At 66.2% G+C, this 57,487-nt stretch carries 45 protein-coding genes, 1 tRNA gene and 1 pseudogene (2 of these 47 cut by a window edge); 26 read left to right on the top strand and 21 right to left on the bottom strand.

Translation table 11 applies throughout. The features are described 5' to 3' along the window. The 6 genes from ACAW63_RS09905 to ACAW63_RS09880 form a co-directional block, all read left to right on the top strand. Positions 1–1,137 carry the 3' portion of an ABC transporter substrate-binding protein gene (locus ACAW63_RS09905; protein ID WP_371233356.1) on the top strand. The gene continues 453 nt to the left of window position 1, outside the view, so the window shows 1,137 of its 1,590 coding nt (coding positions 454–1,590); its start codon lies off the left edge, out of view; the stop codon is at positions 1,135–1,137. A 59-nt stretch (positions 1,138–1,196) separates the two neighbouring features. After that, complete coding sequence (locus tag ACAW63_RS09900) at positions 1,197–2,207, top strand: ABC transporter permease subunit (RefSeq protein ID WP_275610316.1); 1,011 nt, start codon at positions 1,197–1,199, stop codon at positions 2,205–2,207. A gap of 12 nt (positions 2,208–2,219) precedes the next feature. Next, complete coding sequence (locus tag ACAW63_RS09895; protein ID WP_371233353.1) at positions 2,220–3,131, top strand: ABC transporter permease subunit; 912 nt, start codon at positions 2,220–2,222, stop codon at positions 3,129–3,131. 64 nt (positions 3,132–3,195) lie between these two features. Beyond that, positions 3,196–4,173: an ABC transporter ATP-binding protein gene (locus ACAW63_RS09890; RefSeq protein WP_371233351.1), complete on the top strand. Its 978-nt coding sequence runs from the start codon at positions 3,196–3,198 to the stop codon at positions 4,171–4,173. Beyond that, positions 4,170–5,141 (top strand): peptide ABC transporter ATP-binding protein, encoded by a 972-nt coding sequence (locus tag ACAW63_RS09885; RefSeq protein WP_371233350.1) that lies wholly within the window; start codon positions 4,170–4,172, stop codon positions 5,139–5,141. Before ACAW63_RS09890 ends, ACAW63_RS09885 begins: the two co-directional genes overlap by 4 nt. A gap of 163 nt (positions 5,142–5,304) precedes the next feature. Continuing rightward, entirely contained in the window at positions 5,305–5,949 is a 645-nt protein-coding gene (locus ACAW63_RS09880; protein WP_371233348.1) for a hypothetical protein, read from the top strand. Positions 5,950–6,089: 140 nt separating this feature from the next. On the opposite strand, the gene ACAW63_RS09875 is transcribed toward ACAW63_RS09880, so the two are convergent. Next, positions 6,090–6,716 (bottom strand): LysE family translocator, encoded by a 627-nt coding sequence (locus ACAW63_RS09875; protein WP_371233346.1) that lies wholly within the window; start codon positions 6,714–6,716, stop codon positions 6,090–6,092. A 144-nt stretch (positions 6,717–6,860) separates the two neighbouring features. Between ACAW63_RS09875 and ACAW63_RS09870 the strand changes: the two genes are divergently transcribed. Beyond that, on the top strand, positions 6,861–7,334 hold the full coding sequence (locus ACAW63_RS09870; protein ID WP_331318511.1) for an Lrp/AsnC family transcriptional regulator: 474 nt from the start codon (positions 6,861–6,863) through the stop codon (positions 7,332–7,334). Here the strand turns inward: ACAW63_RS09870 and ACAW63_RS09865 are convergent. The 3 genes from ACAW63_RS09865 to ACAW63_RS09855 are packed head-to-tail and all read right to left on the bottom strand — an operon-like array spanning position 7,327 to position 9,670. Continuing rightward, positions 7,327–8,244 carry a biotin-dependent carboxyltransferase family protein gene (locus ACAW63_RS09865; protein ID WP_371233345.1) on the bottom strand — a complete coding sequence of 306 codons (918 nt, stop codon included), beginning with the start codon at positions 8,242–8,244 and terminating at the stop codon, positions 7,327–7,329. The genes ACAW63_RS09870 and ACAW63_RS09865 overlap by 8 nt on opposite strands. Then, entirely contained in the window at positions 8,241–8,918 is a 678-nt protein-coding gene (gene pxpB, locus ACAW63_RS09860; protein WP_371233343.1) for a 5-oxoprolinase subunit PxpB, read from the bottom strand. Before pxpB ends, ACAW63_RS09865 begins: the two co-directional genes overlap by 4 nt. Then, positions 8,915–9,670: a 5-oxoprolinase subunit PxpA gene (locus ACAW63_RS09855; RefSeq protein WP_371233341.1), complete on the bottom strand. Its 756-nt coding sequence runs from the start codon at positions 9,668–9,670 to the stop codon at positions 8,915–8,917. Before ACAW63_RS09855 ends, pxpB begins: the two co-directional genes overlap by 4 nt. Positions 9,671–9,801: 131 nt before the next feature. Between ACAW63_RS09855 and lpxO the strand changes: the two genes are divergently transcribed. Beyond that, positions 9,802–10,701, top strand: coding sequence for a lipid A hydroxylase LpxO (lpxO, locus tag ACAW63_RS09850; RefSeq protein ID WP_371234635.1), 900 nt, complete (start codon positions 9,802–9,804; stop codon positions 10,699–10,701). Positions 10,702–10,938: 237 nt separating this feature from the next. Here lpxO and ACAW63_RS09845 read toward each other — a convergent pair whose 3' ends face one another. Both ACAW63_RS09845 and ACAW63_RS09840 read right to left on the bottom strand, forming a co-directional pair. After that, positions 10,939–13,485, bottom strand: a complete 2,547-nt coding sequence (locus ACAW63_RS09845) for a PepSY domain-containing protein (RefSeq protein WP_371234634.1) — start codon at positions 13,483–13,485, stop codon at positions 10,939–10,941. A 160-nt stretch (positions 13,486–13,645) separates the two neighbouring features. Beyond that, positions 13,646–15,943, bottom strand: coding sequence for a TonB-dependent receptor (locus ACAW63_RS09840; protein WP_371233339.1), 2,298 nt, complete (start codon positions 15,941–15,943; stop codon positions 13,646–13,648). 202 nt (positions 15,944–16,145) lie between these two features. On the opposite strand from ACAW63_RS09840, the gene ACAW63_RS09835 reads away from it, so the two are divergent. From ACAW63_RS09835 to ACAW63_RS09825, 3 genes are all read left to right on the top strand, one after another. Beyond that, a complete protein-coding gene (locus ACAW63_RS09835; protein ID WP_371233338.1) occupies positions 16,146–16,826 on the top strand; it encodes a Fe2+-dependent dioxygenase in 681 nt (226 codons plus the stop codon). Positions 16,827–16,832: 6 nt separating this feature from the next. Beyond that, positions 16,833–17,666, top strand: coding sequence for a tetratricopeptide repeat protein (locus tag ACAW63_RS09830; protein WP_371233336.1), 834 nt, complete (start codon positions 16,833–16,835; stop codon positions 17,664–17,666). Between the two features lie 62 nt (positions 17,667–17,728). Beyond that, positions 17,729–19,531, top strand: coding sequence for a phosphoethanolamine transferase CptA (locus ACAW63_RS09825; RefSeq protein ID WP_371233335.1), 1,803 nt, complete (start codon positions 17,729–17,731; stop codon positions 19,529–19,531). Positions 19,532–19,818: 287 nt separating this feature from the next. On the opposite strand, the gene ACAW63_RS09820 is transcribed toward ACAW63_RS09825, so the two are convergent. Beyond that, positions 19,819–20,982, bottom strand: a complete 1,164-nt coding sequence (locus ACAW63_RS09820; protein ID WP_371233333.1) for a type III PLP-dependent enzyme — start codon at positions 20,980–20,982, stop codon at positions 19,819–19,821. Positions 20,983–21,583: 601 nt separating this feature from the next. On the opposite strand from ACAW63_RS09820, the gene ACAW63_RS09815 reads away from it, so the two are divergent. Next, complete coding sequence (locus ACAW63_RS09815; RefSeq protein WP_371233332.1) at positions 21,584–23,167, top strand: peptide chain release factor 3; 1,584 nt, start codon at positions 21,584–21,586, stop codon at positions 23,165–23,167. A 177-nt stretch (positions 23,168–23,344) separates the two neighbouring features. Then, positions 23,345–23,788, top strand: a complete 444-nt coding sequence (locus tag ACAW63_RS09810) for a transposase (RefSeq protein WP_371233331.1) — start codon at positions 23,345–23,347, stop codon at positions 23,786–23,788. 96 nt (positions 23,789–23,884) lie between these two features. On the opposite strand, the gene ACAW63_RS09805 is transcribed toward ACAW63_RS09810, so the two are convergent. Continuing rightward, positions 23,885–24,898: a succinylglutamate desuccinylase/aspartoacylase family protein gene (locus ACAW63_RS09805; protein WP_371233329.1), complete on the bottom strand. Its 1,014-nt coding sequence runs from the start codon at positions 24,896–24,898 to the stop codon at positions 23,885–23,887. Positions 24,899–25,002: 104 nt separating this feature from the next. On the opposite strand from ACAW63_RS09805, the gene ACAW63_RS09800 reads away from it, so the two are divergent. Beyond that, positions 25,003–25,626, top strand: a complete 624-nt coding sequence (locus tag ACAW63_RS09800; protein ID WP_371233328.1) for a TetR/AcrR family transcriptional regulator — start codon at positions 25,003–25,005, stop codon at positions 25,624–25,626. A 136-nt stretch (positions 25,627–25,762) separates the two neighbouring features. Here the strand turns inward: ACAW63_RS09800 and ACAW63_RS09795 are convergent, their stop codons facing one another. From ACAW63_RS09795 to ACAW63_RS09780, 4 genes are all read right to left on the bottom strand, one after another. After that, positions 25,763–26,512: an ABC transporter permease gene (locus ACAW63_RS09795; protein ID WP_275610300.1), complete on the bottom strand. Its 750-nt coding sequence runs from the start codon at positions 26,510–26,512 to the stop codon at positions 25,763–25,765. A gap of 13 nt (positions 26,513–26,525) precedes the next feature. Next, positions 26,526–27,236: an ABC transporter permease gene (locus tag ACAW63_RS09790; protein WP_371233326.1), complete on the bottom strand. Its 711-nt coding sequence runs from the start codon at positions 27,234–27,236 to the stop codon at positions 26,526–26,528. Between the two features lie 77 nt (positions 27,237–27,313). Further along, positions 27,314–28,099 (bottom strand): transporter substrate-binding domain-containing protein, encoded by a 786-nt coding sequence (locus ACAW63_RS09785; RefSeq protein WP_371233325.1) that lies wholly within the window; start codon positions 28,097–28,099, stop codon positions 27,314–27,316. 69 nt (positions 28,100–28,168) lie between these two features. After that, the gene (locus ACAW63_RS09780) at positions 28,169–30,220 is read right to left on the bottom strand and encodes an aminotransferase class I/II-fold pyridoxal phosphate-dependent enzyme (RefSeq protein WP_371233324.1); all 2,052 of its coding nucleotides are present in this window, start codon (positions 30,218–30,220) and stop codon (positions 28,169–28,171) included. 295 nt (positions 30,221–30,515) lie between these two features. Here ACAW63_RS09780 and arnB point away from each other — a divergent pair, with 295 nt between their 5' ends. From arnB to ACAW63_RS09740, 8 genes are read left to right on the top strand one after another with little or no spacing between them, the layout of a single operon-like run. Then, entirely contained in the window at positions 30,516–31,655 is a 1,140-nt protein-coding gene (arnB, locus tag ACAW63_RS09775; RefSeq protein ID WP_371233323.1) for a UDP-4-amino-4-deoxy-L-arabinose aminotransferase, read from the top strand. A 7-nt stretch (positions 31,656–31,662) separates the two neighbouring features. Continuing rightward, the gene (arnC, locus tag ACAW63_RS09770) at positions 31,663–32,670 is read left to right on the top strand and encodes an undecaprenyl-phosphate 4-deoxy-4-formamido-L-arabinose transferase (protein WP_371233322.1); all 1,008 of its coding nucleotides are present in this window, start codon (positions 31,663–31,665) and stop codon (positions 32,668–32,670) included. Then, positions 32,667–34,691, top strand: a complete 2,025-nt coding sequence (arnA, locus tag ACAW63_RS09765; protein ID WP_371233321.1) for a bifunctional UDP-4-amino-4-deoxy-L-arabinose formyltransferase/UDP-glucuronic acid oxidase ArnA — start codon at positions 32,667–32,669, stop codon at positions 34,689–34,691. Before arnC ends, arnA begins: the two co-directional genes overlap by 4 nt. Further along, complete coding sequence (gene arnD / locus ACAW63_RS09760; RefSeq protein ID WP_371233320.1) at positions 34,691–35,575, top strand: 4-deoxy-4-formamido-L-arabinose-phosphoundecaprenol deformylase; 885 nt, start codon at positions 34,691–34,693, stop codon at positions 35,573–35,575. Before arnA ends, arnD begins: the two co-directional genes overlap by 1 nt. Then, positions 35,572–37,221 carry a lipid IV(A) 4-amino-4-deoxy-L-arabinosyltransferase gene (arnT, locus tag ACAW63_RS09755; protein ID WP_371233318.1) on the top strand — a complete coding sequence of 550 codons (1,650 nt, stop codon included), beginning with the start codon at positions 35,572–35,574 and terminating at the stop codon, positions 37,219–37,221. The genes arnD and arnT overlap by 4 nt, the downstream gene beginning before the upstream one ends. After that, on the top strand, positions 37,218–37,562 hold the full coding sequence (gene arnE / locus ACAW63_RS09750) for a 4-amino-4-deoxy-L-arabinose-phosphoundecaprenol flippase subunit ArnE (RefSeq protein ID WP_371233317.1): 345 nt from the start codon (positions 37,218–37,220) through the stop codon (positions 37,560–37,562). The genes arnT and arnE overlap by 4 nt, the downstream gene beginning before the upstream one ends. Next, positions 37,559–37,999, top strand: a complete 441-nt coding sequence (arnF, locus tag ACAW63_RS09745; RefSeq protein WP_371233316.1) for a 4-amino-4-deoxy-L-arabinose-phosphoundecaprenol flippase subunit ArnF — start codon at positions 37,559–37,561, stop codon at positions 37,997–37,999. The genes arnE and arnF overlap by 4 nt, the downstream gene beginning before the upstream one ends. 40 nt (positions 38,000–38,039) lie before the next feature. Further along, positions 38,040–39,428: a UDP-glucose/GDP-mannose dehydrogenase family protein gene (locus tag ACAW63_RS09740; protein WP_371233314.1), complete on the top strand. Its 1,389-nt coding sequence runs from the start codon at positions 38,040–38,042 to the stop codon at positions 39,426–39,428. A 236-nt stretch (positions 39,429–39,664) separates the two neighbouring features. On the opposite strand, the gene ACAW63_RS09735 is transcribed toward ACAW63_RS09740, so the two are convergent. From ACAW63_RS09735 to ptsP, 3 genes are read right to left on the bottom strand one after another with little or no spacing between them, the layout of a single operon-like run. Next, a complete protein-coding gene (locus tag ACAW63_RS09735; RefSeq protein WP_371233312.1) occupies positions 39,665–41,419 on the bottom strand; it encodes a PTS fructose-like transporter subunit IIB in 1,755 nt (584 codons plus the stop codon). A 36-nt stretch (positions 41,420–41,455) separates the two neighbouring features. Next, on the bottom strand, positions 41,456–42,391 hold the full coding sequence (pfkB, locus tag ACAW63_RS09730) for a 1-phosphofructokinase (protein ID WP_371233311.1): 936 nt from the start codon (positions 42,389–42,391) through the stop codon (positions 41,456–41,458). Next, positions 42,391–45,276, bottom strand: coding sequence for a phosphoenolpyruvate--protein phosphotransferase (gene ptsP / locus ACAW63_RS09725; protein ID WP_371233309.1), 2,886 nt, complete (start codon positions 45,274–45,276; stop codon positions 42,391–42,393). The genes pfkB and ptsP overlap by 1 nt, the downstream gene beginning before the upstream one ends. Before the next feature lie 213 nt (positions 45,277–45,489). Here ptsP and cra point away from each other — a divergent pair, with 213 nt between their 5' ends. Both cra and ACAW63_RS09715 read left to right on the top strand, forming a co-directional pair. Then, positions 45,490–46,482 carry a catabolite repressor/activator gene (gene cra, locus ACAW63_RS09720; RefSeq protein ID WP_371234632.1) on the top strand — a complete coding sequence of 331 codons (993 nt, stop codon included), beginning with the start codon at positions 45,490–45,492 and terminating at the stop codon, positions 46,480–46,482. Positions 46,483–46,486: 4 nt separating this feature from the next. Continuing rightward, on the top strand, positions 46,487–47,266 hold the full coding sequence (locus tag ACAW63_RS09715) for a TatD family hydrolase (RefSeq protein ID WP_371233308.1): 780 nt from the start codon (positions 46,487–46,489) through the stop codon (positions 47,264–47,266). A 341-nt stretch (positions 47,267–47,607) separates the two neighbouring features. Here ACAW63_RS09715 and ACAW63_RS09710 read toward each other — a convergent pair whose 3' ends face one another. The 4 genes from ACAW63_RS09710 to ACAW63_RS09695 form a co-directional block, all read right to left on the bottom strand. Then, a complete protein-coding gene (locus tag ACAW63_RS09710) occupies positions 47,608–48,312 on the bottom strand; it encodes a methyl-accepting chemotaxis protein (protein WP_371234630.1) in 705 nt (234 codons plus the stop codon). 1,554 nt (positions 48,313–49,866) lie between these two features. Further along, on the bottom strand, positions 49,867–50,703 hold the full coding sequence (gene ampE, locus ACAW63_RS09705; protein WP_275610283.1) for a regulatory signaling modulator protein AmpE: 837 nt from the start codon (positions 50,701–50,703) through the stop codon (positions 49,867–49,869). Next, positions 50,700–51,263, bottom strand: a complete 564-nt coding sequence (gene ampD, locus ACAW63_RS09700; protein ID WP_371233306.1) for a 1,6-anhydro-N-acetylmuramyl-L-alanine amidase AmpD — start codon at positions 51,261–51,263, stop codon at positions 50,700–50,702. The genes ampE and ampD overlap by 4 nt, the downstream gene beginning before the upstream one ends. Positions 51,264–51,513: 250 nt before the next feature. Then, positions 51,514–53,811: a DUF1631 domain-containing protein gene (locus tag ACAW63_RS09695; RefSeq protein ID WP_371233304.1), complete on the bottom strand. Its 2,298-nt coding sequence runs from the start codon at positions 53,809–53,811 to the stop codon at positions 51,514–51,516. A 285-nt stretch (positions 53,812–54,096) separates the two neighbouring features. Here ACAW63_RS09695 and nadC point away from each other — a divergent pair, with 285 nt between their 5' ends. Together nadC and galE are read left to right on the top strand one after the other, a co-directional pair. Further along, complete coding sequence (gene nadC / locus ACAW63_RS09690; protein ID WP_371233303.1) at positions 54,097–54,945, top strand: carboxylating nicotinate-nucleotide diphosphorylase; 849 nt, start codon at positions 54,097–54,099, stop codon at positions 54,943–54,945. Positions 54,946–55,059: 114 nt separating this feature from the next. Beyond that, positions 55,060–56,082 (top strand): annotated as a pseudogene (gene galE, locus ACAW63_RS09685) (UDP-glucose 4-epimerase GalE). Between the two features lie 51 nt (positions 56,083–56,133). On the opposite strand, the gene ACAW63_RS09680 reads toward galE, so the two are convergent. Together ACAW63_RS09680 and ACAW63_RS09675 are read right to left on the bottom strand one after the other, a co-directional pair. Further along, positions 56,134–56,209, bottom strand: a tRNA-Thr gene (locus ACAW63_RS09680). Positions 56,210–56,252: 43 nt separating this feature from the next. Then, positions 56,253–57,487 carry the 3' portion of a hypothetical protein gene (locus ACAW63_RS09675; protein WP_371233301.1) on the bottom strand. 502 nt of this gene lie beyond the right edge of the window, so 1,235 of the gene's 1,737 nt are visible here — the last part of the coding sequence; its start codon lies beyond the right edge, outside the window; its stop codon occupies positions 56,253–56,255.

The raw sequence follows: 57,487 nt of genomic DNA, 5'->3' as shown, positions 1-57,487 counted from the left end.
GAGCACACCGTGCGCTTCACCCTCAACCATCCCGAAGCCCCCTTCCTCGCCGACATGGCCATGGGTTTCGCCTCGATCTATTCCGCCGAATACGACGACCAGTTGCTCGCCGCCGGCAAGCAGGGCCAGATCAACAACCTGCCCATCGGCACCGGCCCGTTCGTCTTCAGCCGCTACGCCAAGGACGCCCAGGTGCGCTATCGCGCCAATCCGGACTACTTCCGCGGCAAGCCAGCCATCGACAACCTGGTGTTCGCCATCACCCCGGACTCCAACGTCCGCCTGCAGAAGATTCGCCGCGGCGAGTGCCAGATCGCGCTCTACCCCAAACCGGCCGACGTGCCGGCACTGCAACAGGACAAGAATCTCGCGGTGGACAGCATCGACGCCCTGCTGACCACCTACGTCGCCCTGAACACGAAACACAAGCCGCTGGACGACGTGCGCGTGCGCCAGGCGATCAACCTGGCCGTCGACAAGAAGGCCATGCTCGATGCGGTGTACGGCGCCGATGCGGTCACCCCCGCCATCAACCCCTACCCGTCCAGCATGCTGGGCTACAACAGCGACATCCAGGACTGGCCGCACGCCCCGGAGCGCGCCAGGGCGCTGCTCAAGGAGGCGGGCGTTGCGAACCTCAAGCTGACCCTGCTGACCCGCAACGGCAGCTCCTCGACCATCCCCAACGCCGCGCAGATGGCACAGATGCTGCAGTCCGATCTGGCCAAGGTTGGCATCGACCTGCAGATCCGCACCCTGGAGTTCGGCGAGCTGATCAAGCGCATCAAGGCCGGCGAGCACGACCTGTCGCTATATGGCGGCTGGGCCGGCGACAACGGCGACCCGGACAACTTCCTCTCGCCCAACCTTTCCTGTGCGGCGGCGAAATCCGGTGAAAACCACGCGTTCTGGTGCGATCAGGCCTTCGAAACGCTGATCCAGGAAGCTCGTCAGACGAATGACACGGCCAAACGGGCAGATCTTTACAGAAAGGCGACATCCGTCTTCCACGAACAATCCCCATGGATTCCCCTCGCGCATCCTAAGCTGTTCAATGTGCGACGCAGCAATATCGAGGGCTACACCATCAGCCCGCTGACCACCAACAACTTCGCCAATATCCAGGTGAAGCAATAAGAAACCGGCGCCATCAGCACCCCGATGAGTAGCCGCTCGATGAGGAGTCCTCAACCACCATGCTGAGTTTCATCGCACGCCGATTCGGTCTGCTGATCCCGACCTTCTTCGGCGTCACCCTCCTGACCTTCGCATTGATTCGCCTGATTCCGGGCGACCCGGTGGAAGTGATGATGGGTGAACGCCGCGTCGACCCGCAGATGCACGCCGAGGCCATGCACCGCCTGGGCCTCGACAAGCCTCTCTACCAGCAGTACCTCGACTACATCGGCAACCTCGCCCAGGGCAACCTGGGCGAATCGCTGACCACCCGCGACAGCGTGTGGAACGAATTCCTCACCCTCTTCCCCGCCACACTCGAGCTGTCGCTGGCCGCCCTCCTGTTCGCCGGCACCTTCGGCCTGCTGGCCGGGGTGATCGCAGCGCTGAAGCGAGGCTCACTGTTCGATCACGGGGTGATGACGATCTCCCTGGCCGGCTACTCGATGCCGATCTTCTGGTGGGGCCTGATCCTGATCATGCTGTTCTCCGTGAGCCTGGGCTGGACCCCGGTATCCGGGCGCCTGGACCTGCTCTACGACATCGAGCCGAAGACCGGCTTCATGCTCATCGACACCCTGCTCTCCGGCGAGGAAGGCGCGTTCGTGGACGCCGTGCGCCACCTGATCCTGCCGGCCATCGTGCTGGGCACCATCCCGCTGGCGGTGATCGCCCGCATGACCCGCTCGGCGATGCTCGAAGTGCTGCGCGAGGACTACGTGCGTACCGCCCGCGCCAAGGGCCTGTCGCCGGCCCGCGTGGTATTCATCCACGCCCTGCGCAACGCCATGATCCCGGTGCTCACCGTGTTCGGCCTGCAGGTCGGCACGCTGCTCGCCGGCGCCGTGCTCACCGAGACCATCTTCTCCTGGCCGGGCATCGGCAAATGGCTGATCGACGCAATCAGCCGCCGCGACTACCCGGTGGTGCAGAACGGCATCCTCCTGGTGGCGACCCTGGTGATCCTGGTCAACTTCACCGTGGACATCCTCTACGGTCTGGCCAACCCACGCATCCGCCACCAACGCTGAGGAGCCCACGCCATGAATGCCAACGCCAAAGCTCCCGCCAGCGACCCGAGCCTGGTCTACCCCTCCCCGCTGAAAGAATTCTGGCAAGCCTTCTCGCGCAACAAGGGCGCGGTCGGCGGCCTGCTGTTCATGCTGGTCATCGTGTTCTGCGCGCTGTTCGCCCCCTGGGTGGCGCCCCATGATCCGAGCTGGCAGTTCCGCGAATACCTGCTCACCCCGCCGGCCTGGCAGGAAGGCGGGCAGATGCGCTTCCTGCTGGGCACCGACGAACTGGGCCGCGACCTGCTTTCGCGCCTGATGCACGGCGCGCGGCTGTCGTTGAAGATCGGCCTGGCCTCGGTGGTGATCTCGATGATCCCCGGCATCATCCTCGGCCTGTTCGCCGGCTTCTCGCCCAACCGCCTGGGCCCGGTGATCATGCGCCTGATGGACATCATGCTGGCCCTGCCCTCGCTGCTGCTGGCGGTGGCCATCGTCGCCATCCTCGGCCCGGGCCTGATCAACACCGTGATCGCCATCGCCATCGTCTCGCTGCCGGCCTACGTGCGCCTGACCCGCGCCGCCGTGATGGGCGAGCTGAACCGCGACTACGTCACCGCCTCGCGCCTGGCCGGCGCCGGCACCCTGCGCCTGATGTTCGTCACCGTACTGCCCAACTGCATGGCGCCGCTGATCGTGCAGGCCACCCTGAGCTTCTCCTCGGCCATCCTCGACGCCGCCGCCCTGGGCTTCCTCGGCCTGGGCGTGCAGCCGCCAACCCCGGAGTGGGGCACCATGCTGGCCTCCGCGCGCGACTACATCGAGCGCGCCTGGTGGGTCGTCTCGCTACCCGGCCTGACCATCCTGCTCAGCGTGCTGGCGATCAACCTGATGGGCGACGGCCTGCGCGACGCGCTGGACCCGAAGCGGAAGAACGCGGCGTGAGGACATTGACCATGCACAGCCTCGACTCCGCCAATAACAAGAAGAGCCTGATGGAGACCGCCGTATGAGCCTCCTCGACCTGCGCAATCTCTCGGTCCGCTTCGGCGACCGCAACGCCGTCCCGGTGGTGGACGGCCTCGACCTCTCGGTGGACAAGGGCGAAGTCCTGGCCATCGTCGGCGAATCCGGTTCCGGCAAATCCGTGACCATGATGGCCCTGATGGGCCTGATCGACGCCCCCGGCATCATCACCGCCGACGCCATGCAGTTCGACGGCACCGACATGCTGCGCCTGAAGGGCCGCGAGCGTCGGCGCATCGTCGGCAAGGACATCGCCATGGTCTTCCAGGACCCGATGACCGCGCTCAACCCCAGCTTCACCGTCGGCTACCAGATCGAGGAAGTGCTCAGGCTGCACCTCGGCCTGCGCGGCAAGGCCCTGCGCCAGCGCGCCCTGGAACTGCTCGAACGGGTGGAAATTCCCGGCGCCGCCCAGCGCCTGGACGCCTACCCGCACCAGCTCTCCGGCGGCATGAGCCAGCGCGTGGCGATCGCCATGGCGATTGCCGGCGAGCCCAAGCTGCTGATCGCCGATGAACCCACCACCGCGCTGGACGTGACCATCCAGGCGCAGATCATGGAGCTGCTGCTCAACCTGCAGCGCGACCAGGGCATGGCACTGATCCTGATCACCCACGACCTCGCCGTGGTCGCCGAGACCGCCCAGCGCGTCTGCGTGATGTATGCGGGGCAAGCGGTGGAGATCGGCCAGGTGCCGGCGCTGTTCGACGCACCGACCCATCCCTATACCGAAGCGCTGCTCAAGGCCATTCCCGAGCACAGCGCCGGCGAGGAACGCCTGGCCACCCTGCCCGGCATCGTCCCCGGCAAGTACGACCGCCCGCAGGGCTGCCTGCTGTCGCCGCGCTGCCCCTACGCGCAGGACAACTGCCGCGCCGTGCGCCCGGCCCTGGAACCCCATGCGCGCGGCGCCGTGCGCTGCTTCTACCCGCTCAACCTGAACTCCGAGGTGGCCCGATGAACGCCGTCCTGACCGCCCGCGACCTCACCCGTCACTACGAAATATCCCAGGGCGTGTTCAAACCGCACGCCCTGGTCCGCGCCCTCAATGGCGTGTCCTTCGACCTGCAGGCCGGCAAGACCCTCGCCGTGGTCGGCGAATCCGGCTGCGGCAAGTCCACCCTGGCGCGCGCCCTGACCCTGATCGAAGAACCCACCTCCGGCTCCCTGCAGATCGCCGGCCATGAGGTGAAAGGCGCCAACCACGAGACGCGCAAGCAACTGCGCCGCGACGTGCAGATGGTGTTCCAGAACCCCTACGCCTCACTCAACCCACGGCAGAAGATCGGTGACCAACTGGCCGAGCCGCTGCTGATCAACACCAACCTGTCACGCACCGAACGCCGCGAGCGCGTGCAGGCGATGATGAAGCAGGTCGGCCTGCGCCCCGAGCACTACCAGCGCTACCCGCACATGTTCTCCGGCGGCCAGCGCCAGCGCATCGCCCTGGCCCGCGCCATGATGCTGCGGCCCAAGGTACTGGTGGCGGACGAGCCGACCTCGGCGCTGGACGTGTCGATCCAGGCCCAGGTGCTCAACCTGTTCATGGACCTGCAGCAGGAGTTCGGCACCGCCTACGTGTTCATCTCCCACAACCTCGCCGTGGTGCGCCACGTGGCCGACGACGTGCTGGTGATGTACCTCGGCCGCCCGGCGGAAATGGGCCCGGCGGACAAGCTCTACGAACGCCCGCTGCACCCCTACACCCAGGCCCTGCTGTCGGCGACCCCGGCCATCCACCCCGATCCGGACAAGCCGAAGATCAAGATCCAGGGCGAACTCCCCAACCCGATCAACCCGCCCAGCGGCTGCGCCTTCCACAAGCGCTGCCCGTATGCGACGGAGCGCTGCAAGAGCGAGGTGCCGGAGCTGCGGGTGCTGGATGAGCGCCAGGTCGCGTGCCACCACGCGGAGCAATTCCTGAACTGAAACGCGGTGGGCCGGTCTTAGGCCGGCCCACCCTTTTGGCTTCAGCTGCGTCCTACCACGCATCAGGAACAGGCCTACCGCCTGATCCGGCCTGTCCCGCTAGGGTGGCGTCCCGCCACTGTCCTGCACCGCAGTGGCCGTTATCCACAGGGCCACGCCAGTCATGCTGTTGTTCTTCCTCCTGCTCATCCTCGTTACCGCTGTCATCGCCAACGTCCAGATCCACCGGTGGAAACGCCAGCGGCGACTCGACGTTCGCGCAGCCGTGGGCTCGCGGAAGAAGGCGGCGCCGAAAAAGAAGATCAAGGAAGACGTCGACCTCGACCAGATCGACTGGGAGAATCTCGACCAGGAGGAGCTGGACTTCGCTGCGCCGGCGCCGCCACCACCGCCCAAACCCGCCCCCGCGAAGGCACCCGCGGAGCCTCCCGAGGCGAAACCGCCAGCGGCGCCAAAGGACGAGTTCTACCCGCTGGAGCGCGCCTTGCCGCCGGGGCAGCTCTCCGCCGCCCAGCGCGATGCGGCCATGGCCCAATTGCTCAAGACCAGCCTGTACATCCCCACCCCGGAGCCCGGCGAGAAGCACGTCGTGCTGGACATGGATGACGGCGGCTACGTGCCCGTCGCCACCCATCCGGCGGCGGCCGCCATTGCCCTGGGCCATCTGGCCGAAAGCATGAAACAACGCACGGGTGAGCAACTCCTGAAGGAACTGCGCGGCGGCGACCTCGGGTTGCTGGTCGTCGCGCGCAATCCGCAGAAGCCCTCGGTAGCGCGCCTGTGGAAAATCCAGCCGGAGGACCTGTAGGGCGTACAACCGTTCGCGGTTGTACGCCGATATGCCAATGCCATCGCCGATACGGTGGTCGAGCTTGGCCAACGCCCCGGCTGCCCCCGAGCGAAGCGCGACCAAGGCCAATCGGCGTATAACGCAGAGCGTTATACGCCCTACAGATCGCGGATCAGCGCCAGTCGCACGCCGAAGCCCAGCAGCACCCCGCCAAAGCCCCACTGCTGCACCCGCTGCATCAGCCGATGCCGCGCCAGCCAGCGCCCCATACGTTCGCCGCTGAGCGCATAGAAGCTGTCGAAACCCAACCCCACTACCACCAGCACGCTGCCCAACACAGCGAACTGCACGGCCAGCGGGCCGTTCTGCGGCTGGATGAACTGCGGCAGCAGCACGGAACAGAAGATCAGCGCCTTGGGATTCAGCAGATTGGTCAGCACCCCGCGACGGAAGGCCCGCCGATGGCTCGTCGAGGTCTTTGCGCATCCGGCGCTTTCCACAGCGAGGCCCAACGGCGCACGCAGCAACTGCAGGCCGATCCACGCCAGGTACACACCGCCAACGATACGCACCGCATCGAAGGTCCAGGGCGCCGTGCGGAACAGCAGCGCCAGGCCGGTCGCCGCCAGCGCCACATGGCAACCGCGTGCCAGCGCCAACCCGACGGCGGTCGCCAGCGCGGCCCGGCAACCTTCGCGGGCGCCGGTGTGCAACAGGAGAATCATGTCGGGCCCCGGCAGCAGGTAGACCATCGCCAGGGCCAGCAGGAACACACCGATATCCATAGAAGCAACTCCGCAAAAGTGATCGCGGATAAGGATTCTATGCCCGAAGGCCAAGGCAGGTGCTTGCGTATTCGACCATGATCGGCAGACTGATTGGCATACCCTGCCAAGCCATACCCACAAAACTCTTCACTTATGCCAAATATCAAGCTGGACGCCTACGACCACCGCATCCTCGCCGCCCTGCAGCGCGATGGCCGCCTGACCAATGTGCAGTTGGCCGAGGAAATCGGCCTCTCGCCCTCCCCCTGCCTGCGCCGGGTGCGCCTGCTGGAAGAGGCCGGGATGATCCGGGGCTACCACGCCGAACTGGGCCGCGACGAAGTCGGGCTGGGCCTGACGGTGTTCGTCGGGGTGAAGGTCGAACGCCACAGCGACACCAGCGCCGCCGCCTTCCGCCAGGCGGTGATCGACCTGCCGGAGGTGATTTCCGTGCACCTGGTCAGCGGCGAGTCGGACTTCCTCCTGCAAGTGGTGCTGCCGGACCTGCGCGCCTACGAGCAATTCCTCACCGGCACCCTGCTCAAGCTGCCGGGCGTCAGCGACATCCGCAGCAACTTCGCGATCCAGACCGTGAAGGAGTCCGCGCCGCTGCCGTTGCGGCACCTGCCTAAGTAGCGAAGAAGCGCAGGAACGCGCGCAGGTCCGCCTGCGCCTGCTCCACGCTCGCTTCGGTGAAGCGCACTCCACTGTGCGCCGGACATTGCGCCAGGCGGCCGATATCCAATGGGTGCAGCACGCCCAGCAGCGGGTAGCCGCCCATGCTCTGGCGGTCGGCCAGCAGGACAATGGGTTGGCCGTCCGGCGGCACCTGGATGGCTCCTTCCACCACCCCCAATGACCACTGCCGACGCGGCGCACTCAACGCCTCGCCGCGCAGTCGCACGCCCATCCGATCGGATTGCGGGCTGATCTGCCAGCGCTGTTCGAAGAAGGCCCGGCGTTGTTCGTCGCTGAAGGCGTCCGGGCCGGGTAGCACACGCAGTGTGGGCACTTCGCGGTAATCCGGCTGGTACGGCCAGGGCACGCTGGCGCCACGCGTGAAACACGCGCCATCGGCGACGCACGCCAGCACATCGCCCACCGCCAAGGGTTGGCCATCACCGGCAAGGCCGCCCAGCCGCTCGCGGGTCTGGGTCGAGACACTGCCCAGCACCGGCTCCGCGCGGAAGCCGCCCGCGGCGGCGAGATAGGCGCGCTGTCCGGCGCGGGCGAAGCCCAGCTTCAAGCGCTGCCCTACCCGCACGCGAAAGCGCGACCAGGCCGGCAGCGGTTCGCCATCGAGGCTCAGAGGCAGCTCGGCCCCCGTCAGCGCCAGCCAGGTGTCCAGCTGCGCTTCCAGCTCCACGCCGCCCAGGGCGATCTCCAGCAGTGCTGCGTCTGGGGCGTTACCCAGCAGGCGGTTGGCCCAGGCCGCCGCGTGTTTATCCACAGGGCCGCCGGGCGATACGCCCAATCCCTGCCAACCTTGGCGTCCGCCGTCCTGCAGCAGGCACAGCGGGCCGCAGGCGAGCACCTTCAGGCTCATGGTTCACCGCCGGCGGCGCGAAAGGCCGCTTCGTCGATGGGCACGAAACGCACGCGGTCGCCCACCACCAGTGGACAGGGTGGCTCCCGGCACGGATCGAACAGCCGCTGCGCGGTGCGCCCCAGCAGGTGCCAACCGCCAGGCGAGGCCTGGGGATAAACCGCCGTCTGCCGCTCGGCGATGGCCAGGCTGCCGGCCGGCACCCGGGTGCGCGGGGTGGCGCGGCGCGGCAGGGCGAGGCGTTCGTCCAGCTCGCCCAGGTAGGCGAAACCGGGCGCAAAACCGATAGCGCCAACATGGTAATCGCGGCCGGCGTGCAACTCGATCACCTGCGCGGGCTGGAGTCCGCACAGGCGCGCAACGTCGTCGAGGTCTTCGCCGGCGTACCACGCGGCGATCTCATGCAGGCGCCCCGTCGCCTCCACGGTGGCGTCACCCGGCCAGTCCGACAGCGCAGCCTGCACGCGGCGCTGTAGTTGCGGCAGGTCGATGCGCAGCAGGTCGTAGTGCAACAGGAGGGTGGTCCAGCCCGGCACGCAGTCGGTCAGCACCGGCCCGAGCTCGGAACGAAGACGTTCGGCAAGGCGCGCGATGCGCAGCGGCAAGGCGGCATCGGGCTGTTCGGCCAGGGTGATCAGCAGCGCCTGGGCGCCGAAAGCTTCGAGGCGGATCATGCCTGGTCCAGCAGGCCACGCAGGCGCCGCAGCACCGCCAGGGATTCGGGGTTGTCGCCATGCACGCAGAGGCTGTCGGCGCGCAGGCGCAGCGGGTTGCCATCGATGTCCGGGAAGGGCTCGCCACGGGCGATAGCCAGGGCCTGGTCGAGAATCCGCTGCGGTTCGTGGTGCACGGAATTGGGCAGGCGCCGCGGGGCAAGCTGGCCGTCGGGCAGGTAGGCGCGGTCGGCGAAGGCTTCGAACATCAGCGGCACGTCGGCGGCGTCGGCCAGTTGCAGCTCGCGGCTGTTGTCGGCCAGCGCCAGGACCATCAGCGGCAGGCTCTTGCGATAGGCGGCGCAGGCATCGAACACGGCCGAGAGCAGCGCGTCGTCACGCACCAGGTCGTTGTACAGCGCGCCGTGGGGCTTCACGTAGTCGACGCGGGTACCGGCGGCGCGGCAGAAGGCGTCCAGCGCGCCGAGCTGGTAGAGCACCAGCGCGTGCACTTCCTCGGGCGAGCAGCTCAGGTGGCGGCGGCCGAAACCGGCGAGGTCAGGGTAGGCGGGATGGGCGCCGATGCTCACGCCGTGCTCCACCGCCAGGCGCACGGTGCGCTGCATGGTCAGCGGATCGCCGGCGTGGTAGCCGCAGGCGAGGTTCGCCTGGTCGATCAGCGGCATGGCATGGGCATCGTCCCCCATGCGCCAGGCACCGAAGCTTTCGCCCATGTCGCAGTTGAGCAGAATCCGCGCGGTGCGTTCGGTCATCGGGGTCACCATCTTTCGAAAGTTCCTACAGGTTAAAGCAGACGCTGGCCTTTGGCCTTCGGAGAATACTCAGTCACGATTCGCAGGAGTACCATTCCCCGTCTAGACCAGTGGAAATCGTCTTTCGCATGATCAAAGCCGCCCTTCTGGCCACCTTCGGCCTGAGCATCCTTTATGTCCACCTGCGTGGGCGGGTGCGCCACAAATTCTCGCGCCAGTTGACCGACCACTCCAGCTTCCTCGCGCCGATCAACTGCATCATGTACCTGTTCTCCCGGGTGCCGAGCCGCCCGTACCTGGCGACCGACGAATTCCCCGAAATGCGCCTGCTGACGGAGAACTGGGAAACCATCCGCAGCGAAGCCCTGCACCTGCGCGACGCCGGCAGCATCAAGCGCTCCGAGCAGCTCAACGACGTGGGTTTCAATTCCTTCTTCAAGACCGGCTGGAAGCGCTTCTACCTGAAGTGGTACGACGACAGTCATCCCTCCGCCGACGCGCTGTGCCCGAAGACCACCGAGCTGCTGCGGCGGATTCCCTCGGTCAAGGCGGCGATGTTCGCCGAACTGCCGCCGGGCTCGCGCCTGGTACGCCACCGCGACCCCTATGCCGGCTCGCTGCGCTACCACCTGGGACTGATGACGCCGAACGATCCCGGCTGCTTCATCGAAGTGGACGGCGAACGCTACCACTGGCGCGACGGCGAAGCGGTGGTGTTCGACGAGACCTACATCCACTACGCCGAGAACACCACGGACCGTGACCGGGTGATCCTGTTCTGCGACATCGAGCGTCCGCTGAAGTACCGCTGGGCCACGGCGTTCAACCGCTGGTTCAGCCGCAATGTGATGGCCGCCGCCGCCTCGCCCAACGACGCGGGCGACAGGACCGGCGGCATCAACCGCGCCTTCGCCTCGCTGTACAGGATCCGCCTGCACGGCAAGGCGCTGAAGAAGCGCAACCGCAAGCTGTATTACCTGGAGAAGTGGGGATTCCTGGCGGCGCTGCTGGCGGTGGTTATCTGGATCTGAGCTGCGTTCGTGATATCAAGGCCTCCGCATTGGCGGGGGCCTTTTTGTTCATGCCGCTCGGAGAAGGATTGCCTGCGAAGTGCGGCACCGCCCTGTAGGAGTGAGCTTGCTCGCGAACGGATTTCCCGGCGGCTCCAGCGCTGGGCGGGTTCGCGAGCAAGCTCGCTCCTACACAAAGCCGGCCACGCTGAGCGTCGGAGCGGACTCCGTCCGCGATTGGCTACCCCAAACGCCGGATCAATAAACGTCGCGCCGATACCGCCCGTTCTCCAGCAGCGCCTCGACCCCGGCATCGCCGAGCATCTCGCGCAGCGCACGGTCGACGCCTTCGGCCATGCCCTGCAGGCTGCCGCAGACGTAGATCACCGCGCCCTCCTCCAGCCACTGGGCCAGCACGTCGCCGTTTGCGCGCAGACGATCCTGCACGTAGACCTTCTCGGCCTGGTCGCGGGAGAAGGCGACGTCCAGGCGTTGCAGCTCGCCCCGCGCCAATGCCCCTTCCAGCTCTTCGCGGCAGTAGAAGTCATGGGCAATATTGCGCTCGCCGAACAGCAGCCAGTTGCGCCGGCGGCCTTCGGCGATGCTGGCGCGCAGCAGGCTGCGCAGGCCGGCGAGACCGGTGCCGTTACCGATCAGGACCAGCGGACGGTCGTCTTCGCTGAGGTGGAAGCTGCGGTTGCGGCGCAGGCGCAGCAGCAGGCTGCCGCCCTCCGGCAGGTACTCGGTCAGCCAGCCGGAGCAGATGCCCAGCGAGCCGTCGGCGTGCTGCTCCTGGCGCACGATCAGCTCCAGCGCGCCGTCGCTGCGCAGCGAGGCAATGGAGTACTGGCGCACCGACAGCTTGATCAGTGCGTCGTACACCGCCTGAGCGTGCAGGCCGACCAGGTGTTCGAGATTGCCCGGCAGCAGGCACCCGGCCAGGGCATCCTTCAGGGGTGTGGCCAGACCATCGGCCTGGATGCGGGACTCGCCGTCCAGCCCCAGGCGGCCCAGCCAGGCGTTGACCAGGAACTGTGGCTGGCGCGGCACGACTTCCACCAGGTCGCCGGCATTCCAGTCGATCTGCGAATCGCTCGGCGCGGCCAGGCGCAGCAACCAGGTGGACTCGCCCTGGCTACCCGGGTTCAGGTGCTCACGTCCGGCCAGCGTCCAGACCTCGAAGGCCGGCGCACTGAACGCCGCCTGCGGCGCGGCGCCGGAGAGTTCGGCCAGGCGCTGCTGCCAGTCGTGCAGCGCGGCAGCGTCGCCGTTGTCCACCTCGACGCCGTCGAACAGCGTGTGCGCGCCCTGCCCTTGCAGCCAGCCCTGCAGGCGGCGGGCGAAGCCGCAGAAGTGGTCGTACTGGCGATCGCCCAGGGCGAGCACGGCGAAGCGCAGGTCGGCCAGGCCGAGGCGCTGGCCCAACAGTTGGCGCTCGAAGCCGCGGGCGCTGTCCGGGGCCTCGCCGTCGCCGAAGGTACTGACCACGAACAGGGCGTTGCGAGTCTGCTCCAGCTGCGCACGGTCCAGCTTCGCCAGGGGTTCGACCCGCACCGGCAGGCCGGCCGCTTGCAGTTGCCCGGCGCTCTGCCAGGCCAGTTGCTCGGCGAAGCCGCTCTGGCTGGCATAGCCCACCAGCCAGGCGTCGGCGCAGGTGTCATGGTTCAGTTCCCCACGCGCCGCCTGGGCCGCGCGCTTCTTGCGGCGACGATCGAGGTAGAGCAGCCAGCCGGTGATGAAGAACAGCGGCATCGACAGGCTCGCCAGCATCATCAGAATGCGCCCCGGCAGGCCGAAGTAGCTGCCCACGTGGAGGGCATAGACGCTGGTCAGCAGTTGCTTGCCAAAGGAACTGTCGTTGTAGCGCTTGTGGGCCAGCAGCTTGCCGCTGGCCGGGTCGATGCTCATCTCGTTGAAGGCACGCTCGTGGGCGGCGTCATCGAGGAGGTAGAAGACAGTGGCGGGCCGGCCCTGCACCGGCGGCAGGCGCAGGTTGTAGGTAACCATCGCGGGACCGCCGGTCTGCCGGATGGTGGCCCAGACGGCGCTGGCATCGACCACCGGCGGCGGCCCTTCCGGCGCCGGTCCGCGCTTGCTGCCGCCGCGCTGGCCACCCTTGGCCTGGCCGGCGGGCGCGTCGTCGAGCAGCTTGAACAGGCCGTCGCGGTACCAGTCGTAGGACCAGTACAGGCCAGTCAGCGTCGCCAGGAGATAGAACGCCAGGCACCAGGTACCGGCCACGGCGTGCAGGTCCCAGTTGAACGCCCGGCCCTTCTTGGCCCTGTCCAGGGTCAGCCAGACGCGCCAGTTCAGGGCCTTGCGCGGCCAGCGCAGGTACAGGCCGGACAGGCACAGGAAGAGCAGGATCAGGGTACAGGCGGCGGTGACCTGCTTGCCTGCCTCGCCCGCGGCGAGGAAGCGGTGTAGCTGCATGACGAAGTTGAAGAAGCCCTCGCCCCTGGGCGCCGGTAGGAAGTCCGCAGTGTAGGGGTCGACGTAGCGCGACTCGCCCCGGCGCTGGCCCGGCTTGGGCGTGTAGAAGAGACGGCCGGCCTGGTCGCCGTCGATCTTCACCCAGACGAAGGCGACCTTCTTGCCCGGCTCGGCGCTTTCCACCCGGCGGATCAGTTCGTCCATCGGCAGCGTGCCCTCGGCGCGCTTTTCCACGGTGAGACTGGCGGGATTCACGGCGCGCAGGATTTCATCCTGGAACGACAGCATCGCCCCGGTCAGGCCCATCAGCGCCAGCACCAGACCGGCGCTGATACCGAACAGCCAATGCAACTGGAACCAGACTTTCTTCAACACCGTGGCCTCACGTCGTGCCGCACGTTTTACATGGAGCGGAATTTTATTGAGAACGGCTCGCAAATACAGCCGTCTTTTTCAACCTTTACCCTGGGCTTACACACAAAAACCCCCGGCCGAGGAGCGTCGGCCGGGGTGGCTCGCCCGCAGGCGGACCCTAGAAGTGGAAGTTGGTGGAAAGGAGCACGGTGCGGCCGGCCGCCTGGGTCGCGTAGTGCGAGGCGTAGGCCTTGTCGAAGTACTTCTTGTCGAAGACGTTCTGCACGTTGAGCTGGAAGTCGACGTTCTTGCTCAGCTTGTAGGCGGCCATCGCGTCGTAGCGCCAGTAGTCCGGGACGTACATGGTGTTGGCCACGTCGCCATACACCTTGTCGACGTAGAAGGTGCCGCCGCCGATAGTGGCGTTGGGCAGGACGTCGTAGGTGGTCCACAGGCTGAAGCTGTTCTTCGGCGTGTTGGGCATTTCGTTGCCATCGTTGGACGGCACGTTGGCGGTGATGTTGCCGTTGCGGCCGGTCTTGCCGGCTTTCACCAGTTCGCTGTCGAGGTAGCTGTAGCCGGCGAAGACCTTCCACTTGTCGGTCAGCTTGCCGCTGGCGGTCAGCTCCAGGCCATCGACGCGGGACTGGCCGGCGTTGTCGTAGGTCTGCGGCGCCACCAGGATGCGCGCATTGTCCTTGTCGGTGCGGAAGATCGCGCCGGTCAGCTCCAGGCGCTCATCCAGGAAGCTCCACTTGGTACCGATCTCGTAGTTGGTGGTTTCTTCCGGTTCCAGGTTGTTCTTCACCGAGAAGGCGTCCACCGCGTTGGAGGTGTTGCCGTTGTCCAGCATGCTGCCCGGCGGCGTCGCCGAGGTGGCGTAGGACGCGTAGATGCTGCCGTTGGGCGCCGGCTTGTAGACCACGCCGGCCTGCCAGTTCCAGAAGCTGGAGCTGTCTTCGAACTTGGTGGCGGGTGAAGCGCTGTGGTTCTTCGCGGTGGTTTCGAAGCTGTCGAAGCGCACGCCGGCGTTGATCTGCCACTGCTCGTTCAGGTCGATGGTGTCGAAGCCGTAGATCGCCTTGGTGGTGCCGACGGTGTTCAGCGGCTTGTAGTTGCGGGTGATGCTGCCGTTCCACGGATCGTGCGGGTTGGGGTTTTCCAGGCTGGTGCAGTTGTACCCGCTGGGCGCACCGACGATTCCCGGACGGCACTTGTTGCTGTTCAGGCCGGTGTTGGTGTCGACCGTGTAGCCATCGCGCTTGCTGTCTTCGCGGCTGAACTCAAGACCGGTGGTGAAGCTGTTCTTGAACCCGGCCAGGTAGAACTCGCCGAACAGGTCGGTCTGGTTGGTCGCCGTGGTGGTGGTGCTGATGCGGTTGTTGTTGCGCCGCCACACGGTGCCATTATTGACGTTGCCCTGGCTGTCGTCGGGCTGCGTCATGATGTAGTCCTGGTGGCTGGTGCCGTACCGGGTGGTATTGCGCAGGCTCAGGTTGTCGTTGAAGTCGTGCTCGAAGGTGATGGTGCTGGTGTCCACCCGGCTCTTGGAGAAGTCGCGATCCTCCAGGCCATAGAAATTGTCGCGGTCGACGTTCACCGGCTTGTCGGGGTTGTGCTTGCTGCGGTCGGCGCTCTTGGCGTACGGGATGCCCGAGTCGGGTGTGTCGTCGCTTTCCAGGTGGTAGTGGCTGACGGTGACGCGGGTCGGGCCATTGAGGCCGAAGGTCAGCGACGGCGCGATACCCCAGCGGCTGGCGTCCACCGCCTGGCGACCGGCGACGTTCTGGTCGTGGGTCATCAGGTTCAGGCGGAAGGCGGCGTTGCCGTCGAGAAACTCCTGGTTGGTGTCCAGGGTGTAGCGACGGGTCTGGTCGGAGCCGTAGGTGAAGCTGCCGTCGGTGAAGTTGCCGGCCTTGGCCTGCTTGCTGATCAGGTTCAGGCTGCCACCGGCCGAGCCACGGCCGCCGAAGGCCGAGTTCGGGCCCTTGCTGACTTCGATCTGTTCCAGGTTGAACACTTCACGGGATTGCGCGCCGGTGTCGCGTACGCCGTCGACATAGGTGTCGCTCTGCGCGTCGAAGCCACGGATGAAGGGACGGTCGCCGGTCGGGTTGCCGCCCTCGCCGGCGCCGAAGGTGATGCCCGGCACGGTGCGCAGGGCGTCCTGCAGGGTCAGCGCGCCGGTGTCCTTGATAACCTGCTGCGGCACCACGGTCACCGAGCGCGGTGTATCCAGCAGCGGGGCGGTGTATTTCTTCGACGCGGACTTCTCGACGTTGTAGGTGGTCGGGTCCTGCTGGGTACCGACGACGGTATCGGCGTCCAGGGACAATACGTCCTGGCTCGGCTTCTTCTCCGAGGATTCGGCGGCATGGGCCAGGTGGCTGCCGGACATGGCGGTGATGGCGACACCGACGGCGGATGCCAAGAGGCGCGGCGTGTTGCCGGCGAGATCGGACGATTGGCGCGACATTGCAAATCCCTCCCCAGGGGCTCATGAAGGCCGCGCAATCTAGTGCAATTAAGAATTCATATCAATTACCACTTATTCTCATACGCGTATGATTTACAAGATTTACATTTCATGACTGACCAATGACAGGGCATGGCGGTTGTAGTCGGCTGTTGCAAATCATTATCATTGACAACTTCTCAGGCACCGACGGAACCGCCCCATGCTGTTGCACATTCCCGGCATCTTCACCCGCGAGGAAGTGGTGCGTATCCGCGCCGCCCTGGAACAGGCCGAATGGGGCGACGGCAAGGCCACCGCCGGGTACCAGTCGGCCCGTGCCAAGCACAACCTGCAGCTGCCCCAGGACCACCCGCTGGCCCGCGAGATAGGCGAAGCCATGCTGCAGCGCCTGTGGAGCAACCCGCTGTTCCAGTCCGCCGCGCTGCCGCACAAGGTCTTTCCGCCACTGTTCAATTGCTATACCGGCGGCGGCTCCTTCGACTTCCACATCGACAACGCCGTGCGCGACGTCCAGGGTGGCCGCGAGCGCGTGCGCACCGACGTCTCCTCGACCCTGTTCTTCAGCGACCCGGAGGATTACGACGGCGGCGAACTGGTGATCCAGGACACTTACGGCACCCAGCAGGTCAAGCTGCCGGCCGGCGACCTGGTGCTCTACCCCGCCACCAGCCTGCACAAGGTCAACCCGGTGACCCGTGGCGCGCGAATCGCCTCCTTCTTCTGGACCCAGAGCCTGGTGCGCGAGGACAGCCAGCGCGCCCTGCTGTACCAGATGGACCAGTCGATCCAGGCACTGACCCGCGACGTGCCCGAGCACCCGGCGCTGGTCGAGCTGACCGGCACCTACCACAACCTGCTGCGCCGCTGGGTGGATGTCTGACCGCCCATGAGCTTCGTCCTGCGCCGCACCGAAGAAGTCGCCGTTGAAGACCTCAATGGCCAGCTCGCCGACAACCCACGCCAGGCCGCCCGGCTGATCCTCGCCGCCGCCCGCGACGGCGAGCTGGAAGCCCAGGCGCTGCTCGGCCAGGTCCTTCTCGACGGCCATGGCATCGAGCGCGACCCGACGCTGGCCATGACCTGGTTCGGCATCGCCGCCGAGCGCGGCCACGCCATGGCGCGCAACATGCTCGGCCGCTGCCTGGAACACGGCTGGGGCTGCCGCGCCGATCCCGCCTCAGCCGCCGGCCACTACGCGCTCGCCGCCGAAGCCGGCCTGGACTGGGCGATGTACAACCTGGCCAACCTGCTGGCCACCGGACGCGGCGTGGCACGCGACGAGGTGCACGCCCTGGCGCTGTACCGCCGGGCGGCGGAACTGGGGCACGCCAAGTCGATGAATCTGGTCGGCCGCTTCTACGAGGAGGGCCTGGTGGTCCCCCGCGATGCCGAGGCCGCCCATCGCTGGTACCGGCGCTCCGCCGAGGCCGGTGACTTCCGTGGCCAGTTCAGCCACGCCACGGTGCTGGCCGAGGCCGGCGACCTGGAAGGCGCCCTGCCCTGGCTGCAGCGCGCGCTGCAGGGCGGCAACCTGAACTTCCTGCGGGTCGCCCGCGAGCAACTGGCCAAGTCCCCGCAGCAAGCCTTGCGTCAGCTGGCTTACGCCTATGGCCAGCGGGCCGCCGAACTGGGCGATGAATCCGACGAAATGCGTCTGGAGTCGCTGCGTCACGCCCAGGATCGCTGCAACTTGACGCATTTTTCACCTCATTCCTGTTAACCTCCACGGCCTTTTTTCGGCTGCGGGATTGCAGCCTTCTGTCCCGAATCGACGAGGCGTGTGTGTCTACCACTAATTCCCCTTCTGCCCGCAAAGGCGTCGACTGGGCCGGCCTGGGCTGGCTGCTCCTGTTCTTCTGGTACTTCTCCGGCGTAACCCAACTGCTGATCCTGCTCAGCGGCACCACCGGCTTCGCCGGCTTCCGTGACGCCTTCTTCCTCAGCAGCCTGTGGCTCGCCCCCGTGCTGCTGCTGCCGCGCTTCACCCGCGGGATTTCGGCGATCATCGGCCTGGTGCTGTGGGGCGCGTCGCTGGTGGGCCTGAGCTACTTCGGCATCTACCGCCAGGAGTTCTCGCAGAGCGTCATCTTCGTCATGTTCGAATCGAACACCGCCGAAGCCGGCGAGTATTTCAGCCAGTACTTCAGCCTCTGGCTGTGCCTCGCGCTGCTGGTCTACAGCGTGGTCGCGGTGCTGCTGTGGCGGCGCATCCGCCCGGTCACCCTGCCGCTCTACACCCGCGTACCGGTGGCCGTGCTGCTGGTGGCGATGAACCTGGTCTACCCCTTCTACAAGCAGATGGTCACCCAGGAGCGCAGTTTCGCCGAGGCGCTGGAGAAGGTGCAGCAGCGCATGGAGCCGGCCGTGCCCTGGCAACTGGTCGTGGGCTACGCGCAGTACCGCCAGCAGCTGGACAACATGCAGAAGCTGCTGGAGCAGAACGCCTCCCTGCCGCCGCTGCAGAACCTCAAGGACAGCAGCGGCGAGGCGCCGCGCACCCTGGTGCTGGTGCTGGGCGAATCCACCACCCGCGAGCACATGCACCTGTACGGCTACCCGCGCGAAACCACCCCGAACCTCGACGCCCTGGCGGCGGCCGAGGGCCACAACCTGACGGTGTTCCAGAACGTGGTCTCGCCGCGTCCCTACACCATCGAGGTGATGCAGCAGATCCTCACCTTCGGTGACGAGCAGAACCCCGACAAGTTCCTCACCGATCCGTCGCTGATCAACCTGATGAAACAGGCAGGCTACAAGACCTTCTGGATCACCAACCAGCAGACGATGACCAAGCGCAACACCATGCTCACCACCTTCTCGCAGCAGACGGATGCGCAGTTCTACCTGAACAACCAGCGCAACCAGAACGCCAGCCAGTACGACGGCGTGGTGCTTGAACCCTTCGAGAAGGCCCTGCAGGACCCGGCACAGAAGAAGTTCATCGTCATCCACCTGCTCGGCACGCACATGGACTACCGCTACCGCTATCCGGAGCAGTACGCCCAGTTCAAGGACCGCCAGGGCGTGCCCTCGGCGCTGTCGGATGACCAGGTGGAAACCTACAACTTCTACGACAACGCCGTGCTGTACAACGACTTCGTGGTCTCCAGCCTGATCAAGCGCTACGCCGCGACCGACCCGAACGGCTTCCTGCTGTACCTCTCCGACCACGGCGAGGATGTCTACAGCTCGGGCAACCACGACCGCCTGGGCCGCAACGAAGGCGCCCCGACCCGGCCGATGTACACCATCCCGTTCATGCTCTGGACCTCGCCCAGTTGGCAGGCCGCGCACCCGCGCGACCTGCAGGCGGCCGCCAACCGTCCGTACAGCAGCTCGCACCTGATCCACACCCTGTCGGATCTGGCGGGCCTGAGCTACGACCGCTTCGAGCCGGTCAAGAGCCTGGTCAGCGACCAGTTCGCCGTGGCCCCGCGCTGGATCGGCGACCCGTACAAGAAGGATGGCCTGCGCGAGTTCGACAAGCTGCCGCCGACCCAGGCCGCGCCGCAGCAGGAGATCGCCAAGGAATCCCAGTCGCCGGATACCGCCCAGACTCCGCTGGCGCAGCCCAACAAGGGCTGAGTCGGTCCAGATCGTGAAAACGCCCCGCTCTGCGGGGCGTTTTCATTTCGCGATGCGATGGCTTTTCGCAGGAGCGGACTCCGTCCGCGATCGACCCTCGCGCGTGACACATCGCGGACCAAGTCCGCTGATGCATCCGTTATCTACAGGAGCGAGCTTGCTCGCGAACAGATTCAGCCGGCAGCATCGCTGTTGGGCGGTTCGCGAGCAAGCTCGCTCCTACGAAAAGCAAACGCCAGAAACGAAAAGGCCCCGCATCGCGGGGCCGTTTCATTCGAGCCTGAAGCTTACAGGTAGAATGCCTTCAGCGGCGGGAAGCCGTTGAACTCCACCGCGCTGTAGCTGGTGGTGTAGGCGCCGGTGGACAGCCAGTACAGGCGGTCGCCGGCAGCCAGGTTCAGCGGCAGGCCGTACTTGTAGTGCTCGTACATGATGTCGGCGCTGTCGCAGGTCGGGCCGGCGATGACCACTTCTTCCAGCTCGCCCTTCTTCTCCACGTGGATCGGGAACTTGATGGACTCGTCCATGGTTTCGATCAGGCCGGAGAACTTGCCTACGTCGGTGAACACCCAGCGCTCCACGGCGGTGCGCGACTTGCGCGCCACCAGCACGACTTCGCTCACCAGGATACCGGCGTTGGCGATCAGCGAGCGGCCCGGCTCGAGGATGATTTCCGGCAGGTCGTCGCCGAAGTCTTCCTTGAGGAAGCGGATGATTTCCTCGGCGTAGGTTTCCAGGCTATTGGTCTTGGCAATGTAGTTGGCCGGGAAGCCGCCGCCCATGTTGATCATCTTCAGTTCGATGCCGTCTTCTTCCTTCAGGCGCTCGAAGATGACCTTCACCTTGGCGATGGCCGCGTCCCATACGCCGATGTCGCGCTGCTGCGAACCCACGTGGAAGGACACTCCGTAGGGCACCAGGCCCAGGTCACGGGCCAGCACCAGCAGGTCCATGGCCATGTCGGTCTGGCAGCCGAACTTGCGCGACAGCGGCCAGTCGGCGGAGGTGGAACCCTCGGTGAGGATGCGCACGTAGACCTTGGAGCCCGGCGCGGCCTTGGCGATGTTGCGCAGGTCGGCCTCGGAGTCGGTGGCGAACAGGCGCACGCCCTTCTCGTAGAAGTAGCGAATGTCGCGGGCTTTCTTGATGGTGTTGCCGTAGCTGATGCGCTCCGGGCCCACACCGGTCTTCATCACCTTGTCCAGTTCGTAGATCGAGGCGATGTCGAAGTTCGAACCCTTGTCGCGCAGCAGCTCGGTGATCTCGGTGGCCGGGTTGGCCTTCACCGCGTAGTAGATCTTGGCGAAGGGGAAGCAGTCGGTCAGCTGATCGTACGCGTTGGCGATGGTCTGCTTGTCGATGACGACGAAGGGGGTTTCCTGCTTGTCGGCAAACGCCTTCATGCGCTGGAAGGTTTCCGGGGCGAAGTAATCCTCGACCTTGATGGACATGGTTGGGACTCCAAATGGCAAAACACGCAATTGAAAAGAGGGACGGCTCTTTTACTTTCGAGCCACGAACGCCTGATCAGTTTCCCCACTTTGGTTCGCCTACTTCCCAAGGCATGTCGCCGAGCATTACCGGTTCCGACTTCTCCTGGGCTCCCTGCCCCTGTCGGGGCGCGGAGTCGCCGGGTCGGCAACCTCTCGTCGTCAGTACTTGAGCCGGATGGATCGTTTCCAGCATGAGCGTTCGGGCGCGAACTTTAGGACCACAGGCACCACAGATCAATCAAAAATTGCCGCTTTTTCATAACCCTTTGTCGCGATCCGGCGTTTCGTTTCAAATCCTTAACAAAACGTCATGAAATGCTGCACAGACGCGGGTTTCAAGGGCATGACAGGGACCGCTCGACGAACCTTTTTCCCCCCGGATAAGGGGAGACACTGGCGCGTCCGGGATCGATGGCCGACGCCCCTTCCGGAGGGACCGCCGGCGTGCGTGTCGGCCGCCGGGTGCCCGGTGGCGCTGATCGACCGGTCATTTCCCGTTATAATCCCGCGCTTTTGGGCCGATCCGGGCCCATCATCGATTCCAGCCAGGCACGCATCCATGACCATCCAGGCCGCCGAAGTCGCCAAACGCCGCACGTTCGCGATCATTTCCCACCCCGACGCCGGTAAGACCACCATTACCGAAAAGCTCCTGCTGATGGGCAAGGCGATCGCCGTCGCCGGTACCGTGAAGTCGCGCAAGTCCGACCGCCACGCCACCTCCGACTGGATGGAGATGGAAAAGCAGCGCGGCATCTCCATCACCACCTCGGTGATGCAGTTCCCCTACCGCGAGCACATGATCAACCTGCTCGACACCCCCGGCCACGAAGACTTCTCCGAAGACACCTACCGCACCCTGACCGCGGTGGACTCGGCGCTGATGGTCCTCGACGGCGGCAAGGGTGTAGAACCGCGCACCATCGCCCTGATGGAAGTCTGCCGCCTGCGCGACACGCCCATCGTCAGCTTCATCAACAAGCTCGACCGCGACATCCGCGACCCCATCGAGCTGCTCGACGAGATCGAGGCCGTCCTGAAGATCAAGGCCGCGCCCATCACCTGGCCGATCGGTTGCTACAAGGACTTCAAGGGGGTGTACCACCTCGCCCAGGACAAGATCATCGTCTACGTGCCCGGCCACGGCCACGAGCGCATCGAGACGAAGATCATCGACAAGCTCGACTCCGACGAAGCCCGTGCGCACCTGGGCGATCTCTACGAGAACTTCCTCGAAGAGCTGGAACTGGTGCAGGGCGCCTGCCACGAGTTCGACAAGCAGGCCTTCCTCGACGGCGAGATGACCCCGGTGTTCTTCGGTACCGCACTGGGCAACTTCGGTGTCGACCAGGTGCTCGACTGCATCGTCGACTGGGCCCCGCAACCGCTGGAGCGCGGCACCCACGAGCGCACCGTGGCGCCGACCGAGGAGAAGTTCTCCGGCTTCGTGTTCAAGATCCAGGCGAACATGGACCCCAAGCACCGCGACCGCATCGCCTTCATGCGCATCTGCTCGGGCAAGTACGAGAAGGGCATGAAGATGCGCCATGTGCGCCTGGGCAAGGACGTGAAGATCGCCGACGCCCTGACCTTCTTCTCCAGCGAGCGTGAGCAGCTGGAAGAGGCCTACGCCGGCGACATCATCGGCCTGCACAACCACGGCACCATCCAGATCGGCGACACTTTCACCGAAGGCGAGGCGCTGGGCTTCACCGGCATCCCGCACTTCGCCCCGGAACTGTTCCGCCGCGTGCGCCTGAAGGACCCGCTGAAATCCAAGCAGCTGCGCCAGGGCCTGCAGGAACTGGCCGAGGAAGGTGCGACGCAAGTCTTCTTCCCCGAGCGCAACAACGACATCATCCTCGGCGCCGTCGGTGTGCTGCAGTTCGACGTGGTCGCCAGCCGCCTGAAGGAGGAATACAAGGTCGAGTGCGCCTACGAGGCGATCAACGTCTGGTCGGCGCGCTGGATCGAGTGCAAGGACGAGAAGAAGCTCAAGGAGTTCAAGGACAAGGCCATGGAGAACCTCTCCGTGGACGGCGGCGGCCACCTCACCTACCTGGCCCCGACCCGCGTCAACCTGAGCCTGATGGAAGAGCGCTGGCCGGACATCACCTTCCGCGCCACCCGCGAACACCACTGAGTTCGCCGCTCTCGAAACGCCCGCCTTGTGCGGGCGTTTTTGTTGGCACCGAACGTCTTTTGTAGGAGCGAGCTTGCTCGCGAACCGGACCCCGCAGGTTCGCGAGCAAGCTCGCTCCTACAGTCAGGCCTCCACTCTTCTGCAAGCGTATCCATCAGTACGCAGAGGGGATCTGAGATGGGGTTTCATGGCAAGGATTTGCGCAACGGACGTCATTCGCTCGAAGGGCAGAGATATTTGGTGACAACCGTCACCTATCAACGTGAACCGCTATTCACGCAATGGAACGCATCCTGTTCGGTCGCTCGCGAGCTTCACCAATTGGCACAGGCCAGTCTCCTCGCCTGGGTATTGATGCCGGACCATTTGCATTGCCTGGTCCAACTCGAGAGCGGTTCATTGAGTGACTTTATGCAACAGCTGAAATCCCTCACAGCAATCTCACTGAACAGAGCGCTGAAACGCACAGGTAAAGTCTGGCAATCAGGCTTCCACGATCACGCCCTGCGCCGCGACGAAGACCTGCAAGCAACCGCTCGATATCTGGTCGCCAATCCCTTGCGTGCAGGGCTGGTCAAATCGCTTCGAGACTATCCCTTCTGGAACGCAGTCTGGCTTTGACGTATAGCCCTGTAGGAGCGAGCTTGCTCGCGAACAAACCCCGCTGCAGGGCCAGGGTTCGCGAGCAAGCTCGCTCCTACGAAGAGCAATTCGGCGTTATGGATCGAGTGCCCCAGCGCTCCAAGTGCTGGACGTCGCGCTGCCAGTCAGCTTGGCCGCAATCGCCCCCTGGGGAATCAATCGATCGCGGTAGCGGGTGGCGAGGATGCCACCCTGCGGCGCGCGCAGGATGTGCTCGCTGCTCGCGTCACCGGGACGGGCGATGATGCGGGCGAAGCGTTCGCCGGACTCGATGCGTTCGCCCAGTTCGCGCTCGAACACCAGCACGCCGGCGGCCGGGGCGAACACGGTTTCCATGAAGCCGATGGGCGTGGCGACACCTTTCCACTCCGGCAATGGCCCGGCGTCCGTTACCACGCCGCGCGCCCCGAGGAAGCGGTAGATACCGTCCGCATCCTGGCGCGCCAGCGCGTCGCTGACATCGCCCTGCCCACGCAGCTCGACCGTGGCCACCAGGCGCCCGGTCAAGCGCTGCGCGGCCAGCCAGGGCGCGATCACCACCTCCTCGAAGGCCCCGTCGCTGTCGCCCTCCCAGATGATCGCCAGTTCCGCGCGCAGCGCCGCGGCGAGGTCCTGGCCGGCCGGCCAGAAGCACTCGTGCAGATAGACATACGGCAGCGCCTCGTCGTCGGTATGCAGGTCGAGCACGATGTCCGCCGGAGCGGCCAGTTCGACCAGGCGTTTCTGCCACAGCGAGAGGTTGTCCAAGGTGCCGCGAGCCGACGCCGACGCGGGGAAGCCACGATTGAAATTGCGCGCGCTCGCATCGTGATGACGGCCGAGGATGCGCCCCTGGCGAAACTGCCCGATGCCGATCGGATTGGCCTGCGGCACCACTGTCACGCAGCCGTTCAACGCGCCATGTTGCGCCGCCTCGTGCAGGCGCGGCAGCAGTTCGTGGAGCACCAGCATCCCGGCGATTTCATCGGCATGCACCCCTGCCTGCAGGTGCACCTTCGGCCCCGGTCTGCCGCCATCGACACGCCAGGCGCGCACGCGCAGCTCGGCCCCGGAATCTCCGGGTACGCTGAAGGAAACGTCCTCGATCATATGCACTCTCCTTTTGTCGGGCCTCTGTCCGAATCGCCCATGGAAATCTTCTTCGGCGCCTCCTAGTATCGGAGCCAGTGATTACCAGCCCGCAAGGACACCCCTTGGACATGCCTCGCCAGAAAACCCAGCGCGCCACCTCCGAGGAACGCCGCGACCATCTGGTGCGAGCCTGCCTCAAGTGCCTGGTCGCCGATGGCCACGCGGGCATCTCGGTGCGTCGCATCGCCAAGGAAGCCGGCGTCGCCGTCGGCCTGGTGAACCACCACTTCGGCAGCATCGACGCGCTGGTCGCCCAGGCCTACGAGACCCTCGCCAGCGAAGTCACCCAGGCGCTCTACGAGCAGGTCGACGCCGCCGGCAACGACCCCGCTGCGCGCATGGAAGCCTTCCTCACCGGCTCCTTCTCGCCGCAGGTCCTGGACCCCGACCTGCTCAGCCCCTGGGTGGTGTTCTGGAGCCTGATCCGTCACTCGCCGCCGGTGAACGACGCCCACGAACGCGGTTACCAGAGCTACCTCGCCATCCTGGAAAAACTCATCAGCGACCTCGCCGCCGCCGAGGGCTTCCCTGTTGCACGGCCGCGCCTGGCCGCCATCGGCCTCTCTGCCATGCTCGACGGGCTGTGGCTGGAGTGGTGCCTGAACCCCGCCACCTTCAGCGCCGCCGACGGTCTGGAGCTCAGCCGTTGCTGGGTTGAAGGGCTACGTCGCGGCGCCTATGCCTGACGATCTGCTGCGCGTCGGCTGGAGGGCGTTGGAGGGTGTACTCAGATGCTCATTTACATACGTAAACTCCGCTCTTCGTAAACCCTCCGCCTACTCCAGCTCTAGCTCGCGAGATCGTAATTCAAGTTCTGAAATCTCAGACCGCCGTACGCGGTCGACGCTTGCCCAGCCAGGACCGCGACGTCGTGCTCTGCGCCTCGCGGCGAATCGGCGTGGTGCGCTCCAGCACGCTGAAGCCGGCTTCGATGATGAAGGTCAGGCAGATATAGATCGCCGCCACCAGCAGCAACGGTTCGTAGACATGGAAGGTCTGCGCGCGCACCACGTTGGCCGCGCCGAGCAGGTCGACCACGGCGATGGTGGACGCCAGCGCGGTGGACTTGAGCAGCATCACGCTCTCCCCCGCCAGGGTCGGCAGCAGCAGGCGGATCGCCCGGGGCAGCCAGACACGGTAGAGCACCAGGGTGCGGTTCATGCCGAACGCCGAGGCGGCCTCCAGCTCGCCGCGCGGCACCGCCCTCAACCCGCCGCGCACCACCTCGCCGACATAGGCGCCGACCGAGAGGATCAGCGCGATGACGATGTACCAGAAACCATCGCGCAGGTAGGGCCAGAGGAAGCTGCCGCGGATCAGCGGGAACTGCGCGAACAGGCTGCCCAGGCCGTAGTAGAAGATGTAGATCTGCACCAGCAGCGGCGTGCCGCGGATCACGCTGGTGTACGCCAGCGCCAGGCGCGAGACCAGGAAGTTGCGCGACATCCGCGCCAGCGCCACGCCCAGGGCCAGCGCGAAGCCCAGGATGGCGGAGATCAGCAGGATGACCAGGGTGGTGCCCAGCCCCTTGAGCAGCAGGGTGCCGTAGACGAATAGCCAGTGTTCGTTCATTGCCGCGCCTCGCTCAGACCGCCGGAATCCAGCGGCGGAAGCGCCGCTCCAGGTAGCCTGCGAACAGGTTGGAAAGCACGGTGAGCACGTAGTACAGCGCCGCCGCGGTGAGGTAGAAGGTCAGGTAGTGCCGGGTGGAACCGGCAGCCTGCTTGGCGGTGTAGAGCAACTCGTTGGTGCCCACTACGCTGATCAGCGCGCTGTCCTTGATCAGGTTGACCCAGAGGTTGGCCATGCCGGCCAGCGCGTTGGGCGCCATGATCGGCAGGGTCACCCGGCGGAACAGGCCGAAGCCATGCATGCCGTAGGCCCGCGCGGCCTCGATCTGTCCGTAGGGGATCGCCTGGATCGCGCCACGGAAGATTTCCGAGGCATAGGCGCCCTGCACCAGGCCGAGCACGACGATGGCCACCATCATGCCATTGAGCTTCACCTCGCCGAAGCCGAGCCAGGCGAAGAACTGGTTCAGGCCCATGGAGCCGACATAGAACAGCAGCAGGATCAGCAGCAGTTCCGGCACCGCCCGGCACAGCGTGGTGTAGCCGCGCGCCAGCATCGCCAGCGGCCGGGGTCCGCCGATCTTGGCGCTGGCCGCGCCGAGACCGATCAGCAGACCGACCAGAAAGGCGCCGACGGAAATCTGCAGGGTGACCAGCAGCCCCTTGAACAGCGCCGGGCCCCAGCCCGTGGCGCCGAAGCCGATCAGGTCGAAGATGCTTTGCATGGCATTCACCGTAATTGGAGGCTCAGTGCCGTACCCGCGCCCGTAGCGGACGCGGGTCCATCAGCCCATCCCCGGGGTTATTGCTTGGGTGCGACGCTCATGCCGAAGTACTTGTCCGACAGCGCCTTGTAGTCATCGCTGGCCAGCAGCTTGCCGATGGCTTCGTCGACCCGGGCCTTGAGCGCGGTATCCTCCTTGCGCAGGCCGGCGCCGACGCCACGGCCGAAGAGCGGATCGTGCTTCACCTCGCCCTTGCTGACGATGCCGGCCGCCTGGGCGTCCGGCGACTTGAGGAAGGTCGCCACGGCGATGGCGTCGGCCATCATCAGGTCGATGCGCCCGGCCACCAGGTCGGCGTTCACCGAGTCCTGGGTATCGTAGTAGCGCACGTCGGCGATCTTCTCGTAGTACTTCTTCAGGTAGTTGGAACTGACGGTGGAAATCTGCACGCCGATGGTCTTGCCCTTCAGGCCCTCGGGGCTGATCTGCAGGTCCATGGCCTGAGGCGCGGCTACGCCCACCGGAGTGTCGTAGTAGGGGCGACTGAAAGCGATCTGCTTCTCGCGCTCCTCGGTAATGGACAGGGAGTTGAAGATCACGTCGATCTTCTTCGCCAGCAGGGCCGGGATGATGCCGTCCCAGGCCACTTCATCGATCTCGCACTGCGCCTTCATCTCGGCGCAGACCTTGCGGATCAGGTCCGGCTCGAAGCCGGCCCAGCTGCCGTCGGGCTGCTTCTGCGAGAACGGCGGATAGGGTTCGGCGGCCAGGGCGAAACGAATCGTCTCGGCCTGCGCGCTTACCGCGCCGGCCATGAGCATCGTTGCACCCACCACCCAGTTGCACAGACCTTTCTTGTTCATCGTGATCCCCTGCCTTGTTTTCGATTGTTATGGGTCACGCTCATCGATGCGCCGACTGCGCGGCATCGGTCAGCGATTCTGGTGCGCGTTGACGAACTGCCGGCAGCGTTCGCTGCGCGGCCGCGAGAAGACTTCCTCGGGCGTGCCTTCCTCTTCGATCAGGCCCTTGTGGAGGAACGCCACGTGGCTGGAAACGTCGCGAGCGAAGGCCATCTCGTGGGTGACCAGAATCATGGTCCGCCCCTCCTCGGCCAGCGACCGGATCACCCGCAACACTTCGCCCACCAGTTCCGGGTCCAGCGCCGAAGTCGGTTCGTCGAACAGCATGACCTTCGGCCGTACCGCCAGCGCACGGGCGATGGCCACGCGCTGCTGCTGGCCGCCGGAGAGGAAGGCCGGGTAGACGTGGCGCTTCTCCGCCAGGCCGACACGCTCCAGCAGCGCCTCGGCGCGCTCGCGGGCCTCGGCCTTGCTCTCGTGAAGGACGAAGGTCGGCGCCTCGATCAGGTTCTCCAGCACCGTGCGGTGCGGCCACAGGTTGAAGTTCTGGAACACCATGCCCAGCTGCGAGCGGATGCGCGTCAACTGCTTCTGATCGGCCACCATCGGCTCGCCGTGACGGTTCTGGGTCAGGCCGATGGTCTCGCCGTTGACGGTGACCGTGCCCTGGTTGGGAATCTCCAGCATGTTGATGCAGCGCAGCAGGGTGCTCTTGCCCGAGCCACTGGCACCGATCAGCGAGATCACCCCGCCCTCGCGGGCCGACAGCGACACGCCCTTGAGCACCTCGAAGTCGCCGAAGCGCTTGTGCAGATCGCGGACCTCGATGACCGGTTTTGTGGCGGGCTGCTGCGGCTCTTGTAGGAGCGAGCTTGCTCGCGAACCTGCCTCTGCACCGGAAACATCAAGAGCGTTCGCGAGCAAGCTCGCTCCTACAGGTCGGGCACTTGCGGTAAGCGTTTCGACGAAGCGAATGATCCGCGCACAAGCCTCGGCCATGCTTTCGTCGCTCAAGCCAAAGGACAGCCGCACGAAACCTTCCGCCTGCGGGCCGAAGGCCGCCGCATCCAGTACCGAGACGCCGGTGGCATGGAACAGCTGCCAGGAGAAGTCCAGCGAACTCAGCCCCGTGTCGCGCACGTCCACCATGACGAACATGCCGGCTTCGGGCTTCAGAACTTTCACACGCGGGCAGTCGCTCAACGCGGCGACCACCAGATCGCGACGCCGGCGATAGATCTCGCGCATCGACGACACCACCTCCTCGTGCCGCTCGACGGCCACCCGCGCGGCTTCCTGAACGAAGCCCGGCAGGCCATAGAACATGTTCAGCGCAAGGTTTTCCAGGTGCCCGACCAGGGTCGGGTTGGCGATGATCCAGCCGGCGCGCCAGCCGGTCATGGCGTGGGATTTCGACAGGCTGCCGATGCTCAGAGTGCGCTCGGCCATACCCGGCAGGGCGGCGAAACTCTGGTGCTCGCGCTCGAAGGTCAGGCCTTCGTAGACCTCGTCGACCACCACCCAGAGATCGTGGGCGCGGGCCAGGTCGGCGATGGCCAGCAGCTCCTCGCGGTTGAGCACGACGCCGGTGGGGTTGTTCGGGTTGGCGAAGAAGATCGCCTTGGTGCGCGGGGTAATCGCGGCGGCCAGGTCGGCGGCTTCGGGGCGGAAGCCGTTGCCGGCGCGGGTCGGTACCGGTACCAGCACGGCGCCGGTGGACTTCAGGGTGGCTTCGTAGGTGACGTAGACCGGGTCGAAGACGATGACCTCATCACCCGGTTCCAGCAGGCACATGGCGGCGGCGAACAGGCCGTTCTGCGCGCCGGCGACGACGATGACGTTCTCGGCCGCCGTCGCCTGTCCGCATCGTCGTTCATGCAGCGCAGCGATGGCCTGGCGCAGCTCCGGGCGCCCGGCCACGTCGCTGTAGTGGGTATCGCCGGCACGCAGCGAGGTGACGGCGGCTTCGGTGATGAAGTCCGGCGTGGCGAAGTCAGGATCACCGACGCTCAGGACGATCACATCCCGGCCTTCGCGCTGGGCGGCGATGGCCGCGTAGTGAATGTCCCAGGCGGCGACGCCGGGTCCGACCATCCTGTCCACAAGCGACGAATAACGCATGCGAGAACCTCATCCGAATGACGGAATGTCCGACGGGTATTGGAATTTTTGTCCGTCAGAGCGTGGGGCCAACATACGCCAGGAATGAACGAGTGTTCAACAGAGATTACCGACACTCCCATGTCGTTTTCAGAATGCCGCCCGCATTCCCTCACCCGGGTCCGGAATCGCGATGCGGCCCTTTCCATGGGCAGGATTACAGTTTCACCACAAGCACTTAACGGGTTCTTAACGTATGCCTCGATAACTTTCCTACACTCAAATAGCGCGGCTCCGGCCCATCAGGACCCCCAACATGGACATGAACTTCCTCCCTTTCTCCCGCCCCAGCATCGGTGACGAGGAGATCCGGGCGGTCAACCGGGTGCTGCGCTCGGGCTGGATCACCACCGGCCCGCAGAACCAGGAGCTGGAACAGCGCTTCGCCCAATCCATCGGCTGCAAGCACGCCGTGGCCATCGCCTCGGCCACCGGCGGCATGCACCTGGCCCTGCTGGCGCTGGGCATCGGCCCGGGCGACGAGGTGATTACCCCCTCGCAGACCTGGGTCTCCACCGCCAACATGATCTGCCTGCTGGGCGCGACCCCGGTGTTCGTCGACGTCGACCGCGACACCCTGATGACCGACGCCGCCCGCATAGAAGCGGCGATCACCCCGCGCACCCGCGCCATCATCCCGGTGCACTACGCCGGCGCGCCCGCCGACATGGAGCCGATCAACGCGCTGGCGCAGCGTCACGGCATCGCCGTGATCGAGGACGCCGCCCACGCCGCCGGCACCCGCTATCGCGGCCGCCCCGTTGGCCAGACCGGCACCGCGATCTTCTCCTTCCATGCGATCAAGAACATGACCTGCGCCGAGGGCGGCATGTTCGTCACCGACGACGATGCCCTGGCCGATCGCGTGCGCATGCTCAAGTTCCACGGCCTGGGCGTGGACGCCTACGACCGCCTGACCCATGGCCGCAAGCCTCAGGCCCAAGTGATCGAGCCCGGCTTCAAGTACAACCTCACCGACATCAACGCGGCCATCGCCGTGGTCCAGCTCGACCGTCTGGAGGCGATCAACGCACGCCGCGCCGAACTGGCGGCGGCCTACCGGGAGCGCCTGGCCGGCCTGCCGGTCGAGCCGCTGAGCGTGCCCGACTACCCGCACCAGCACGCCTGGCACCTGTACATCCTGCGCATCGACGCCGAGCGCTGCGGCGTCGACCGCAACGGTTTCATGCAGGCCCTGCAACAGCGCGGCATCGGCAGCGGCATCCACTTCATCGGCAGCCACCTGCACAGCTACTACCGCCAGCGCTTCCCCGGGGTCAGCCTGCCCAACACCGAATGGAACTCGGCGCGCCTTTGCTCCATTCCGCTGTTCCCCGACATGACCACCGGCGACCTCGACCGCGTGGTGGAAGCCATCGAAACCATCACCCGGTAACGCCATCGTGAAAGCCTATCCGATCAACCTCGTGTCCATCGTCATCCCGGTGTACAACGAGGAAGCCAGCCTGCCCGAACTGCTGCGCCGCACCAGCGCCGCCTGCGAGAAGCTGGGCCGCGACTACGAGATCATCCTGATCGACGACGGCAGCCGCGACGGCTCCGCCGACCTGCTCCTGGAGGCCGCCGAGGCACCCGGCAGCCACGTCGTCGCGGTAATCCTCAACCGCAACTACGGGCAGCACGCGGCGATCATGGCCGGCTTCGAAGAATGCCGGGGCGACGTGATCATCACCCTCGACGCCGACCTGCAGAACCCGCCGGAAGAAATCCCGCGCCTGGTGGAAGAAGCCGCCAAGGGCTACGACGTGGTCGGTAGCGTGCGCCAGAAGCGCCAGGACTCGGCCCTGCGCCGCTGGCCATCGAAGCTGATCAACCTCGCCGTGCAACGCTCCACGGGCGTAGCCATGAGCGACTACGGCTGCATGCTGCGCGCCTACCGCGCGAGCATCGTCAAGGCGATGCTGGCCTGCCGCGAGCGCAGCACCTTCATCCCGATCCTGGCCAACAGCTTCGCCCGTCACACCACCGAGATCATGGTCGCCCACGCCGAGCGTGAGCACGGCGAGTCGAAGTACGACTTCATGCGCCTGATCAACCTGATGTTCGACCTGGTCACCTGCATGACCACCACCCCGTTGCGCCTGCTGTCGCTGGTGGGCGGCACCATGGCGGCGGCGGGCTTCGGCTTCGCCCTGCTGCTGGTCGTGCTGCGCGTGATCTTCGGCGCCGCCTGGGCCGGTCACGGGGTCTTCGTCCTGTTCGCAGTGCTGTTCACCTTCACCGGCGTGCAACTGGTCGGCATGGGCCTGCTCGGCGAGTACCTGGGCCGCATGTACAACGACGTGCGCGCCCGCCCGCGCTTCTTCATCGAGCGCGTCGTCCGCCAGCGGACCACGCTCGAAACCCGTTCGACCACCCCCTCTTCTTCTCTCGAGTCCCTCCAGCCATGACCCAGCAGACCATCGTCTTCGCCTATCACGACATCGGCTGCACCGGCATCGAAGCGCTGCTCGCCGCCGGCTACCAGATCGACGCTGTCTTCACCCATGCCGACGACCCGCAGGAAAACCGCTTCTACGGCTCCGTCGCGCAGCTCTGCGCGCGCCATGGCATCCCCGTGCACGCTCCGGAAGACGTCAATCACCCGCTGTGGATCTCGCGCATCCGCGAACTGCAGCCGCGCTACATCTTCTCCTTCTATTACCGCAACCTGCTCGGTGAAGAGCTGTTGGCCTGCGCCTCCGAAGGCGCCTTCAACCTGCACGGCTCGCTGCTGCCGCGCTACCGTGGCCGCGCCCCGGCCAACTGGGTGCTGGTCAATGGCGAAACCGAGACCGGTGTCACCCTGCACCGCATGGTCAAGCGCGCCGACGCCGGCGCCATTCTCGCCCAGCAGCGCGTGGCGATCGGCGCGGACGACACCGCACTGATCCTCCACGGCAAGCTGCGCCAGGCCTCCCGCGAACTGCTGGAAGACGCGCTGCCGAAACTGGTCAAGGGCGAGCTGAGCGAAGTCGCGCAGGATGAGTCCCGCGCCAGCTACTTCGGCCGCCGCACCCCGGCCGACGGCGCCCTCGACTGGCAGCGTCCGGCCCGCGAGCTGCACAACCTGGTCCGCGCGGTCACCCAGCCCTACCCCGGCGCCTTCGCGCCCGTGGGCGATCGCAAGCTGATCGTCTGGAGCTCCCGCGTCGCCAGCGGCAACGGCGGCCAGGCGCCGGGCTCGGTGCTCAGTGTAGATCCGCTGCGCATCGCCTGTGGCGAAGACTCGCTGGAAATCCTCTCCGGCCAGCAGGGCGACGCCGGCCTGTTCCTCGCCGGCCCGCAACTGGCCCGCGAGATGGGCCTGGTGGAAGGCTCGCGCCTGCACGGCGCGGCGCGCAAGGCCAAGCGCAAGACCCGCGTACTGATCCTCGGGGTCAACGGTTTCATCGGCAACCACCTGTCCGAGCGCCTGCTGCGCGACGGCAACTACGAAGTCTACGGCCTGGACATCGGCTCCGACGCCATCGAGCGCCTGCGCAGCAACCCCGACTTCCACTTCGTCGAAGGCGACATCAGCATCCACACCGAGTGGATCGAGTACCACATCAAGAAATGCGACGTGGTCCTGCCGCTGGTGGCCATCGCCACGCCCATCGAGTACACCCGCAACCCGCTGCGCGTATTCGAGCTGGACTTCGAGGAAAACCTCAAGCTGGTCCGCTACTGCGTGAAGTACAACAAGCGCGTGATTTTCCCCTCCACCTCCGAGGTGTACGGCATGTGCACCGACGCCAACTTCGACGAAGACAAGTCGAACCTGGTGGTCGGCCCGATCAACAAGCAGCGCTGGATCTACTCGGTCTCCAAGCAGTTGCTCGACCGGGTCATCTGGGCCTACGGTCAGAAGGGCCTGAAGTTCACCCTGTTCCGTCCGTTCAACTGGATGGGCCCACGCCTGGACCGCCTGGACTCGGCACGCATCGGCAGCTCCCGCGCCATCACCCAGCTGATCCTGCACCTCGTTGAAGGCACCCCGATCCGCCTGGTGGACGGCGGCGCGCAGAAGCGCTGCTTCACCGACGTCGAAGACGGCATCGAAGCCCTGGCGCGGATCATCGACAACGAAGGCGGCCGCTGCGACGGGCAGATCGTCAACATCGGCAACCCGGACAACGAAGCCAGCATCCGCCAGCTGGGCGAGGAGCTGCTGCGCCAGTTCGAAGCCCACCCGCTGCGCGACCAGTTCCCGCCGTTTGCCGGCTTCCGCGAAGTGGAAAGCCGCAGCTTCTATGGCGACGGCTACCAGGACGTGTCGCACCGCAAGCCGAGCATCAAGAACGCCCGCCGCCTGCTGGACTGGGAGCCCACCGTCGAACTGACCGAAACCATCGGCAAGACGCTGGACTTCTTCCTGCGCGAAGCCCTCGCCGAGCGCGAAGGCGGCGCCGCGCACGCCGTGCCGCTGAAAAGCAAAAGCATCGCGTAATGCAGGCCGGACTGCGTATCGACGTGGATACCTACCGGGGCACCCGTGAAGGAGTGCCCCGGCTTCTGGATATCCTCGACGAAGCCGGCATCAAGGCGACCTTCTTCTTCAGCGTCGGCCCGGACAACATGGGCCGCCACCTGTGGCGCCTGATCCGGCCGCAGTTCCTGTGGAAGATGCTGCGCTCCAACGCCGCCGGGCTGTACGGCTGGGACATCCTCCTGGCCGGCACCGCCTGGCCGGGCAAGCCCATCGGCCGCGACCTCGGCCACCTGATGCGCCGCGCCAGCGAAGCCGGCCATGAGATCGGCCTGCATGCCTGGGACCATCACGGCTGGCAGGCCAACGCCGGGCGCTGGAGTTCCGAGCAACTGGTGCAGCAGATTCGCCAGGGCGTCGACACCCTGGCCGACATCATCGGCAAACCCGTGGACTGTTCCGCCGCCGCCGGCTGGCGCGCCGATGAACGCGTAGTGGAGGCCAAGGAGCACTTCGGCTTTCGCTACAACAGCGATTGCCGCGGCACCGCGCTGTTCCGCCCCCGGCTCGACGATGGCCGCATCGGTGCGCCGCAGGTTCCGGTGGACCTGCCGACCTTCGATGAAGTGGTGGGGCCGCAGGTGTCCGCAGCCGACTTCAACGACTTCATCCTCCGCCGCTTCCGCAAGGGCGCGCTCAACGTCTACACCATCCATGCCGAGGTAGAAGGGATTCTCATGGCAGACATGTTCAGTCAGTTGCTCGGGCGCGCCCGACAGGACGACATCCAGTTCCAGCCCCTGGGCCGGCTGCTGCCCGACACCCCCGACAGCCTTCCCGTCGCCCGTCTGGTGCGTGGCGAGCTGGCCGGCCGTGAAGGCTGGCTGGGGGTACAACAGGCATGAAGCGCCTCGCCTATCCGACGCTGCTGGCGGCATTCGTGCTGTGCATCCTGCTGCCGCTGGGCTTCCACGGTCTGTGGATTCCCGACGAGACCCGCAATGCGCAAATCGCCCAGGCCATGCTGCAGAGCGGCGACTGGGTGTCGCCGCACCTGCTGGGCCTGCGCTACTTCGAGAAGCCCACCGGCGGCTACTGGCTGATCGCCGCGAGCCAGGCGGTGTTCGGCGAGAACCTGTTCGGCGTGCGCTTCGCCTCGGCCCTGGTCACCGCCCTCAGCACCCTGCTGGTGCTGCTGGTGGCCCGACGCCTGTGGAATGACCCGCGCCGTACCTGGGCCGCCGGGCTGCTGTACGCCAGCTTCGGCTTGATCGCCGGGCAGGCCGGCTACGCCAACCTCGACCCGCAGTTCACCCTCTGGGTGAACCTCAGCCTCGTCGCCCTCTGGTTCGCCTTCGACGCCACCACGGCACGGGCACGCATGGCCGCCTGGAGCCTGCTCGGCGCGGCCTGCGCCATGGGTCTGATGACCAAGGGGTTCCTCGCCCTCCTGCTGCCGGTGATCATCGGCGTGCCCTATGCGCTGCTCAATCGGCGCTTCCTGGACCTGCTGTGCTACGGCCCGCTGGCCGTGCTGGTGGCCATCCTGGTGAGCCTGCCCTGGGCACTGTTGATCCACACCCGCGAGCCGGACTTCTGGAACTTCTTCTTCTGGCACGAGCATATCCGTCGCTTCGCCGGCGAGGACGCGCAACATGGCCGCCCCATCTGGTTCTTCGTACCGCTGCTGTTCGCCAGCGCCCTGCCCTGGGCGGTACTGATCATTCCCGCATTGTGCAAGGGCGCCACCCGCCTGCGCGATCCGCGGCTGGGCTTCCTGCTGCTGTGGTTCGCCATGCCGTTCCTGTTCTTCAGCCTGGCCAAGGGCAAGCTGCCGACCTACATCATGCCGTGCTTCGCTCCGCTGGCCCTGTTGATGGCCGACAGCCTGGCGGATGCGCTGCAACAGGGGCGCCAGCGGATGTTGCGCCTCAACGGCGCACTCAACCTGCTGATCGGCCTGGCGGCCCTGATCGCACTGGTGGTCCTGCAACTGCGCCATCCGCTGTACAAGGACGAAACGCCCAGCGTGCTGATGGTCGCCATCGCCTGCATCGCCTGGCTGGTCTGCGGCACGCTGCAACTGCTGCGCCCGACCCGGCTGTGGGCCGCCCCGGCGTTCGCCCTGTGGATACTGGTGGCGCTGCTGCCGGCGGCCATGCCCAATACCATGGTCAACAGCAAGATGCCCGACCAGTTCGTCCGCGAACACCTGGATGAGCTGCGCGGCGCCGACAGCCTGCTGAGCAACGACCTAGGCGCCGCCACCGCACTGGCCTGGCGCACCGGGCGCAGCGACGTGAACCTGCTCAATACCGTGGGCGAGATGAAGTACGGCCTCGGCTATCCCGAGGGCGCCGGCCGCAGCATCACCCTGGACGATGCCCAGGCCTGGATCGCCCAGGCCCGCGCCAAGGGCTCCGTCGGCGTGCTGCTGCGGGTCAACGGCGCCAGCGACGAGGAAGACCTGAAGCAGATGCCGAAGGACGCCATCAGCTTCCGGCAGAACCACCTCGTCGTCCTGCTGATCCCGAAGGCGGTGGCGCAATGATCGCCCTGCTGCTGGCCAGTGTGTGCCTGCTGACCTGCATGGGGCAGATCGCGCAGAAGCTCGCGGTCGAAAGCTGGCGGGGCCGCGAGCTCGGCTGGCTGACGCAGTTGCTCAGCCCCTGGCTGCTGCTGGCCGTCGCCTGTCTGGGCGTCGGCCTGCTGCTCTGGCTGCTGCTGCTGCAACGCCTGGACGTGGGGCTGGCCTACCCGATGCTGAGCCTGAATTTCGTACTGGTGACCTTTGCCGCGCGGGCGCTGTTCCGCGAGCACATCGACGCCCGCCACTGGGGCGGCGTCGCGCTGATCGTCGCCGGCGTGGCCCTGCTGGGGTTGCAGTCGTGAGCGTCTGGCGCGGCATCGGTCTCGCCCTGGGCAGCGTACTGCTGGTCAGCGGTGCGCAGCTGGGCATGCGCTGGGGCATGACCCGCCTGCCGGCGCCCTCGCAGTGGCTCGATGCGCTCGGCGGCCTCGATGTGGCCGCCCTGCTGGTACTGGCCGGCGCGGTGCTGGCCTATGCGCTGTCGATGCTGTGCTGGCTGATCGCCCTGAACCATTTGCCGCTGAGCCGCGCCTATTCGCTGCTGAGCCTCAGTTATGCCCTCGTCTATCTCGGCGCCGCCTGGCTGCCGGGCCTGGGCGAGCCCTTGAGCCTGCCGCGCACCCTGGGTGTCGGCCTGGTCATCGCCGGTGTGATCACCATCAACGCACCGCGTCGCGGCAATGGAACAAACGTCATCAAATCCGGCGACGCTCGCCAAAAAATCACACAGTACGAATGACCCCTGAACCGGTCATGAGCCCTCAGCGGGAGAGCACAGCATGAAAATCAGCGTATTCGGTATCGGCTATGTGGGGCTCGTCCAGGCCGCCGTCATGGCGGAAGTCGGCCACGATGTCCTGTGCATGGACATCGACGAAGACAAGATCGCCAAGCTCAAGCGCGGGCACATCAGCATCTACGAGCCCGGCCTTGCCGAACTGGTGAGGGACAACCTGGAGGCCGGCCGCCTGCACTTCACCAGCGACGTCGCCGAAGCAACCGCTCACGGCCGGGTGCAGTTCATCGCCGTGGGCACGCCGCCGCTGCCCGATGGCTCGGCGGACCTGCGCGCCGTGCTGGCCGTCGCCGAAGGCATTGCCCGCAACCGCACCCAGCCGGTGATCATCGTGGAGAAGTCCACCGTTCCCGTCGGGACCGGCGACCGCGTCAAGGCCCACGTGCAGCAGGTGCTCGCGGAGACCGGCCGGACGCTGGAGTTCGAGATCGTCTCCAACCCGGAATTCCTCAAGGAAGGCTCCGCCCTGGCCGACTGCCGCAAACCCGATCGCATCGTCATCGGTTGCGAGAGCCCGGAAGTGCTGGACGTGATGCGCGAGATCTACGAGCCGTTCAACCGCAACCACGACCGCATCATCAGCATGAACCTGCGCAGCGCCGAGCTGACCAAGTACGCGGCCAACTGCATGCTGGCGACCAAGATCAGCTTCATCAACCAGATCGCCGAGCTGGCCGAGCACATGGGCGCCGACATCGAGGCCGTGCGCCAGGGCATGGGCGCCGACCCGCGCATCGGCTACCACTTCATCTACCCCGGCTGCGGCTACGGCGGCTCCTGCTTCCCCAAGGACGTCCAGGCCCTGATCCAGAGCGCCGAGGAAGCGCACTGCTCCAGCGACCTGCTGCGGGCGGTGGAGTCGGTGAACCAGCGGCAGAAGAGCAAGCTGTTCGAACGCATCAACAGCTACTACGGCGGCAATCTCAAGGGCCGCACCTTCGCGCTCTGGGGCCTGTCGTTCAAGCCCAATACCGACGACATGCGCGATGCGCCGAGCCGCACGCTGATGGAAGCGCTGTGGGCCGCCGGCGCCAAGGTTCGCGCCTTCGACCCCGAAGCCATGCCCGAGGCCCAGCGCCTGTATGGCCACGATGAGCGCCTGACCCTGATGGGCACGCCCGAAGCGACCCTCGGCGGCGCCGACGGCCTGGTGATCTGCACCGAATGGCGGCAGTTCAAGGCGCCGGATTTCGAGCTGATCGCCAGCCGCCTGAAGGCGCCGGTGATCTTCGACGGCCGCAACCTGTTCGACCCGGAGCGCATGGCGCGCCATGGCTTCGAATACTTCGCCATGGGTCGCGGCGACTCGCACCGCCTGCCGGTACCCGCTCCGGTGCCAGCGCTGAAACACCCCCAGCAACGCCACGCCTGAGGCGCCGCTCGCCGGCGCCTTTCGTAGGAGCGGACTCCGTCCGTGATCAGCTCCGCTGCGGGGCTCATCGCGGACTCCGTCCGCTCCTACGGTTTGAGTCCTGCGCGCGACCTCACACCTCTCGCCGAATCCCGCTCTCGTAGGAGCGGAGCTTCTCCGCGAAGCTCTTCAGCGAGGTCGGGCCTTCGCGGACAAGGTCCGCCCCTACGGGCTGAGCTCCGCGCAACGCCTCAACCCTACCCCCGCCCCTGCACCGGTTCGCCCATCACCATCATCGGCGCCGCTTCCGAGCGCTTGAGCACGGCATAGAGCACACCCGTCACCACGCTGCCCACGGCGATCGCCAGCAGGTACAGCAGCGCATGATTCATCGCGTTGGGAATCAGCAGCACGAACAGCCCGCCGTGGGGCGCCAGCAGTTTGCAGCCGAACAGCATCGACAGCGCACCAGTCAGCGCGCCACCGACGATGCTTGCCGGGATCACCCGCAGCGGGTCCTTGGCGGCGAAGGGAATAGCGCCCTCGGAGATGAAGCACAGCCCCAGCACCAGCGCCGCCTTGCCGGCCTCGCGCTCGCTCTGGGCGAACTTGCGCCGCGCCAGCAGGGTGGCGATGCCCATGCCGATCGGCGGGACCATGCCGCCCGCCATCACCGCCGCCATCGGCGCATAGCTCTGCGAGGCCAGCAGGCCGACTGAGAACGCATAGGCCGCCTTGTTGATCGGCCCGCCGAGGTCGACGCACATCATCCCGCCCAGCAGCAGCCCCAGCAGCACCGCATTGGTGGTGCCCATGCCGGCGAGGAAGTCGGTCAGCGAACGCATCATCGCCGCCACCGGCGAACCCACCACGTAGATCATCACCAGCCCGGTGAACAGGCTGGCCAGCAGCGGAATGATCAGGATCGGCTTGAGCGCCGCGACACTGGCCGGCAACGGAATCCACTGCGCAATGGCCCGCGCGGAATACCCTGCCAGCAGGCCAGCGACGATGCCGCCGAGGAAGCCCGCGCCCAGGGTGCTCGCCAGCAGGCCGCCGATCATCCCCGGCGCCAGGCCCGGCCGGTCGGCGATGGACCAGGCGATGTAGCCGGCGAGCATCGGCACCATCAGCTTGAACGCCGCGTCGCCGCCGATCTGCATCAGCGCGGCGGCCAGCGTGCCCTGCTGCTTGAAGGCCTCGATGCCGAAGACGAAGGACAGCGCGATCAGCAGGCCGCCCGCTACCACCATCGGCAGCATGAAGGACACGCCGGTGAGCAGGTGCTTGTACACCCCGCGCGCCTCCTTTTTCCCCGGCGTTGCGCCGCTGCCGGCCGTCGCGGCGGACTCCGCCGTCGCCTCCTTCAACGCGCGATCGAGGATCGCCTGCGGCTGCTTCAGCGCGACACCCGTGCCGCAACGGAAGATACGCTTGCCGGCGAAACGCTCGGTGTTCACTTCGATATCCGCCGCGAGCAGCACCACATCGGCGCCGGCGATATCCTCGGCGGAGAGCGGATTGCGGGCGCCCACCGACCCCTGGGTCTTCACCTTCAGGTCGTAGCCCATCTGCTGCGCCGCCTGCTGCAACGCCTCGGCGGCCATGAAGGTGTGCGCCACGCCTGTCGGGCAGGCGGTGACCGCCACCAGCTTCGCCGCACGCGCCACCTCGGAGGAAACGCTCGGTCGCTCCTCGCCCTGCCACACGACGGCGTCCTGGGCCGCGCGCTGGAGGAACGCGGCGGGATCGGCCAGCGCCTCGGCCGGGCGCGCCTGCAGCAGGCGCTTACCGACGAAGCGCGAAAGGTCCAGCGGCTGCGCGCTGACCACCAGCACCCAGTCGGCCGCCGCGATCTGCACCGCGGAGAGCCGGTGTTCGGGATGCTGCGGGTCGTGCTGCTCGACGCACACCGACCAGCCCAGGCGCTCGGCCGCCGCGCGCAACAGGCGTGCGCTGAGCACACTGGTGATCTGGCCGTTCGGGCAGGCCGTGATGAGGGCAAGGTTCATCGTCATAACCTCTTGTTGTTCTGGATGCGGCGCGACTCAGGCCTGGGCCTGAACCTGTACGCCGTCTTCGATCTGGCTCAGGCGCGGCGCATCGCCGATGCCGAACTCGAACTGGGTGACCGCCAGCGCCGCCACCGCCGTGGCGTGGCGCAGCACGCGCTCGGCCGGCCAGCCAACCAGCAGGCCGTGCAACATGCCGGCGAGCAGCGAATCACCCGCGCCCACCGTGCTCGCCACCTCGACCCTGGGCGGAATCGCCCGCCAGTTGCCCTGCGGGCCGAACCAGCGCACACCGTCCGCGCCCTGGGACAGCACCACCTGCTCGATGCCCCGCACCCGCAGCGCCTCGGCCTGCTCGGCCAGCGCCGCCGGCGTATCGAGCAGTTGTCCGCAGGCTTCGGCCAGTTCCGCATCGTTGGGCTTGATCAGCCAGGGCGCTGCGTCGAGCCCGGCGCGCAGGGCCGCACCGCTGCTGTCGAACGCCACCTTCAGACCGCGCCGCCCGAGCCGTAGCAACAGCTCACGCAACCAGTCGGGATCGACCCCGCGCGGCAGGCTGCCGGCGACCACCACCAGCTCATGTTCGCTGGCGATCCGGTCGAGGCAATCGAGCAAGGCGTCCTGCTCGCGGGCGCTCACCTCCGGGCCGGGGCCGTTGATATCGGTGATGCGCCCGTCGCCTTCGGCCAGCTTGATATTGCTGCGGGTTTCCCCCGGCACGCGGACGAAGGCATCGACGAAACCACGGCGCAGGAACAGCGCCTCGAACGGCGCCACATTGTCCGCACCGAGGAAACCGGTCACGCTCAGCGAATGGCCGAGATCGGCGAGCACCTGCGCAACATTCAGCCCCTTGCCAGCCGCCTGGCTGAGCACCGACTCGCTGCGATTGACCTCGCCGACCTCGAGCCGGGGCAGGCGCACCGTCAGGTCCAGCGCGGGATTCAGAGTAATGGTGAGGAGGCGCGCCATCAGTTCACCTCCGGCAGGGCCTGGGCGACGCATTCGCGCACCTCGGCGGCGGAGCCCAATGCCAGCGCACTCTGCGCCAGCTCGCGGGCCATCGGCAGATCGAGCTCGCGCACCCGCGCCTTGACCAGCGGGATACTGCGCGCCGACACGCTCAACTCGTCCACCCCCAGCCCCAGCAGCAACGGCACCGCCTGCGCATCCGCCGCCAGCTCGCCGCAAACACCCACCCACTTGCCGTGGGCATGGGCGGCGCGCACGGTCATGTCGATCAGTTGCAGCACCGCCGGGTGCAGGCCGTCGGCCTGCGCCGACAGAGTCGGATGGCCACGGTCGATGGCCAGGGTGTACTGGGTCAGGTCATTGGTGCCGACGCTGAAGAAATCCACTTCGCGGGCCAGCACCGGCGCGAGCAGCGCCGCCGACGGCACTTCGACCATGATGCCCAGTTGCAGGTCATGCTCGCCGCCCAGCTCCGCGCAGAGCTGCCGGGTGAGGTCACGGGCCTGCCGCCATTCCTCCACCTGCCCGACCATCGGGAACATGATGCGCAACGGGCGGCCGGCGGCGGCCCGCAGCAGGGCGCGCAACTGGGTCTGGAAGATCTGCGGGCGCTGCAGGGTCAGGCGCACGCCGCGCACACCGAGGTAAGGGTTCTCCTCCCGCGGGATCGGCCAGTACGGCAGCGGTTTGTCGCCGCCCACGTCGAGGGTACGCGCCACCAGGGGGCGTCCGTCGAGGGCATCGAGCACGCGGCGGTACTCGGCCTCCTGGGTCGCCTCATCCGGCGCCTGGGGGCTGTCCATGAAGACGAATTCGGTGCGCAGCAGGCCGACGCCTTCCGCTCCCTGCTCCACCGCCGTCGCGGCGCCGGAGGTGTCGCCCAGGTTGGCGCAGATTTCCACGGCATGGCCGTCTCGGGTAATCGCCGGCTCATGACGGCGCGCCTCGGCGCGCTCGGCACGTCGCCGGCGCTGGTCGCGCAGGCGTTCGGCCTCCGCCAGGCACTCCGCACTCGGCGACACCAGCAACTCACCCTGGTCGCCATCGAGCAACAGGAGGGTCTCGGGTTCCAGCGCCAGCACCGCCGCACCGGCGCCGACCAGGGCGGGAATGCCCAGCGCGCGGGCGATGATCGCGCTGTGCGAGGTGGCCCCGCCGCGCGCGGTGAGAATGCCGGCCACCCGCTCGCGGTCCAGCCGCGCCACGTCGGAAGGGCCGACCTCGTCCATCACCAGGATGTACGGACGCTCCGGCGCGGCGGCACTCTGTACGCCGCACAGGCGCGCCAACACCCGCCGGCCAACGTCGCGCAGGTCGGCCGCGCGCTCGGCCAGCAAGGCGTCGCGCAGCGCTTCCTGCTCGCTGGCGACACGCTCGATCACCCGGTTCCAGGCCGCCTCGGCGCTGGCGCCCTCGGCCAGGCGCGACTGCACCTCGTCGGCCAGCTCCGGGTCCTCCAGCAGCGCCTGGTGGGTGACGAAGATGTCACGGATGGCCTTGACCTGGGTGCGCTTCACCAGTGCCTCGATCTCGGCGGAAATCGCCTCGCGCGCCTCATCCAGACGCTGGCGCTCCACCTCGACCGACCCGCCACGCTCAGCGAACTTGAAAGGCCGCTCGACCTGCACATAGGCAGGACCGCAGACGATACCGGGAGATGCGGCGATGGCTTGCAAGCGGCTGCCCGCCTCCGGCGCCGCGACGGTTTCCGCTTCGGTAGCCTCGACCATGTCGGCAGCCGGCTCCGGCGTTTCGGGCAGCGCTTCGATCTCCTCGCCCAGCCCCTGCTCCACTGCCAGGCGCACGGCCTCCAGGGCGCGCTCGGCGATCTCGGGTTCGGCAAAGAACTCCAGCACCTGCCCCCGCCGTGCGCCCAGGCTGAGCAGCTTGCTCAGGCTGCGGATCGACACCGGCGCACAGTCGGCCTCGGCGATGCGCACGCGAATCTCGCCCTCGAAGTCCCGCGCCAGCAACATCAAAACCTGCGACGGGCGGGCATGCAGGCCGTGCGGGTTGGCCAGTGGCACCCGCACGCTCGGCCAGTCCACCGGCAACTCGCCGCCCAGCGCCTCCAGCACATGACGGCTGGTCGTGGCCCGCGCCAGTTCGGTGGCGCGGCCGTCCACCAGCAGGTCGCAGAGACGCTCGAACACCGCCCGGTGCGAGTCGCCCTGGCTGGCCAGACAGAACAGCCCGCGCACCGGCAGGCCGGCATGGTTCAGCTCGCGCTGCGGCGTGACGAAGGCCAGGCCCGGCCGCGAGACGCGCTCGGCGCTGTGCAGCCACCAGAGCCCGCCGCCCAGCGGCAGCGCCTCGCTGCCATGCAGCTCGGCGGCGAAAGCGGGCTCGACGCAGCCGGCCTTCTTCAGCCGGCGCGCGCCCAGCACGATGAGCTCGTCGAAGTCCTCGGCGACGACGCCCAGCCCGACCAGTTGGGTGTCCAGCAACAGAGCCTGCGGCGCGCCGCGCAGCAGCTGCAGCAGTGCATCGGGGCTCTCGGCCAGGCGCAGCGCCTCGCCCATTTCGCCATCGCCCAGTGCACGAGTGAGCAACTGCAGCAAATGCAGGTGTTCATCGGACTTGGCGGCGATGGCGATGGCCAGGTGCACCACCTGGCCGTCACCCCAGGCGACGCCCTCGGGGAAGTGCATCAGGCGCACCCCGGTGCGCTGCACCAGGTGGCGGGTATCCGGTGTGCCGTGGGGAATCGCGATGCCCTGCCCCAGGTAGGTGGAGCCCTGCGCCTCGCGGGCCTGCAAGCCGGCGAGATAGCCGGTGGCGACCAGTCCGTCATCTTCCAGGGCCGCGCCGAGCAGCGCCAGGGCGGCCTGCTTGTCGGCGGCGCGCTGGTCCATGCGAACCTGCTGCGCGTTCAGTTCGAGCATCGCGTTCTCCTCGCCGGCGTTCTGGCGCGCCGGCGCTTGGGGCGGTCATCCGCTTGTATGGTGAACAGCTTAGAACCTGTGGCTTTCTCGACCGCCGGGGCGGTCTTCAGGCAATGGCCGCAGACAATGCTGAATCGTTTCACCTATTGAGACTGGAACGTTACTCGATAATGCGTGATCCTTGAAGCCCCCAATTGTCGGCAAGCCATCGTGCTGAAACTCAGTGATATCGCCCGCCTGGCCGGTGTTTCGGTCACCACCGCCAGCTATGTGATCAACGGCAAGGCCGTGCAGCGCCGCATCAGCGCCGCCACGGTGGAGCGCGTGCGCGCGGTGATCGAAGAGCACGGCTACCACCCGGACCAGCAGGCCGCCAGCCTGCGCCGCGGCCAGACGCGCACCCTCGGCTTCGTCCTGCCGGACCTGGAAAACCCCAGCTACGCCAAGCTGGCCAAGCTGCTCGAACAGGGCGCCCGGGCCCGTGGCTACCAGTTGCTGATCGCCAGTTCCGACGACGAGCCGGACACCGAGCGCCAGGTACTCAACCTGTTCCGTGCGCGACGTTGCGATGCGCTGATCGTCGCCAGCTGCCTGCCCGGCAACGACGACAGCCTGGCCCGCCTGCAGGGCATCGGCGTGCCGGTGATCGCGGTGGACCGCCAGCTCGATCCGCAGCGCTTCTGCTCGGTGGTCAGCGACGATCGCGAGGCCAGCCAGCGCCTCACCGCCAGCCTGCTCGCCCCCGTGCCGCAGAGCATCGCCCTGCTCGGCGCGCGTTCGGAGCTGATCATCAGCCAGGAGCGCGCGGCGGGATTCCGCAGCGCGCTGCGCGAGTTCAAGGGGCAGGTCCTCGTCGAGCACGGCGAAACCTTCAGCCGAGCCTGCGGCCGCCAACTGATGGAAGAATTGCTGGCGCGCCAGGGCCGCTTGCCCGACGCGCTGATCACCACCTCCTACGTGCTGCTCGAAGGCGTGTTCGACGTGCTCCAGGCGCTGCCCGACGGCTGGCCGGCGGGGCTGCGCATCGCCACCTTCGGCGACACCCAACTGCTCGACTTCGTCCCGCTGAAGGTCAACGCGATCTCCCAGCAGCACGCCCTGATCGCCGAGCGCGCCCTGGACCTGGCGCTGGGCGCCATCGAGCAGAACAGCTACACCCCCGGCGTGCATCCGGTGGCGCGCACCCTGAAGCTGCGCACGGAGTGAGGCCATGCAGCTGATCGACACCCACAATCATCTCGACTGCCCGGACTTCGCCGACGACCGTCAGGCGGTGCTGCAGCGCAGCCGGGAGCGCGGGGTGATCCGTCAGGTGCTGCTGGGGGTATTCCGCGAGAACTGGGAAGACGTCTGGGCGCTGGTCGAGCAGGAGCCCGACCTCTATGCCGCCCTCGGCCTGCATCCGATCTACCTGGCGCGCCACCGCCCCGAGCACCTGACGGCGCTGCGCGACTGGCTGGAGCGCCTGGCGGGCCACCCGAAGCTCTGCGCCGTAGGTGAAATCGGCCTGGACTACTACCTGGAAGACCTCGACCGCGACGGCCAGCAGGCGATCTTCGAGGATCAGCTGCGCACGGCCATCGATTTCGAACTGCCGGTACTGCTGCACGTACGCCGCTCCCACGCGGCGGTGATCGCCACCCTCAAGCGCTTCAAGCCTCGGCGTCAGGGCATCATCCATGCCTTCGCCGGCAGTCGCGAGGAGGCTCGCGAATACCTCAAGCTGGGCTTTCGCCTGGGGCTCGGCGGCGCACCGACCTGGCCGCAGGCCAACCGCCTACGCAAGGTGGTGCCGGAGATTCCGCTGGAATCCATCGTGCTGGAAACCGACTCCCCGGACATGGCACCAGCCATGTACCCCGGCCAGCGCAACAGCCCCGAACACCTGCCGGAGATCTGCGCGGCTTTGGCGGAGCTCAAGGGCATCAGCCCGGAAGAACTGGCGAGCGCCAGCACGCGCAATGCAATGGAGTTATTCGGCTGGAAGTGAGCCGACGGCTCTTTTGTAGGAGCGAGCTTGCTCGCGAACGGATTTACCGGATGAATGGGAGGCTGGGCGGTTCGCGAGCAAGCTCGCTCCTACAATCGTTGCCCACCGCCAGACCTTCAGATCGGCCCCGCAGGATGAGTGGAGTGCGATACCCATCGATCCCGCGCGACCACTGGAAACCGTGGGGCGCCCGGCCAAGGCCAATCGGCATATAACGCGGAGCGTAATACGCCCTACACAACGACCACCATGATGTGAATTCACCGACAACCCGGCATCCGCGAGATGGGGAAGCGTCCTTGCGCTCGCGCGGATACCGGGCTGCTGATGAAAACCCTTTCTCAGACCCGGAACGCGCCGATCAGGCGCTTGAGCTCGACCACCTGCCCGGTCAGCTCGCGGCTGGCGCGCTCGGTCTCGCTGGCGCCCTCGGCGGTACGCTCGCCGGCCTGGTTGATCTGCACGATGTTCTGGTCGATGTCATGGGCGACCGCCGTCTGCTGCTCGGCGGCGGCGGCGATCTGCTGGTTCTGGTCGACGATGGCGCCCACCGCCTGGAGGATGTTCTCCAGCGCCAGCTGCACCTGAGCCGACTGGCTCACGGTACCGTCGGCGGTGTGGTGGCTGCTGCCCATCGCCTTCACCGCCGCGCCGACGCCATTCTGCAGGCGGGCGATCATCTGCTCGATTTCCTCGGTGGACTGCTGGGTGCGCTTGGCCAGCGTCCGTACCTCGTCGGCCACCACCGCGAAGCCGCGGCCCTGCTCGCCGGCCCGCGCCGCTTCGATGGCGGCGTTGAGCGCCAGCAGGTTGGTCTGCTCGGCGATGCCCTTGATCACGTCCAGCACGCGACTGATGGAGGCGCTGTCGGCCGCCAGCTGGTTGATCACCGCCACCGACTCGTCGATCTCGCCAGCCAGGCGCTGGATGCTGCCGACCTGCGACGCCACCAGGGCACGGCCGCTGGCGGTTTCCTGGTTGACGTTGTGCGCGCTGCCCACCGCCACGGCGGCGCTGCGTGCCACCTCCTGCGCAGTGGCGGCCATCTGGTTCATCGCCGTGGCGACCTGCTCGATCTGGTTGCGCTGGCCAGTCACCGCCTGGTTGCTCTCGGCGGACACCGACTCGACCCGTACGGTCTGCCGCTCGACCTCGGCGACGGTGCGCCCGACCTGCTCGATGAGGTCATGAATCTTCGCCACCGTCTGGTTGAACGCCTGCCCGAGCTCGCCGAGTTCGTCCCGGCTCTGGGCGCGGAAGGTGACCGTCATGTCGCCGGAGGCAACGCGCTCCATCATCTGCCCCAGGCTCTTGAGGGTGGTGCGGGTGGACACGTAGAAGCCGCTGTACAGGTAGCCGATGGCGAGGAACACCACCAGCAGCGCCACCACCAGCAACAGCATCTGCCGCTGCTTGCTGGCCAGGCGCTCCTGCAGCGCGTGATCGACGAACGCCAGGACCTGGTCGTCGAGGCGGTAGGTCTTGTCCATCGCGCGGCTGACCTGGTCGTAGAAATCGGCCCAGGGGGTGTCGAGGGTGTCGGCCATCACCACCTTGTCCTCGAAGAGCTTGCCCTGGCTCTTCAGGGTCTCGCGGCTGGCCTCGGCATCGGCGGACAGCGCGGCCTGGGCTGCAGCGCTGCCACCCAGGGCGTCCTGCAGCTTCAGGCCGTATTCGACGTGGAGTTTTTCCAGGTCCTGCAGCAGGTCATTGAAGCGCTCGCTGGAAGCCGAATTGAGGAAGCCCTGGCCCAACGCGCTGGAGCCGATGGTGCGGCCCACACTGAGGGTCTGGGTGATGTGTGGGGTGACGACGGTGATCAGTTCGGCGAGCTGGCGCACGTCGCGGGCGTCGTCCTGGCTCAGCCCGCCATGGGACAGCAGCAGCTTGTTGAAGACCTGTGCCTGGTTGACCATACGTGCCGCCGTGGCCGCCTTGCTCTGCAGCGAGCCTTCGCTCTCCACGCTCTTGAGGGAGCTGAGCAGTTCATCGCGCCGGGTGTTGAACTCGGCGACCTGCTCGGCATCCTGGGTGACCGGCTGCAGCGCAGCGATCTGCGCCAGCAGCTCCTTGTGTACCTTGCTGACGCGCCCGTCGATGCCGCTGCCCTTGCTGGACTGGCCGAGCACGCTGTTGATCTGCAGGAGGTCGTTATAGGCTTCGACATTGCGGCGGATCTGCTGGCCATCGCCGATCAGCTGCAGGCTTTGAAGTTCGGCGCGGGTGCTGACGAACTGGCGATAGGAATCGCGCACCAGGTAGAAGTTGGTGATCAGCATCGGCAGGAAAAACAGCACGCTGATCAGGCTGAACTTCATGCCGAAGCTCAGACGGTTCATCAGCGCGATGGCCGGATAGAGCACAGTCCTCACAAAGACGTCTCCTGTTCCCGTTATTGTTATGTCGCTTGTCGGGGATGGCAGGCGCGCACCTGAGCTGGTGCACGCCGCACGCGCGCTCGCCGGAACGGCTCGTGATGAACATCACAGACCGGATCGGCGCGCACAGGCTTCTGTGTACCTGATATCGGCAGGGAGTTCTGTAACTTAAGGTTAAAATGCCATCACCGGACCAACGGCAGCGCGGCCGGCATCAGGCACTTACAGCAGCAGGGTCCAGATGGCGAACACGGCGTACCAGAGCACCGCCGAACGCACCAGCAGTTGCCAGAGCGCATCCAGGCTGGCGACGCCCTTGGCACCCAACCCGCCTTCATTGAAATCCTCAGCCACGTAGCCGGCCCGCGCCAGCAGCCGGGCAGCGGGCACGTCCCAGGCCAGCAGGTCATGCAGCAGGCTGCCGCTGACGGCGACGAAGTTGCCCACCAGGGCGAAACTCAGCACCAGCGCCCGCGCCGGCAGCCAGTCGAACGCATGGCGCAGCTGGACGGCGCGCTCGCGCAGTTCCGCGTGCCGCCCCTGCTCCGCCGCGATGGCCAGCAGACGGTAGGTCAGCGCCGCCACCGGGCCCAGCAACGCGTACCAGAAGATCACCGCGAAGAATGCCTGGTAGGCCTGCCACACCAGCGTGCCCTGCACCTGCGCCAGCAGCTCGTCGTCGTTGTCGGCCTGCACGCCGAGGTCGCGCTCGGCGACGTGGTAGGCGCCCTGGGCATCCTCGCGGCGCCAGGCATCGCGGAAGGGGCCGATGGCCCGCAGGATGTCGCCGCGACCCAGGCTCCAGACCACCACCAGCAGGTGTACCGGCAAAGCCAGCAGCCCATAGGCGACGGGCTCCAGCAGGGTCAGCAGCAGGGCGAGCAGCAGCAAGGGCGGCAACACGGCCACCAGCAGTCCGAGCCAAGGCTTGGCCAGCAGCGACGGAACACTGCCCACGGTCTCCAGCCAGCCGAGCCACAAGCTGTCGCGCTGCAACCGCGCGCGCCAGGCGGAAAGCTTCTCGACCGCCAGCACCAGCAACAACACCAGGAAACTCATATCGACTCCTTCGCACCGATGGCGGCGAAATAGCGCGCCCAGTCAAACGCCTCGCCCGGGTCGGTCTTGCGCTCGGGGGCGATGTCGCAATGCCCCTGAATGCGCGCCGGGGTGATGGCCGGATAGCTGGCCATCAGTTGCCGGGTCAGTTCCGCCAGCACCGCGTACTGACGATCGCTATACGGATCGCAGTCGGTCCCTTCCAGTTCGATGCCGATGGAAAAATCATTGCAGTTCTCGCGCCCGTCGAAGCGCGACACGCCGGCATGCCAGGCCCGCTCGTTGCACGAGACGAACTGGAACAGCGAACCGTCGCGCTCGATGAGGAAGTGCGCGGAAACGGTCATGGCGGCGATGCTGGCGAAATAGGGATGCTCGTCGGCGTCGAGACGGTTCTGGAAGAACTCCTGAACCTTGCAGGTGCCGAACTGGCCCGGCGGCAGGCTGATGTTGTGAATCACCAGCAACGACACCACCTCGCCGTCGGGGCGGGCGTTGAAGTTCGGCGAGGGGCAATGCTGGGCGCCTTGGCACCAGCCGGTAAGGGGATCGAGCTGCATGGGGGCTCCTTGGCAGAACCCCACTCTAAAGCAGCGGCACGGGGAAATGAACTCGCCGGCTCAACCCCGCAGGCTCAGAACCTTCTGGAGGATATGCCCAGCGACGAACTTGAGTGTCGTTTGTAGGAGCGAGCTTGCTCGCGAACCTGCAAGGCATGGTGCCATACCGTTCGCGAGCAAGCTCGCTCCTACAAGAGCAGCGCGCCCTATGGGTGGCTTTGCAACCGAGCGACAGGTCGTAGGCAGGATCTCAGGCGTTCTTCAGGCGGCGCAGATTGCCGATCACCGACTCCAGGGCACGGTCGAACAGCAGCGCGTCGTCCAGCAGGCGCACGGCATTGCGATGGAACTCCAAGGCCAGGCCCATGCGGGTCTTCTCCAGCACCTTCATGCCGGTGCGGTTGACGAAGATGTAGCGGCAGCTCGGACGAATCACCGCCGCCAGCTTGCAGCGCAGCTTGTGCTCTTCGTCTTCCTGGATCTCCACCCAACTGCCGACCCGCAGGTCGTCGACCCGGCGCAGCGACTCGTCGTCATCGGCGAGCACTTGTTCGGACTCCACCGCCCGGGCTTCGTCAGGCGTGGCCAGGACGATTTCCGCGACCACCGCCACCATCGCCGGCTGCAGCGCGGCCGAGGTGACCTCCGCCGTGGCTTCCAGCGGCTCGTCGAGCAGCGGCAGATCGTCGTCCAGAGCGGCCGCCCTGCGCTCTTCAGCCTGCTTGTAGCGTTGGAAGGCCTGTACGTGCAGCCCTTCCAGGCGGCTGAAGAATTCCCCTGTGGAGAACGGATCGAAGGCGGCGGAAGCCAGCCCTTCGCGCAGCGACTTGAGCAGTTGCGGGACCATCTCCAGCAGGCGCAGGCGCGAATCCGGATCTTCGTGGGGTTCCACACTCCAGATCAGATCGTCCATGGTGGCCAGCGCGGACTCCCACTCGGTGGAAGCCGTGCCGTGCTTGAGGCAGGTCAGCAGCAGCACCTTGCTCCAGGCTTCCTGCAGCAGACGTACCACCACTTCCGGCAGGGTGCGGCCCAGCAGACGCTCATTGAGCACCTGCTCCACGTCCTGGCGCGCCAGCTCGGCACGGGCGCGACCTTCCTCGGCGTCGCGGGTACGCTGTTCGAGCAGGTCGCTGCGGCGGCGCTCGTCGCCCGTGAAGGCGATGAACTCGTCGAGCAGTTCGGAGAAGATCGCCGGGTCGTCGACGAAGTCGTTCAGCAGGCGCATCACCACCTGCTCGATCTTCTGGTAGAGGTAGTCGCGCTGGCCGTCGGTCTGCTCGGCCCAGCCCAGGGCCGCCGAAGCGATCTCGTTGAGCAGGCGGCGCGCCGGGTGGCTGCCACGGCTGAAGAAGGTCTTGTCGAGCACCGCAACCTTGAGCATCGGAATCTGCATGCGGCCGATCAGGGCCTTCAGCGAATCCGGCAGGGTGCGGTCATCGAGGATGAATTCGAAGAGCATGGAGACGAGATTGATGACGTCCTCGTCGACCTGGCCAACCACACGGGAACGGCCGCTCTTGGAGCTGACACGGGTCAGCAGGTGATCCAGGTGCTGGCGGACATCGATCTCATCGATGGTCTGTGCCGGCAGGTGCGATTGCAGGTGGGAGAGCAGGCGCATCAGGTCGTTGCTGGTGATCGGCACTGCGTCGGCGGGCACTGGGCGACTCGGCGCGACGGCACTGCCACGCACCTGCGAGAGCAGATCCTGGAGGGCCGCGAAAGCCGCCTGGGACTCGCTGTCCAGGTACTGCGTGCCGGTCTGCTCCACCGCGCCAGCCACCGGCGCCGCGCCGCCTGACTGGCTGGAGGCGCTCCGCTGCGGCGGACGGCGCAGCGGCACGTTCTTGAGCTCCGGCAGCACGCCGAGGGCGATCAGCGTCTGATTGGCCTCGGCATAGAGGTTCTCAGCCTCGGCCAGCACATACTTGTCGAACAGCTTGAGGATGATCAGCTTGACCTTGATCTCGACGCCCAGCCCCTGGCACGCCTCGAGGAACGCCTCGCTCAGCAGACGCGGCCCCAGCGGGTTGGTCTTGTCCTCGACCTTCTTGCTGACCAGCTTGTTGAGGCGGGTCGTGAGGTGCCCCAGCGCCACGCCATCACGGCTCATCACCTTGCCGACCATGGCATCCAGCGCCACGGCCTCTTCCAGCTCATCGTTCTGGACCAGGCTGAGATTGTCGTAGCAGACGGACTCCAGCGGCGACGACCGGCCGATCTCGTACTGACCGAGGCCGGCGAATTGCTCGAAGACTTTCTGCAGGAAGCCGCGCTCGATGCTCTTGCGCTTGAGGCGCAGGTCGCGCATGGCTTCGAAATAGGCGCTCTGCTCGGTGTTGTTGGAGGCGCGATCCGCCATCTCGAACAGGGTGTCGTCGGCGTTGTCGAACAGCGCCTGCATGGCCTGACGCAGCTGGATGGCGACTTTGTCGCGCACACTGACCAGCGCCGCCGGCAAACGCCCGGCGAACGAATTCGGCGACTGTTCGGAAGCTGCCGGCTTGTTCAGCGGCACTACGTTCGCGTTCGCATCCTTCTGCATCACACGTCTCCTGCCGTCAGCCCTGGCGGGGCTGGCTGGCGGTACCAACAGTCATCGAAGCGTCATCCTTAACGTCAAATTCGTGGCGTCAAAAAGTAGGAAGATCCGAATCCATTATAGGGAAGCTTCTTGAACAACCAAGAGTCATTTCTCGCAATCTTGAAGAAATTCACGCCGATTCCGCTGCCGTTTGTCTGACGGATGATCGGCCAGCACCAAACGCCAATCGATACCCGCCAAGGCCCGCCGTCCGTATAATCCCGTCACTGCGAACAGGAGCCCTCCATGCCGAACCTCACCCTCGCCGAGCTTTCCGGGGAAATCCAGGCCAACGTGCGCGCCGCCCTGGCCGAAGACGTGGGCAGCGGCGACATCACCGCCCAGCTGATCCCCGCCGAGCGCGACGCCGCCGCGCGCATCATCACCCGCGAGAACGCCACCGTGGCCGGCAGCGCCTGGGTCGACGAGGTCTTCCGCCAGGTCGATCCGCGCGTCCAGGTGAAATGGCAGGTCAAGGACGGTGAGCGGGTCAGCGCCGACCAGACCCTGTTCACCCTCGAAGGCCCGGCCCGCGCCCTGCTCACCGGCGAGCGCAGCGCCCTCAACTTCCTCCAGTTGCTCTCCGGCACCGCCACCCGCGCGCGCCACTACGCCGACCTGGTCGACGACACCGGCGTAAAGCTGCTCGATACCCGCAAGACCCTGCCCGGCCTGCGCCTGGCGCAGAAGTACGCGATCACCTGTGGCGGCTGCCACAACCACCGCATCGGCCTGTACGACGCCTTCCTGATCAAGGAAAACCACATCGCCGCCTGCGGCGGCATCGCCCAGGCCATCGCCGAGGCCCACCGTATTGCCCCGGGCAAGCCGGTGGAAATCGAAGTGGAGGACCTTGCCGAACTGCGCCAGGCCCTGGACGCCGGCGCAGACATCATCATGCTCGACGAGCTGAGCCTGGACGACATGCGCACCGCCGTCGCCCTCACGGCCGGTCGCGCCAAGCTGGAAGCCTCCGGCGGCATCACCGAGGCGACCCTGCGCACCGTCGCCGAGACCGGTGTGGACTACATCTCCATCGGCACTCTGACCAAGGATGTGAAGGCGCTGGATCTGTCGATGCGACTGAGCCTGTAAGAGCCCAGCGCCAAGCTGCCAAATCGATCACGCCGCCCTGCATAGGGCCGGTTCGGCCGCCTCTGAGAGAATTCGAGGACGGCCGAACCGGCACAGGGAAGCACTGGCGGGATCATGACGAGAAAGGTTCTGTTGACCGGAGGCTGTGGCTACATCGGCTCCCACATCTGCCTGGAGCTGATCAAGCAGGGCTTCACCCCCGTCATCCTGGACAACCTCTGCAACAGCTCCACCATCCCGCTGCGGCGGATCGAGCTACTCACCGGGCAATCCGTGTCCTTCATCGAAGGCGACATCCGCTGCGAAGCCACGCTCGAACGGCTTTTCAGCCAGCACGCGATCGATGCGACCATCCACCTCGCCGGCCTGAAGTCCGTCGCCGAATCGGTCGCCAACCCGATCACCTACTACCAGAACAACTTCGCCGGCACCCTGCCGCTCTGCGAGGTCATGCAGCGCCACGGCGTGAAGCGCTTCATCTATAGCTCCTCAGCCACGGTCTACGGGCTCGTCGCGCAAAGCCCGATCCGCGAGGACGCCCCCACAGCACCGGCCAGCCCCTAGGGCCAGTCGAAACTGATGGCGGAGATCGCACTACGGGATATAGCCCTTGCCGATCCGCAATGGAAAATCGCCATCCTGCGCTACTTCAACCCGGTCGGCGCCCACGCCAGCGGACAGATCGGCGAACACCCCAATGGCATCCCCAACAACCTGATGCCCTATGTTTCCCAAGTGGCGACCGGCAGGCAGCCCTTCATCCGGGTATTCGGCAGCGACTACCCGACACCCGACGGCACCGGCGTGCGCGACTACCTGCACGTCTGCGACCTCGCCGACGCCCACCTATGCGCCCTGCGCTGGCTGGACGACGCCCAAGGCATCCGCACCTTCAACCTCGGTACAGGACGCGGCTATAGCGTGCTGGAAATCATCGACGCCTATGAAAAGGCCTGCGGCCATCCGCTACCCCGACGATTCCTCGAACGCCGCCCCGGTGACGTAGCGAGCTACCACGCCGACCCCGGCCTGGCCGTCGACGAACTGCACTGGCGCGCTACCCGTGATATCGAAGATATGTGCCGCGACGCCTGGAACTGGCAGAGCCACAACCCCAACGGCTATGTCGAAGGCTGAAGCGCAGACAAACAAAAAGCCCCGCTGGAAAGCGGGGCTTTTTGTTGGAGCTGGTGCCGGTAAGAGGAATCGAACCCCCGACCTTCTCATTACGAATGAGCTGCTCTACCGACTGAGCTACACCGGCGGCGGCAGAAAACTATCACCCAAGCCAGCAAATGACAAGGTATCTATGGGCTCGCTAAATTTCCGACAACTACTCCTGATTCACCAGTGACCACGGGCCATATAAAGGGGCCGTGGTCCTGCCCCAGACAACTCATCATGGCCTTTGACCCAGGGTCCAATCCAGGCAGATGAAGATCATTGCGGTCATAATGAGCCTCTCGAACCAACCTGCCGCCATGAACATTTAATTCATAGATTGCTTGCAATCTCTCGACCGAGAAGAGCTCCCCTCGCGTCACTCTCTCCACCAGGGTCCACAACCTCGCCAACGAGGGATCCTCAATACGATTCGTCCCCTCGAGCAGAGTTTCGATATACCCCTTGGGCAAAGCTCGCTCATAGTGACCAACCCGTGCGCCCTCTCGGGCCGGCAATCGGGAAAGCAGTGGATCAGCCAACGCAAGCGGGTCAATGATCGCGATATTTTGCTGAGCGTAATACCCAAAAATCCCAATATTGCATGCTAGGAAAAGTGAGGACGTCCCCTGCGCCTGCCGCCCTATCGACGCAGGCAAACTGTTCTCACGCAGCCCTTTCTCAAACAGATTCGGCAACAATCCCAGATAGCGATAGTAAAAGCCGCGCTCATCCGCCATCCCATCCTTGCCGATGCGGACGTCATGAAAGTCCGCCGGAGACAACAATGTTGCCGGAAGGCCTCCTGGTATTTGCTCGAATGTTGAAGGCTCGTCGGAGAAGAAGGTTGCAAAGCCATGGTACGGCCTCAGTCCAACTACCAGCATGACTGCTAACCCTGCACACCAGGCACTCCTCGCATCAAGTCGGGATTCCTGAAGCCGATCAATAAGGAGCCAAGCGGCCACTACTACCACAGGGCTGAAAAAACGCCCCCCCATGTAGTCCCCGCCGGCATAGAAGTAATACAAGAACCACAGGACAATCCCTAGCCCGAATACCTTTGCACTACCTTCGCGAAACAGCAGCGCCGAAGCGCCACTCACCACGATCAGCAGCAGCGTAAGGATGTCCATTTGCGCAACCCAGCGTACTCCCGCCATGGCTTGACTTGAAGCCTGCGCAAAAGACAACCCAGTCCCCAGTTTCGCCAAGGCGGTATTAGGGAGGATCGAGCCAAAATAGAACAGCGCGAACACGGACCAAGCCAGCAGGATGCCGACACCGACAAACAATGACCACGGAAAGCGACGTTCCCGATGGATGTAACCGAGAGCCAAAAGACACAGTGCCGGCAATACAATGACAACGGCATCAGGTC

Origin of the sequence: Pseudomonas sp. QE6 (genome assembly GCF_041379005.1) — a bacterium.
Lineage (GTDB): Bacteria > Pseudomonadota > Gammaproteobacteria > Pseudomonadales > Pseudomonadaceae > Pseudomonas.
This window is presented reverse-complemented; position numbering and strand designations above follow the sequence as displayed.

What these genes read in the sequence shown, in the direction of transcription:
- ACAW63_RS09830 (WP_371233336.1), top strand. Translation starts at nt 16,833, where the DNA reads ATGAGCTTCGTCCTGCGCCGCACCGAAGAAGTCGCCGTTGAAGACCTC.
- ACAW63_RS09890 (WP_371233351.1), top strand. Translation starts at nt 3,196, where the DNA reads ATGAGCCTCCTCGACCTGCGCAATCTCTCGGTCCGCTTCGGCGACCGC.
- ACAW63_RS09810 (WP_371233331.1), top strand. Translation starts at nt 23,345, where the DNA reads ATGGGGTTTCATGGCAAGGATTTGCGCAACGGACGTCATTCGCTCGAA.
- ACAW63_RS09885 (WP_371233350.1), top strand. Translation starts at nt 4,170, where the DNA reads ATGAACGCCGTCCTGACCGCCCGCGACCTCACCCGTCACTACGAAATA.
- arnE (WP_371233317.1), top strand. Translation starts at nt 37,218, where the DNA reads ATGATCGCCCTGCTGCTGGCCAGTGTGTGCCTGCTGACCTGCATGGGG.
- ACAW63_RS09855 (WP_371233341.1), bottom strand. Translation starts at nt 9,670, where the DNA reads ATGACCGAACGCACCGCGCGGATTCTGCTCAACTGCGACATGGGCGAA.
- ACAW63_RS09875 (WP_371233346.1), bottom strand. Translation starts at nt 6,716, where the DNA reads ATGGATATCGGTGTGTTCCTGCTGGCCCTGGCGATGGTCTACCTGCTG.
- ACAW63_RS09795 (WP_275610300.1), bottom strand. Translation starts at nt 26,512, where the DNA reads ATGAACGAACACTGGCTATTCGTCTACGGCACCCTGCTGCTCAAGGGG.
- ampE (WP_275610283.1), bottom strand. Translation starts at nt 50,703, where the DNA reads ATGAGTTTCCTGGTGTTGTTGCTGGTGCTGGCGGTCGAGAAGCTTTCC.
- pfkB (WP_371233311.1), bottom strand. Translation starts at nt 42,391, where the DNA reads ATGGCGCGCCTCCTCACCATTACTCTGAATCCCGCGCTGGACCTGACG.
- nadC (WP_371233303.1), top strand. Translation starts at nt 54,097, where the DNA reads ATGCCGAACCTCACCCTCGCCGAGCTTTCCGGGGAAATCCAGGCCAAC.
- ptsP (WP_371233309.1), bottom strand. Translation starts at nt 45,276, where the DNA reads ATGCTCGAACTGAACGCGCAGCAGGTTCGCATGGACCAGCGCGCCGCC.
- ACAW63_RS09805 (WP_371233329.1), bottom strand. Translation starts at nt 24,898, where the DNA reads ATGATCGAGGACGTTTCCTTCAGCGTACCCGGAGATTCCGGGGCCGAG.
- pxpB (WP_371233343.1), bottom strand. Translation starts at nt 8,918, where the DNA reads ATGATCCGCCTCGAAGCTTTCGGCGCCCAGGCGCTGCTGATCACCCTG.
- ACAW63_RS09790 (WP_371233326.1), bottom strand. Translation starts at nt 27,236, where the DNA reads ATGCAAAGCATCTTCGACCTGATCGGCTTCGGCGCCACGGGCTGGGGC.
- arnA (WP_371233321.1), top strand. Translation starts at nt 32,667, where the DNA reads ATGACCCAGCAGACCATCGTCTTCGCCTATCACGACATCGGCTGCACC.
- ACAW63_RS09880 (WP_371233348.1), top strand. Translation starts at nt 5,305, where the DNA reads ATGCTGTTGTTCTTCCTCCTGCTCATCCTCGTTACCGCTGTCATCGCC.
- arnD (WP_371233320.1), top strand. Translation starts at nt 34,691, where the DNA reads ATGCAGGCCGGACTGCGTATCGACGTGGATACCTACCGGGGCACCCGT.
- ACAW63_RS09820 (WP_371233333.1), bottom strand. Translation starts at nt 20,982, where the DNA reads ATGTCCATCAAGGTCGAGGATTACTTCGCCCCGGAAACCTTCCAGCGC.
- ACAW63_RS09785 (WP_371233325.1), bottom strand. Translation starts at nt 28,099, where the DNA reads ATGAACAAGAAAGGTCTGTGCAACTGGGTGGTGGGTGCAACGATGCTC.
- ACAW63_RS09780 (WP_371233324.1), bottom strand. Translation starts at nt 30,220, where the DNA reads ATGCGTTATTCGTCGCTTGTGGACAGGATGGTCGGACCCGGCGTCGCC.
- ACAW63_RS09735 (WP_371233312.1), bottom strand. Translation starts at nt 41,419, where the DNA reads ATGAACCTTGCCCTCATCACGGCCTGCCCGAACGGCCAGATCACCAGT.
- ACAW63_RS09695 (WP_371233304.1), bottom strand. Translation starts at nt 53,811, where the DNA reads ATGCAGAAGGATGCGAACGCGAACGTAGTGCCGCTGAACAAGCCGGCA.
- arnB (WP_371233323.1), top strand. Translation starts at nt 30,516, where the DNA reads ATGGACATGAACTTCCTCCCTTTCTCCCGCCCCAGCATCGGTGACGAG.
- ACAW63_RS09815 (WP_371233332.1), top strand. Translation starts at nt 21,584, where the DNA reads ATGACCATCCAGGCCGCCGAAGTCGCCAAACGCCGCACGTTCGCGATC.
- ACAW63_RS09835 (WP_371233338.1), top strand. Translation starts at nt 16,146, where the DNA reads ATGCTGTTGCACATTCCCGGCATCTTCACCCGCGAGGAAGTGGTGCGT.
- ACAW63_RS09840 (WP_371233339.1), bottom strand. Translation starts at nt 15,943, where the DNA reads ATGTCGCGCCAATCGTCCGATCTCGCCGGCAACACGCCGCGCCTCTTG.
- ACAW63_RS09865 (WP_371233345.1), bottom strand. Translation starts at nt 8,244, where the DNA reads ATGAGCCTGAAGGTGCTCGCCTGCGGCCCGCTGTGCCTGCTGCAGGAC.
- ACAW63_RS09740 (WP_371233314.1), top strand. Translation starts at nt 38,040, where the DNA reads ATGAAAATCAGCGTATTCGGTATCGGCTATGTGGGGCTCGTCCAGGCC.
- arnT (WP_371233318.1), top strand. Translation starts at nt 35,572, where the DNA reads ATGAAGCGCCTCGCCTATCCGACGCTGCTGGCGGCATTCGTGCTGTGC.
- ACAW63_RS09710 (WP_371234630.1), bottom strand. Translation starts at nt 48,312, where the DNA reads ATGGCCGCCACTGCGCAGGAGGTGGCACGCAGCGCCGCCGTGGCGGTG.
- ACAW63_RS09895 (WP_371233353.1), top strand. Translation starts at nt 2,220, where the DNA reads ATGAATGCCAACGCCAAAGCTCCCGCCAGCGACCCGAGCCTGGTCTAC.
- ACAW63_RS09715 (WP_371233308.1), top strand. Translation starts at nt 46,487, where the DNA reads ATGCAGCTGATCGACACCCACAATCATCTCGACTGCCCGGACTTCGCC.
- ACAW63_RS09900 (WP_275610316.1), top strand. Translation starts at nt 1,197, where the DNA reads ATGCTGAGTTTCATCGCACGCCGATTCGGTCTGCTGATCCCGACCTTC.
- ampD (WP_371233306.1), bottom strand. Translation starts at nt 51,263, where the DNA reads ATGCAGCTCGATCCCCTTACCGGCTGGTGCCAAGGCGCCCAGCATTGC.